The sequence below is a fragment of the Cytobacillus citreus genome (assembly GCF_018343665.1).
Taxonomy (GTDB): Bacteria; Bacillota; Bacilli; order Bacillales; family Cytobacillaceae; genus Cytobacillus; species Cytobacillus citreus.
In genome coordinates this window covers 842,639-883,363 of record NZ_JAGYPM010000001.1, presented here as the reverse complement: position 1 = coordinate 883,363, position 40,725 = coordinate 842,639, and the positions used below count along the sequence as shown (strand labels likewise).

Sequence of the window (40,725 nt, the reverse complement as noted above, 5' to 3'; positions counted from 1 at the left end):
TCTGCAAAGAATCGGGCGTTACAGTCAATGGCAAGCAGCTTCGCTGTGGCTCTGGCTCTACTCCATGAATGAGTAATTCTATTAGTGGCTCTCTATTCCGCAAATGATGGCTCTTTTCTCCGCAATGAATGGCTCAAAACTCCGCATATGTGGCTCAATTCATTCGCAATAATCATGAGTGTTTCATTACTTCGTATAAAGGAACATTTAACAATGTTACGGATCCTTTATCCTCATCTCTGATTCCTCATGTCTTTTGTGTCCCTAAAATTTAGATTCTTATAAATAATATCGTTTTTATTAAAAATATGGATATTGGATATCAAGAGGAGGTCATTTATGTACAAGATGTGCAGCACTATAGCTCATTTTGCTACAACATCAAAAAAGAGCCGATTCTTTCTACAGCAAGGTTACATATCGTAAATCAATGGATCTAAAAACAGAAAGAAGATGGAGTGGCGGTTGCTACGATAGAAAGGAGGCGATCCAGTCTATTTACTATTTACAAATTCTATACACCGTTCGCGTAATGTTAATAACAGGTTTACGTAATGTGGCACTCACAAAACTAAAAGTAAAAGATGTAAGCTTTGAAGAGCAAGTGATTCACTATGATGCAGGGATATTTAATTCTAAAAATAAAATACAGATATTTCCTACTCCATCTAAACTTCTTTCACTATTAAAGGAACATTTAAAATCTAATCAATTACAACAACCAGAAGACACGTTACTCGTCGGTTTAAAAGGGTATCCATTACGTGCCAAACAGTTTAATCGGATTACCGACAAAATATGTGATTAATTAGAATGGCCGGGGGATTTGCATGTCACTCCGCATGGGTTTAGAGCATCCATTGCAACCATTTTACATGAACGAGATGTAAGTCGTGACACCATTAAATTTTTACTTGGTTGTAGTGATAAGATCTATACCCTGCATTCTTATTTGTGTCGTCATCGAAAAAAACTAAATCGTTTACGTCATGAATTGACTTTAATTGAACAAGAAAAAGAAGAGGAGGTAGAACTGCTTAAAAAAAGGAAAGGGAAAAACATAGAAAATAAGGAAGGTGCTGAAGTTGTTGTCCTACATAACCCGGTAAAAGAAGCTCCATCAAATCATTCAAATATGATTTCACAGGAAGAATTTCTCCAAATTATGAAGGTCAATAAAACAGCTGCAATGGCATTAGTTGAGAAAACCTTGTTGCTTAGGTAGCTTTTTTCCTTATTAATTAAATTAAAACCGAAAAGAAGCAATGGTTTTCTTTTTTGATTCAAAATCAATATGCGTGTAAACCTGTGTATTGGCCAATGATTCATGTCCCAGAAGTTCTTGTAAGGTTCTTATGTCGACCTTTTCTTGAGGCATATGTGAGACATCTCCAAATTCGTCTTCATTCTCTGCTTTTACTTGCTGCAATAACAACGTTGAAAACGTATGCCGTAAATGATGCAACGAAAAGCGGTGGGGAGGGAGGCAAGCCTTTTTCAACACTTCTTTAAAGATGACATGTAGCCCCCATGGGTTTAGAACTTTCCCATTCTTGTTTCGAAATACAGGCTCCTCTGGATGTGTCTGATATTCCTTTAAAGACTCTTTATATTTTTTTAATAAGGGCAACATCATGGAATGAAGCGGGGGCAAGCACTCTTTTTTTCCTTTCCCGAAAACGAGAACAGTTCCATTATAAAAATCGATTTGTTCCCAAGTGAGATCCACAAGTTCCTGTCGTCTCATTCCGGTTGTCGCAAGCATTTTAATCATGGTTTCATTTCGAAAGGCAAGTGGATGGGGATCCTGCTCCAGGAACGAAAACAGCTTTTTGAGTTCTTCCATATTCATATAAACCGGAAGCTTCGAATGGTGTTGGATGAATAATTTTGTTCGATCTCTAGATAAAGTAAAAATTCATCCATTGCTTGCTGGTATTGCATGTGAACGACCTCCAAATTTTATCTTATTTGGACGTACCCAAACATTATCGTCAAGTTGCGAATGTTTATTATGTGAAGTTGAGAGGTTAGTTATAGTTCTGTTAAGGATTTATTCTAGTTTACATAATATATATTATAGGAAGTAATAAATTACAAAGCAAAACCTATCTCAATTCAAAAGTATACTTAAAATAGTGAGACGAGATATAAAAATTTATGTTTTTATTTCTTAATTTTATTTATCATTCAGTTTATTTATTAAACCTTATGTATTAAACCATTTGTCTTAGTCGTACTCGGATAAATGGTTTAATACATGATTATTGATAAATCATCATATTTTCTCGGCTAGTAATGTTAACGCAAATTATAATTGTAGTCGTTCAATAATTTTTACTCACCTATTAACCTTACTTGATCACATTTAGTTAACATAATAATTTTATATACTACCTCACTGCTAATTTGCTATTTTTATTCACTATTTTGCGTGGAATTAAAGAATATTTCTGTATCGTCTTTCTTCTTATCTTGTATTTTCTTGCTATCTCCCATTTTATTATCTGATTCGTAGCTCTTTTTAAATGAAGGATTACTTTCTTTTTTCACTACTTCCTACCTCCTTTATCATTTATAATGTGGTTTTATCAAGCGAATATGTATTATTTCTCTTGAATTATTGGAAATAACTCGGTAAATGTTAAATCACCAATGAAAAAAACACAGGATATAGTTCCTGTGTCGTCATGTTTTCAAACTAAATAAGTAAAAGTTTTTATTACGTCTCAATTAGTTGGGGCGCGGAACTTAAATACTGGCGAGGGGTTCCGAAGTAAATCATTTTATTATACTCTTCGAAATTTGATTCAAATTGAATGTATATGGGGGAATTCAAAAGCCATGGGTAATTTGAGAAAAATATGCGGTCACCAAATATGATCCCTGATAATGCATGTTTTACTTCTCGCTCGAAAATCATGAAACGAATTTTCGCATATTGCTTATCAAAATCTTGATCACTTATAAAAATTTTACCACTTAAAACATACTCTCCCAGCTGCGGAATCCATTCTGCCATGACTTCATCTCTGAATGAAAAATTTTGTGGATTAGGATTATAATGATATCCAATACTTAAAAACCACTCACCTGTAGATTTAGATTGTGTTAATGTATATTTTCTGCCATCTACAGGCCTAAATTCAGTTGTTGGCGGTAAATACATTACACTTACTTTTGATGGATCTAAATTATTCATGATAAGCGACTCCCTCCGCATTAAGTTAGGAACACCACTTACCATATTTTATGTATTAGGCAAGAAAAATGTGACAATCGCCTATTTCCCTCTTTTTATCTTATTAGATTCCATTATTTTCGAATTCTTCAATGCCCACTTTCCGTTTTCGAATAGCCAGATCGTTTCAACTCGGGCAATTCTATCCGAATGATATACTCCACTTATTGCTTGGATTCCCTTTAATCCATAAGTTTTACCTTCAACATGAACGGGCTTCAATGTAGAATAAGCATCTACCATTAATTCTGTAGGCTCACTTAATTTTCCATTTTGATAAAGTCCTAACATTTCGTAGTTTTTAGTTCGACTCTTTAAATCAAGTGTATATGATTCACCTATATCTTGAATGGTGATACTTGCCTTATAACTATCTAAAAATTGACTCATAATAACGAGGGGATCTGGGACAGTTATATCCAATAATTTATTATTCTTTAAAGTGTATAAATAGTGATTGGTAATACGACCCCTGCTGCCAGTTTCTACACTTATATATACATCTTTAGTTCGATCATGATTTAAATCTACAAACTTAGCTTTCGGTTTTAAACCGCCATCAATATTCACTGTAAATGATTGATTATTTGATGTTACAACCTCCATTTGGAACTCTCTAAAAAAATCGGATTCCCCCTCATAAGGAATTCCTTTAATAACAATCGTATCTTTTTTACCATCCCCAGTTAAATCAACCCTATCTTTCAAAATCGTTACCTTTTTATTTGAAGCTTTATCACCAGCGTAAGCTCCTGTAATAGCTGACATAGAAATAAGAAAGAATGCTGCCAAAGCAAAGACTATCTCTTTTTTCACTTATGATACCCTCCCTAGACACATCTGTTATTTATTTTGTCCATTTTTGGGAAATAAATGTATCGTTTCCAATATTTTTTAAATTTTCTTCTATTGGATCTGATTCGTTATACTAAAAAACCCCTTGCCTAAAAATAGACAAGAGGTAATAACATTAAATTATTTTCTTTATAGCTTCTTCTTTTGTTTCCCAGCACTCAATTCCATCTAAGCCCGGAATTGAATCCGCATAGAATACTGGATCTTTTCCTTCTTTACGCTGAGCTTTATAATCTTTTAACGCAGCAATTGCAACTTTTCCTAGCATAACGATTGCCACAAGGTTTATTAGAGCCATTATTCCCATGAATAAATCAGCAAGGCTCCATACAGTTGCTAAATCAACTACAGCTCCAAAAATAACCATACCAACAACTGCTAGACGATAAATAAATAATGCTGTTGGACTATTTTTGATAAATTCAATATTCGTTTCACCATAATAGTAGTTTCCAATGACAGAAGTGAAAGCAAACAGAAATATTGCGACTGCAATGAAAATGGGTGCCCAAGACCCGACATGTTCTGTCATTGCAGCTTGTGTTAATTGAATTCCTGTTAGATCTGATGTTGAAAAATCACTATATAAGAGGATGATGAATGCAGTAGCTGAACAAATTAGAATCGTGTCAACGAACACACCTAAAGTTTGAATCAACCCTTGTTTAACGGGATGTGTGACTGCAGCTGTTGCGGCTGCGTTAGGAGCACTACCCATACCTGCTTCATTCGAGAATAGCCCCCTCTTAATCCCCATCATAATAGCTGCACCAAATGTACCGCCAATAGCTTGTTCCATACCAAACGCACTTTTTATTATCATGGAAATTATATGCGGGATCTCTGTAATATTTATGATAACAATAATAATTGCAACAATAAGGTAAATTACAGCCATGATCGGCACAACCACTTGTGACACATTTGCAATCCGCTTTACTCCTCCAAAAATGATAATCGCTGTCATCGCAGCAAGCACAAGTCCAATTGAAAGACGGCTTATTCCAAAGGCTTCATTAAAGGCTAAAGAAATGGTATTAGATTGAACAGAATTAAATACAAGACCAAAGCAGAATGTAATGATAATGGCGAATATAATCCCCATCCAGCGTTTTTTCAAGCCTTTTTCCATGTAATATGCTGGTCCTCCGCGGAAACCATCCTTATCCTTCACCTTATATATTTGGGCAAGTGTACTCTCTATGAAACTAGAAGCTGCACCTAAAAAAGCGATTAACCACATCCAAAAAACAGCTCCAGGGCCACCTGTTGCAATTGCTGTAGCTACTCCGGCTATATTTCCTGTTCCAACACGTGATGCAGCACTTATGCAAAATGCTTGAAATGATGATATTCCTCTTTTACCGTCAGCGGAAATAAGAGATTTATCCCCCAGTATCCGAAACATTTCTCCGAAGTAACGAAATTGAACAAAGTTACTTTTCAAACTAAAATATAAACCTAATAAAATTAATACTGCAATTAATATATAAGTCCAAACAATTTCATTAAGAAATCCTACCCCAGATTCTAAGCTTTTTAAAAAAAGTTCCATAATTACCCCCTGGTTGTATTATTTCTTTGGTGACATGCATTTGATCATTCTGAAAAAACATTACTTTTAATAATCTATCAAATTAATAATTAATAGACAAGTTAACTTTAAAGATTTTTCGCTTTACAATATATTGAAATAATGGAGATGTATCAATAAAGTAAATTCCTTTATTAAAACAGAAAAACTGTTAAATTCACGATAAAGAGGCATCTCAAAGTCGAATACTCGACTTATAAGACTGCCCCTTTACTTGTCACACTTCAGTATTATTTCTTTCTTCAAATACTTCGCTTTTCCAAGCAAATAATGCTTTTCCACTTTCTGATTCATCAAAAATGAAAGATCCATTAGAATATCGATCATTAAATCGAATATTTGAGACTTTGATTGATTCAATCGAACCTTTTTCAGTTTCGATAAAAATGTCGTCATTTTCTCTTGCAATAAGAGAAGCGATAATTCTGTGAGGATTTGATTTTAATTCTCTTAGCATGACAACACCCCGTTTTGCTCGGGAAGAGCGTTCAAATTCCGATAACTTCATCTTTTTAATTGCGCCTCTTTGGGTGACAATTACAACTGATTGTTCATGTTGATTATCAATTAACTGGCCTCCAGTAACGAAGTCGCCATTTTTTAAATTAATTCCTTTAACTCCAGCTGCTCTCGTACCAACAATATTCACTTCTTCCTCATGAAACCAAAGTCCATATCCATTATACGTGGATAAAAACAATTCTTTCGTCCCATCTGTTTTATGAACAGCGATGACTTCATCACTATCTTTAACATTTATTGCAACAAGTGGCTTTGAATGGCGCTGTACTTGATAGAGAGAAAGCTCAGTTTTCTTAACCATCCCACTTTTTGTTACAAATACTAAAAATGAGTCGGAATCAAAATCTTTAACTGGAATAGCTTTAATAATTGACTCTTCACCATCAATCGGAATGATATTGGCAATATGCTGACCTAGATCTTTCCATCGTATATCTGGAAGCAAATGAACAGGGCAATACAAGTAATTCCCTTTATTTGTAAACAACAGTAATACATCGGTTGTGTTCATTTCTAATTGTGCCAGCAAACGGTCGGAATCCTTCATGCCAAAATCCTGCCCATTTGAAGCAGCAAAAGAACGCTGACTTGTTCTCTTAACATAACCTTCCTTTGTTACTGTTACGATTACATCTTCACTTGCGATAAGGACTTCAAGATTAATTTTAATTTCTTCAATCTCGGCTTCAATCACTGTGCGACGATCATCGGCAAAACGCTTTTTCACATCTTTTAGCTCTTTTTGAATAACAGCGTAAAGCTTTTTCTCACTCTCTAAAATGGCGGTAAACTCAGCAATTTTCTTAGCCAACTCTTCAGCTTCTGCTTGAAGTGCCGTAATATCCGTATTCGTCAAACGGTATAGCTGTAAAGAAACAATCGCTTCTGCCTGTGGTTCAGTAAAGGCAAACTTAGCAATTAAATTATCTTTCGCATCACGTTTATCTTTTGAAGCACGGATAGCAGCAATGACTTCATCGAGGATGGAAAGTGCCTTCATTAGACCTTCGACAATATGCTGGCGTGCTTGTGCTTTTTCTAAGTCGAATGATGTTCTTCTTATAACAACTTCTTTTCGATGCTGGATATATGCATCAAGCAGTTCTCTTAACCCCATTAGTTTAGGATGTCTATTATAAATAGCCACCATATTAAAGTTATAAGTGACCTGTAAATCACTATTTTTGTATAAATAATGGAGGACACCCTCTGGATCTGCATCTTTTTTTAGTTCTACAACAATCCGTAATCCTGTCCGATCCGTCTCATCACGAACTTCTGAAATCCCTTCAACTTTGCGGTCAAGTCTAAATTCATCGATCTTCTTTACAAGATTTGCCTTATTCACTTCATACGGTATTTCGGTAACGACAATTTGCTTTTTTCCGCCTCGTAAATCTTCAATCTCCGCTTTTCCACGGACAATTATTTTTCCTTTGCCAGTTTCATAGGCCTTCTTAATACCCTCAACACCTTGAATAATACCACCGGTCGGAAAATCAGGTCCTTTTATATATTTCATCAGGTCATCTACAGAACATTCTGGATGATCCATACGATGAATAACACCATCAATCACCTCATTCAGGTGATGGGGTGGAATTTCTGTCGCATAGCCTGCTGAAATTCCTGTTGACCCATTTACTAAAAGATTTGGGTACATAGCGGGTAAAACGGTCGGTTCATTCGATGTATCATCAAAGTTCGGAACAAGATCAACCGTTCTTTTTTCAATATCCTTTAGTAATTCAGATGAAATTGGAGAAAGCCGCGCTTCTGTGTAACGCATTGCAGCTGGAGGATCCCCATCTATGCTCCCGTTATTCCCATGCATTTCAACGAGAAGATTACGAACCTTCCATTCCTGGCTCATCCGAACCATTGCATCGTAAACTGAAGTATCCCCATGCGGGTGATAGTTACCGATTACATTACCGACTGTTTTCGCTGATTTCCTAAAGCCTTTATCATGTGTATTGCCTTCAACATGCATCGCATATAAAATCCTGCGCTGAACAGGCTTCAACCCATCTCTAGCGTCAGGTAATGCACGTTCCTGAATAATATATTTACTATAGCGGCCAAAACGATCGCCTAGAACATCTTCAAGAGGGAGGTCGCGAAATTTCTCAACTGATGACATTAGTCAATCTCCTCCTCTAATACGGAAATATTTTCATTTTCGAGAATGCTGGCATCCTCTTCTAGTCCAAATGCCACATTCGTTTCAATCCACTTCCTGCGCGGCTCTACTTTATCGCCCATAAGGGTAGTAACTCGGCGTTCTGCTCTTGCAGCATCATCAATTCTAACTCGAATCAATGTCCGTGTTTCTGGATCCATTGTTGTTTCCCACAGCTGATCAGCATTCATTTCACCAAGTCCTTTGTAACGCTGCAGCATATACCCTTTTCCAACCTTTTTGATCGCGTCTTGTAGGTCATCTTCGCTCCATGCGTACTCAATCGTTTCTTTTTTACCTGCTCCTCTGCTTACTTTATATAATGGAGGAAGAGCAATAAAGATTTTTCCTGCATCCAATAGCGGCTTCATATAACGATAGAAAAAGGTAAGAAGGAGGACTTGAATATGTGCTCCGTCCGTATCAGCATCTGTCATAATAATAACCTTGTCATAATTGACATCATCTAGGTTAAAATCAGCACCGACTCCAGCACCAACAGCATGGATAATCGTATTGATTTCTTCATTTTTAAAGATATCCTGAAGCTTAGCCTTCTCTGTATTAATTACTTTACCACGAAGTGGGAGAACAGCTTGAAAGCGTCGATCTCGACCTTGTTTGGCAGAACCTCCTGCAGAGTCTCCTTCCACTAAATATAATTCATTCTTCTGTGGATTTCGTGATTGGGCTGGTGTTAATTTTCCTGAAAGAACAGCATCAGCACGTTTTCTTTTCTTTCCGCTCCTAGCATCTTCGCGGGCTTTACGGGCTGCTTCCCTTGCCTGATATGCTTTTATTGCCTTTTTAATTAACAAGGAACTAACGTTCGGGTTCTCTTCAAGGAAATAGGATAAATGCTCAGAAACTACCGCATCAACTGCTGAACGGGCTTCACTCGTTCCAAGCTTTCCTTTCGTCTGCCCTTCAAACTGAAGCAAGTCTTCTGGAACACGAACAGAAACAATCGCTGTGAATCCTTCTCGAATATCAGAACCATCAAGATTTTTATCCTTTTCTTTCAGAAGATTGACCTTTCTTGCATACTCATTAAAAATACGAGTCATAGCCGTTTTCGATCCTGCTTCATGTGTACCGCCATCTTTTGTTCGAACATTATTGACAAAAGAAAGAACATTCTCAGAATAACCATCATTAAATTGGAAGGCGAAATCCACTTCTATGCCATTTTGCTCTCCTTCAAAGCTAACTACCGGGTGAAGAATATCCTTTTCCTCATTTAAATATTCAACAAATGCTTCTATGCCATTTTCATAATGAAATATTTCCTGAACACCATTTCGTTCATCAACGATTTCTATTTTCATTCCTTTTAAAAGGAAAGCTGATTCTCGAAGACGCTCACATAATGTTTCATAGTTATATGTGGTTGTCGAAAAAATCGACGTATCTGGCTTAAAATGAATGATTGTACCTGTTTGATTCGTTTTACCTTTTTTCTCAAGAGTCGTAACGGGTTTTCCGCCATCTTCGAAACGCTGTTCATACACAAAACCATCCCGTTTGATCTTAACGATTAGCCATTCGGAAAGAGCATTAACAACAGATGCCCCTACGCCATGAAGTCCCCCGCTCGTTTTATAGCCGCCTTGTCCAAATTTTCCACCTGCATGTAAAACGGTTAAAATGACTTCTGGAGTAGGTTTCCCCATACGATGCATGCCAGTTGGCATACCCCGTCCTTTATCTACAACACTAATTGAATTATCTTTATGTATTTTGACAATAATATGATCCCCGTAACCTGCTAATGCTTCGTCAACAGCGTTATCGACAATTTCATATACAAGATGGTGAAGACCCCTTGCATCTGTACTTCCAATGTACATTCCCGGGCGTTTTCTAACTGCCTCGAGCCCTTCTAATACTTGTATGGCATCATCATTATAGTCAAAAGCTTCCTGATTTCTTGCCACTAACATACCCCTTTCATTTACTGCAACAAAAATATTGCTAAATATGTTAATACAATCATTTACGTATTCGTCTAAAAAGGTTTTTATCCTTTTATTATTGTAGGTCACTTAATTACAGAACGAATGTTCGTTGTATGTATTTTACCATATTTTTAAAAAGCGTCTATGCTTTATTGTATCTATTTATTTTCATTTGGCAAATGGCTTTTTTTCTATATCGGCTGATTTAGCGGTTTTTTAAAAAAAAGAAAAAACATGAGACCAATAAAGATCTCATGTCATTTTATTATTTTGTTAATGCATGTTCTACCTTAATACAACGGTCCATTACTACCGTAAAACCCTTGTCCTTCAAGAAGTTATAAGCATCTTCGCTAATACAGCCAAGCTGCGACCAAAAGACATCAGCATCGATTTCAGCAAACACCATTGCCACTTCTAACAGATGCTCTGAACGTCGGAAAACGTTCACAATATCGACATGACCTTCAATTTCTTTCAAGCTCTTGACAGCTTTTACACCCAACACTTCGCCTACAGTGGGATTTACTGGTATGATTTCGTAACCTGCGTCCTGCATCGCTTTAGATACCATATAAGAAGTTCTTTCAGGGTTTCCGCTTAACCCAACAACCGCAACCCGTTTTGCTTTTTTTAAAATGACGCCGAGCTCATCCCGACTAGGAATTTCAATTGTCATATATGGACCCTCCAAAAAATTATGATTACAATACATATTCCCATATTACCGAAAATTAATAAGTTTTACCAATGAATGAGAAAAAAATGATTTTGGAAGGGGCTATTTCTATATTCAATAAATAATTGATTCTAGTCTTTTTGTCAAACGTTTGATTGATTTATTTGATTCCTTTAATATAATCTCCTTGTCAATCGTGTTCATCCTTCTATTTTCCATTAAAATTTTCCCATTTACGATGGTTGATTCCACATCTGCTCTTGTTGCAGAATAGACAATTCTTGAGATGGGATCAATATCAAAGGAAGGATATACATGAAAATCATTTAAATTTAAAATGGCAAGATCCGCTTTTTTGCCTTGCTCAATACTGCCTATCTCATGTTCCATTCCCACTGCTTTTGCACCACCAATGGTTGCCATTCGAAAAACCGTTCTAGCATTCATGGCTGTTGGTCCATGAGCAGGCTTCTGAATGATGGCTGCAAGTCTCATTTCATTGAACATATCAAGGTTATTATTACAAGGAGCTCCATCCGCTCCAAGACTAACATTGGCATGCGATTCGAGAAGGAATGGGACTTCAGCGATACCAGATGCGAGCTTTAAATTCGAACCAGGGCAGTGGCTGACCTTAACTCCCCGTTCCTTAATGATTCTCTTTTCTTCTTCGTCCAGCCATACACAATGGGCAAGAATCAGCCTATCATTTGCTAGACCAATGCTATCTAAATAAACAACATTCCTCATACCATGTTCACGCTCTACTATTAATATTTCATTTGCATTTTCAGAGGCGTGCGTATGGACTCTTACATGATATTTGGCTGAAAGGTCTCTTACATTTGTTAATAATTCCTCCGTGCATGAGACAACAAACCTTGGACAAAATGCATATTGGACTCTACCGCCGTCATGATTATGCCATTTTTCAAGTAAGTCAACGCTTTTCTGAATGGATTCCTTTGTATTTTCTCTTAAAAGTACCGGGACTTCTTCCCCTTTATCCATCATGACTTTTCCGGCTAAAGCACGGATTCCGCTTTCGGCAATTGCTTTAAAAGCAGAGTCAGTATGATGAACGGTTTCCATATCAACAACGGTGGTAGTCCCGCTTTGTAATAACTCTCCAATGCCTAGCATGGCAGAATAATAAATAGATTCCTCGTCATGAGATGCTTCAAGCGGCCAAATTTTTTGCTTCAGCCAATCCATTAATTCCAAATCATCAGCCTGTCCTCTGAACAATGTTTGGCAAAGGTGAATATGTGTCTGGATAAATCCTGGAATTACTGTTCGGCCAGTTGCATCGATTACTTTGCTTGCAAAATGAGAAAGGTTTTTTCCGATTTCAACAATACGATCTTCTTCTATATAGATATCCCCTTTTAGTATCTCTTCCTTTTCATTCATCGTTATGATTTCGGCATTTTTTATTAAAATACTGCTCATTTGACTCCTCCGCGAAATGGATTAGGCTCTGCTATCGTTTTTTCATCAAAAGATAAAATTAAAGCTTTATAAAAATCGATGGAGCGTCTATAAGAGGAAATACTAACCCATTCATTTGGCTGATGAGCTAATTTCTCATCTCCAGGTCCATATATTAACGTCGGTATTTCACTTCTAGGGTTGAGAACTGCTGCATCTGTGTAGTAAGAAACACCTGAGCAGTTAGAGTCTGATTCATTTTTGATGGCCAAGGCAAATTGAATGATGTCTGATGAGGTCGAGGTTAAAATAGGCGGCCGATCCAAGATCTTTGTAATACTATATTTATAGATTTTATTTTTTTCAATGAGGCTATCTAATTTTCTATTTAATTCATCAACTAACGTCTGATGAGATTGTGGAGGTACCGTCCGAATATCCACTCGAATTGTACATCTATCAGGAATGACATTTGTTTGAATACCGCCCTCAATCATCGTTACAGCTAAACTGCTCTTACCAAGAGGCTGCTTCTCCATTCGCCAAACTACTTTCAAAGAATCCAATAAACAAATAATGTCCACCATATGGTCTACAGCATTTATTCCTTGTTCAGGCATTGAACCGTGAGCAGTTTTTCCGTAAGCAGTAATTTCGAGCCATAGAGCTCCTTTATGTCCGACTACTACCTTTTCATTTGTAGGCTCGCCTATGACAAGTGCATCAATCACTCTTGCTTCGTTTCCTTCTAGAAAGACCCTAGCACCACAGCTATCCACTTCTTCACCGGCAGTTGCCAAAAATGTAATCGTTGCAGGAGGTGTTTTCTTTTCTAAAAACAAGGATTCAAGAGCGAGATACATGGCTGCTAAGCCGCTTTTCATGTCAGAGGCCCCTCTTCCATATATCTTATCCTCAACGATTTCACCTGAATAAGGATGACAATCCCATTCAGCCTTACCCGGTGAAACCGTATCCATATGGCCACATAGGAATAAGTGCTTTTCTCCACGTCCTTTAATGGTTACCTCAAAATTGCTTCGATTTTCTTCAAGATATGTTACTTTGTATGGCAGGCCTATTTTCTTGCACCTTTCAATAAAAACTTCCGTTACTTTATGCTCGTTTCCAGGCGGATTTGAACTATTTGTGCGGAGCAAACTTTGAAGAAATTGAATCTCATCCATTTATTCCGCCTCCACAATTTGCATTTTTAATGAAGTTACCTTCCATCCATTCACAGGAGCCATATCCTGTGAACAAGTTGTGCAAGCAATAACAACATCATCCAATGCCTTTAATCTTACATAATCACCTGGTTTTGAAAGTGGTTCTTCGATTACATAATCACCCGAATCATCTAGAACATTATTCATAAAAAGATTGATTGGATCCGGAATGACAACAGGTTGAATGTTATACTTTTTTAGAGCTGTTTCAAGATTATCGTGGCAATTTGGATGATCCTCTTTATCGAAATCAATTTTATAACGGTAATAATCACATGCTGGGAAGAAGATATCATGAACTCCCACCGTATCTTCTACAAGTTGCATGAGTGGGCGGCGCCGATTACTATAGAGGATATCTCCTTTTTTTAAACGGATGCTGCTTAAAGAAGCTCTCATATGGACAGGGGAAACATGTTCTGTTGGATCGGAATGATTAAAGCAGACAAAATCACCAACCTGCTTACCTTCCAAATCAATGATGATGAGCTCTTCTCCTTTTCTTAAAAAAGCACTTCTTCCCTCATATGGAGGAATAATGATTTCTTCACGGATTTTTTCTCTATTAAAAACATTTCTCATGTAATCACCCTCCAATTTTATCGCAGATTAACGGGCAGTAAGACCCCCACTTCAAGGTAACGAGAGAATCAAAGAAACCTAAGTGGGGGATCAACTGCCCGTAAAGGCCCGACGACGGACACGATGTCCTAGTCAGGCGAAAGCCACAGGACGTGGCGTTTTGAGCGTGATTGGTTCAACTAACCATCAGTGGGGGATGAAAGAAATCCCCCACTGATGGAAGTTTCACTTTATTCAATGAAAACAGCGACTGCACGGATAGGGGAGCCCGTTCCTTTTCGAATCCGAAGCGGAAGACCAAAGTATAAAAAGCGCATGCCGGCGATTTGGTCAAGATTACAAAGATTTTCAGTATTTGTCATGCCATATTCTCTGCATATTAAATGCCCTGAGTAATTAGGGTCCTCTGGATGATCAATTGCAGGTGCGTCTATTCCAATATTGACAACACCCATTTCGGCCAGCCACTTTGCTGCATGATAATCAAGACCTGTATAGGTTGTAAGCCATTTATCCGTTCCATATGAGCGGTTGTAATGCCCAGTGTAGAGAAGAACAATGTCTCCTTTTTCAATAAATTGCCCTGACCCCGCTAATGCATCTTCAAGGTCGCGACTTGTTATAGAGCGATCTGGAGAAACATGTGAAAGATCCAGACATACCGCAGGGCCATAAAAATATTCTAGCGGCATCTCATCAATGTATTTCCCATTAGGATCATATTCATATGTAGCATCACTATGGGTAGGACCATGCTCATTTATAATTAAATTATTCGTAGCAAAAGGAAAGCCAATCTTTTTTTCTGATTCTTCATGTGTAATATTGGTAAAAATCATTGTTGATGGATGAAGAGGGAAGACTGGCATCCCATGATAGATTTCCTGAGTTAAATCTACTAATTTGACTCCCATGATTTCCCTCCAAAATTATGTTTTTTAAAGGGCATGACCCTTAAACAATCGTCGGTATGATTTCAAATTTATCAACATCAATCAAGCCCATATCCGTAATTTTCCACTTGGGACTTGTAACAAGTGACCAAAAGGACAAATGCATGAACGGAACTTCTATTCCGCATCCAAGCTCATTTTTTGCAAGCCTAGATAACTCTTCAACCTTTTCACTTAATTCCTTACCTGATAATTCATCTGTCATTAATCCTCCAATTCGGAGCGACAAGTCGCCAACTACTTTGCTATCTTTAATCATGGCAATTCCGCCACCCATTGCGATTACTCGATTGATTGCCGTCACAATATCCTCATAATTCGTACCTGTTGCGATAATATTATGTGTATCGTGGGCAACACTTTCAGCAATAGCGCCGTATTTCAAATCAAAGCCGTGTAAAAAGGTTTTTCCAATTTTCCCTGTTCTTCCGTGACGTTCGACTACAAGAAGCGGCAATACGTCCTGCTGCAAGCAAGGCTGGATAATTCCATCTTTCACATTAAGCGTATATTCACTTCCACCTGTTAGGTTCTGAAAAGGAATTGCTTCGATTGCTCGTACTCTTGCCTTTGTTCCATTTGCTTTAATAACGATTTCTTCTTTATTAACAGCTTTACGTTTTATCGATTTTTTCACTGTATCTGGATAAATATATGAGGAAATCTCAATCGTAAGCTCTCCTTTTTCGGCCGCTTTTTTTCCTCCAAGATAGACTTGATCAATTGTCATATTCATTAAATCGCTTATTACAACAACATCCGCACGCTTTCCGGGAGCAATAACACCAACATCCTTAAAACCAAAATGAGTCGCAGGATTAATCGTTGCCATTTGAATGGCTTCGACTGGGTCAATCCCCTCAAGAATAGTACGTCGAACAATATCATTCATATGGCCAAACTTCAGAAGATCAGCTGGAACCATATCATCTGAAACAAGAATCGCCCTTCTTGAATCCAATCCATCTTCCGTAATAGCTCTAATGCATTCAGCCATATTCCTTTGTGATGAGCCTTCCCTCATGAATACACTAACGCCGTAACGGAGCTTTTCTACCGTCTCTTCCTTTGTTGTCGTTTCATGGCAGGATACATGTGTGCCGCCGCTTATAATATGTGCAGCAAGCTCTTTTCCAAATAAACCAGGTGCGTTTCCTTCAACTGTTTTCCCAATACTGTTCGCATAAGAAACAGCTGCGACAAGATCATCAATCACTTCTGGTGCATGCTGATAAACTGGCTGGATATTGCTAATGCTTTGAATCTCACCGATTCCTTGAACATATGGGTCATTTAATAAATCCTTCATGTCCTTAGCTGAAACATCATACCCAGATGTTTCAAGACCAGGTGCATCAGGCACTGCACAAGGAACAGTGAATAAGATTCGATTTGGAAGAGTCTTGGCTTCCTCAATCATCGCTTTCATACCTTGAACACCGAGAACATTCCCTATCTCATGTGGATCACCGATTAAGGTTGTCGTTCCAGTTGGAATAGATAGCTTTGAAAATTCTGTACAAGTAAGCATCGCACTTTCAAAATGCATATGTGAATCAATAAAACCAGGACAAATAAATTTTCCACGTACCTCTTCTATAATCGTTTTAGGACCAATTAAATCTTTTGCATCACCGACCATTAAAATATATTGGCCTTTTATCGCTACATCCGCTTCATATATTTCACGGGTAACCACATTGATAAAATATCCTCCTCTTAGAACAATGTCCGCATAGAGGTTCGGATTCAACAAAACATCAATTAATTTCCTATATTGTATTGCTTCTTTAATTTTTAGAGCGTCCATTGTTTACCCTCCCAACGTCGTTCCCTCTAAACTATCAATAATTCCAATAATTGCAGCATCAATGGGCGCATCTTTGTTCCTGATAGCTCTTGAAGCCATACTTCCGGTTACATAAATAACCCTTTCACCAATTCCAGCTCCAACAGTATCAACGGCAATAATGGGGTTTGGCAGAACTTGTCCGTCTAATCCAATCGGCTGTGTAATTAATAGCTTCGTACCTACTAGATTTTCATCCTTTCTTGTTGCAGTAATCCGACCAACCACTATTCCCATTTGCATAAAAGACCGTCCCCTTATTCTGTAATTAATGAAATTTTCAACTCTCTTGCCATATCCTTGGCAAGTGGAGTTATGATCGTCTCATTCGAAATAAATAATGATGATTGATTATTTTGATGGACATATCGAATCGTTTTCTCCGTAATAATTGATTTTTTGTATGCTTTTTCATAAGTAAAGTCCATTTTTTCATCCGTATCTATTAATTTAATCCCCAATGACTTTAACCCTTGCAATTGCTCTTGTAGTTTTCTTTTTATAATCTGTGGTCCTTTATCCATGCCTTCCATTCGCCAAATCGGATGATAGGGGTCTGCTCCTAATTTCAATCCGATTACTTTTTTTCCGGATAATATTGCCTTTAAAATGATCCGAACAAATAGTCTTCGATCATTATATGAAAGAATATCTGAAACGAGTGAGAAAGAAAGAATGGGCAAAAAAATAATATCCACTTTTTTTATGATCATTTCAGATAATTCTCGTTGCAGAATCCAATCATCGTTTCCAATTACACTCACAAGCTCCCCTAGTGAAAAATGTGAAAACAGTTCATCTTCTGCAGAAATTCGTAACATCAAATGGGCATTCGATAGATCTCTTAAATAAGATAGTCCTGGTTCCATTCCAATCAAATGAGAGGTGATAAGAGCCAGGACATATGGTTTTCTCTTATTGATCCGCCTTCCACTGCCATTTCGATTACACAGTTCATACAGAGTGTTTTCCATCAGCGCACTCTGCTTTTCAATGCCCATCACTATTCACCACTGTTTTTGGATAATAACACTCTCTCAACTTCACTATGTGGTCTAGGAATAACATGAACGGATACTAGCTCCCCAACGCGGCTAGCAGCCTCTGCACCTGCATCAGTCGCTGCTTTCACAGCACCTACATCACCTCTTACCATGACAGTTACTAATCCGAAGCCTACCTTCTCATATCCGCAAATTTCTACATTTGCTGCCTTAACCATTGCATCTGCCGCTTCAACTGCCCCTACTAAACCCTTTGTTTCTACTAAACCTAAAGCTTCACCCATGATTTTTCCTCCCCATTTACTATTCATTTGAATGATCCGTATCTTCTAAGTTACCTTCTGTTGTTAAGTCATTTTCATCCTTAATTATAGATTTCTTCTCAAGCTTAAAATTCGGAAGTAGCTTATTGGCCACTTCGTTATGAGCTCTTGGAATGACATGTGAAGAAATAACCTTTCCTACTCGATCTGCAGCGCTCTTTCCAGCATCAACTGCGGATTTAACAGCTGCCACATCCCCACTTATATGGATGGTCACTCCGAGGTAGCCGTTCACACCAATTACCTTTTCAATACCTACAATCTCAACATTAGCTGCTTTAACGGCAGCATCTGCAGCCGAAACAGCTGTTAAATAGCCAACCGTTTCAATTAACCCTAATGCATGCAAATGAATTGCCTCCTATCAAATTGACTTAAAGAAACTACATGAATCTTTCAGCCTGGTTCTTCAATTCTTCTGATAACTGTGAAACAATTTCGTAATTTCCATATAGAAGTAAGTATTTTTTTTCAATAACATAATCAAAATTTTTACTCGGTGATTTTTTTATAAGTCTGTCTAAAAGGAGGATTGCTGAATAATAATCAATACCTTCAATAACTGCAGCTCCATCAACATGTGTTTTTAAACCGAGCTGCTTTGTCAGCCATGGGCCTGGAGAGTTAGCCTTGAAGACTTGAATTGGTTTGAATGAATTTTGCGAAAGCCTTTGAAACAGCATTTTCACTGCTTTCGTAAGTATTTCTGTCTGATCTTCATATAACTCAAGAACAAAGTCTTGCTTGCTTTCCTTATCCCATGTCAAGCAATATTTAATCGAAGAAAATTCTCTTAAAATATCATTTAATAAAAATAGCTGACCGACCGAACATTTTTCCGCAACAATAACACCGATTGAATTAGACTTTAATGAGCGCTGAAAGGATGTAAGAAGATTTGGATGAAGGCCTGAAAATACCCACGCTTTCACACCTTCCCTTGATTGGCCAATAAACTGACTTTCTTCATTAAATAAATTTCGATTTACTGTGATATTGGCTTGGTGATGTGTGTTTATCGAGTTATTTCCTTGAACAAGCGATAGGGCTTGTAATTTCGAAAGTGAGCCCTCGACAATGTTTCTAGGTGATTGAGAGTTTGATTGACTAATGAATCCAGCTTTAGGAGAGTGATTTTCTGTTTGATTAGGAGAATCCACTGAAATACCTGATAGTCTTTTTTGGAGATTCTTTAGTTGATAATTTGGACGACTTATTCCTTGTATTGTCTGATTTTGTTTACTTTCTGCTGTTTTATTTATGATTGAATTCGTATATAAAAACTTAGTTTCACTTCCAAACAGAGGATTTTCCTTAGGTTTTTGCGTTGGCTTTAATACTTCTTTCACAACATTTTTCATAAATTCAGACAAAAATAATCACCTCCTATTAAAGAATCTTAGCAAGTTCTGAATGTGGACGAGGAATGACATTAAAAGAGACAAGTTCTCCACCTGTCCTGCTATGTGCTGTCTTTCCAACTTCAACTGCAGCAGTTACCGCTGCAACATCACCCTCTACAATGACGGTAACAAGACCAGATCCAACTCTTTTTAAATCAACAAGACTTACATTCGCTGCCTTTGCCATCGAATCAAGTGCCTCAATGGCTGCTGTTAGTCCTCTCGTTTCAATCATACCGATTGCTTTCATTAATCATCCCACCCTTAATAAGGTCAGTTAGATGTCTAAAAAAATATTTTGGTACAGTTTCATTCTGTCAACGAATAAGATTTAATCTATTTGTCCCCGAATGGAGCCCTCCACTTTATAGATAGTCTTCGAGGTTGATTTCTATTGGTATAGATGTCCTTTTAAACATTTCTTCCATTCCTAAAGGGTAAGTAGCATCAATACCCATTTTATCGGACACTCCCCTTAGATTATGAGAGGATTCAAGAGGGGAGCCTTTTGCGCCAGGAACAATGAAGACATCACTTGCTGCCTGCACCCTTGTTGCGATCGCCCATTCTACGTCATCTGAATCAAAGATATTCACGTCATCATTAACAACTACTACATGCTTTAGATCTTTATCACTTGCAAAGGCGGCAAGTGCAGCTTGCTTTCCATCCCCTTCAGATTTCTTCTCGATTTGAATCACTGCATGATAGCGTCCGACACCTCCCATAGGAATATGTACACTCTTTATACTTGGAACAACCTGTCTAACAGTACTTAATAGTGTCGCTTCACGAATAAGGGCCATTGGAAGTCTCTCTTCGAAGCTAGAAGGGAAAATCGTTTGATTAATTGCATTATTACGGTAAGTAACTGCAGAAATTTCAACTACTGGCTGTGGTGAACGGAAGCCATAATAGCCCGCTAATTCCCCAAACGGTCCTTCCATTTCACGCTCATGAGGAAGCATATGTCCTTCAAATACAATTTCTGCTTCAGCCAGAACATCTAAATCAACTGTTTTACAGCGAACAACATCTAGGGATTGTCCAAGTAATGCACCTGCGACATTTAGCTTATCAGTGTGGTAGAGGTGAGTGCTGATCTGTGAACTTAATACGATTGCGGGGACAACACCGAACATTACTGCCACTTCCATTGGTTCTCCAAGTTTCTCAAAATGAGAATATTGTTCCAATAATTCTGGTGAAGTAATTAAGATATTCGTTCGATTTCCTCCCAGGTATTGCATTCTCCTTATGGAGGTGTACCTTTTATTCCCAGATAAATCCTTCACAACTAGAATGCCAGAAACATAATAAGCCCCGGAGTCCTTTTCATGATAAGTTGGTATTGGGAATAGATCAGCCAAATCAAAATCTCCAGTTACTAAATTCTCCTGGACAGGACCTGTTTCTTTTAAAGTTGTTTGAATAGGATTTACAATAGATTCAATTATTTTTGGAATAAGTTCAGAGGTATGTACCCCAATACTGTCAGCAACCAGATCACGGTCTCCGCCAAGTCCTGCTACCATTGATGATTGATATCCTTTAATTTTTTCAAAGAGGAATGGCTGTCTTCCTTGTTTAGAATTAATAACAGCACCTAATTCATAGCGGGGATCTACTTCTTTTTTTATACGGTATAATAGACCTCTATTTTCCCAGTCATCTAATAATGCTCTCATAGTTACTGGAATCATGCCTTTTCTCCCCACCTTTCAAGCAGCCGATGATCAATATTCAGCGTGTCTAAAATACGTGCTACCATGAAATTAGCTAGCTCCCAAATTTCTGTTGGTTTATGATAAAATCCAGGAGATGCAGGCATGATGCACGCACCTGTCTCAGCAAGCACAGTCATATTTCGTAAATGAATTAAGTTAAAAGGTGCTTCTCTCGGAACGATAATAAAGGTTCGTTTTTCTTTCATAACAACACTTGCAGCTCTGCTTAGTAAAGTATCGCCGACACCATTCGCTATCGCACCAAGTGTATTCATTGAACATGGGACTATCACCATCCCATCTGTTAAGTATGATCCGCTTGCAATGGAAGCAAACAGGTTTTTATTGCTATGAATAGCGGCATATTCCTTGAGTTCATCCATCGTCTTGTCACACTCAAATTGCATTACTTTTTCTCCCATCTCCGTTACAATTAAGTGTGTTTCAATTCCTAATTGATGGAGAGCACGGACCAATGCATAGCCATACAATGATCCGCTTGCCCCAGTTATCCCCACTAATATACGCTTCTTTCTTTCTTCTTGTCTAAAGCTAGACAACCTGTTGATCTTGGGAGAATTTTAATTTTGCTGCTTCTTTATATTCCTCAGTCGTCATAATGTCTCCAAAAATATCAATATCTCTTAATCCTGATCGATGCATGTCGTCATCTTGAGAGGCTGTTCCATCAGAAATACAGATAATATGGTAGCCATGGTACAGAGCATCTGAAGCTGTGCTTCGTACACACACATTCGTCCAGACACCAGTCAAAACGACAGTATCAATCTCTTCCTCTCTTAAGAAGAGGTCAAAGTCTGTGTAGCTAAAAGCACTATGTCTTCTCTTTTGAACAACATAGTCTCCCTTGTCTTCTTCAGGCTGTAACTCAGGAATAAATTGTGATCCCCACGTTCCTTTTACTGCATGAACTGGCCTTACACGGAAATCCCGATCATTTTTACGATGTGCTTCTTGGACATGAACAACCTGAATATTTTGATCATGTGCGAAATCTATTAACTCCCTAATTTTTGGGACAATCTTTTCGCCATTTTCACAGCGTAATGCAGCATTCTCTCCAATAAAATCATTCAGCATGTCGATAATGACGACACAATGCTTTTTTCCTTTTAGTTCCATTATTCAATCACCCTCTCTATCTATTCATAAAGTGAAACTTCCATCAGTGGGGGTTTTTCGACGCACAGGACATGCTAGTGCCGACGTTGCCACAGGACGTGGCGTTCTTAGTCGGCCTTTCATCCCCCACTGATGGTTAGTTGAACTAATCGGGCCTTTACGGGCAGTTGATCCCCCACTTACTCTTCTTTGTATACGTGAATCCTTGAAGTGGGGGTCTTACTGCCCGTTAATCTGCGATAAATCTATAAATTTTGTGTTACCGCTTCTTTCGTTTCAATTTTGATAGCTTCATATTTTTCATATTTTAGTGTGCGCTCTAGGCGTTGAATACTTTGACGACGTACATATTCACCGTAACCTGCTTCCCCTACAATACCGCCGCCATCCTCATCATAGATCATGTTTCCACGGATAATGGTTTGAACAGGTTTTCCTTTTAATTTCAATCCATTTAAAGGATTATATTTTGCCAATGATTCTGTTTTTTGCTCATCTATTACATATTCCTTTTCTAGATCAATGACTGTGAAATCAGCATCGGCACCAATTTCCATTGAGCCTTTTTTCGGATAAATGCCATAATGAATAGCTGCATTTCGGCTCGTTACCTCGACGAAACGAGAGAGTGTTAATCGTCCTTTATTAAGACCTTCACTTACAAGAATCGGAACCATTGTTTCAACACCCGGAATACCAGGGAAAGTATTCCAAATTGTAGAGTCAGGGTATTCTTTTTCAGTTGCAATTTCATATGGAGCATGGTCTGTACCGACAAAATCAATTGTTCCATCAGCAAGCGCTTGCCAATGAGACTCGTTATCTTCTTTGCCGCGTAATGGCGGAGCAATTTTTGCAAATGATCCCCGTTTTGACATGGAGTCTTGTGCGTTTAAAACAAGGTAGTGAGGACATGTTTCAGCTGTAACTTTCACACCTCGTTTTTTAGCAACCTTAACGAGCTCTACCCCTTCTTTTGTACTCATATGGACAACATGTACACGTGCATCTGTTGCCTCGGCGAAGCTAAGAATTAATTCAATTGCCACTTTCTCAGCTAGACTTGAGCGTGCTTCTGCCCATGCTGGCCCATCTAGACGTCCTTCTTTTTCTAGTTTTTTGGAATTAAACGTACAAATATCATAGTTTTCAGCGTGTACACCTATAGGCAGCCCTGTTTTAGCAACATTTTTAAAGATTTCTAGCATTTCGGCATCCGAAACTCTTGGGAAAGTAGGTACAGAAGGAGTCATATAAACTTTAAAAGCAACTACCCCTTCTTCAATTTGAGGGTAAATATTATCAATCCATCCTTCTCGTGCATCTTCCCCCGTCATTCCTCCCCAGAAACAATAATCAACATAGGCTTGATCACGAATTGGACCAATTTTCTTGTGAAAACTATCACCATCCCGAACTGAAGGCTTACTGCAGCATGGCATATCAATAATTGTCGTCAATCCGCCAGCGGCTGCTGAACGACTTCCTGTTGCAAAGGTTTCCCGATGTGTAAAACCTGGATCCATGAAATGAGTATGGGGATCAATACACCCAGGAACAACAAGCTTCCCTCCTACATCGATCACCTTTGCAGCGTTTAAAAAGCTAATATCGTTGCAGTAACCTGCGATTTTACCGTCTTTTACCAATATATTCGTTAATACTTGACGATCTCCTTGAGGAACATTTGCATTTTTCAGAATTAAACCCATAGTTCTTCTCCCTCTATTATTTATTTCTGCTTCTTTTCTTTTAACAAAGCGGATTTTTAAATAACATCTACCGAATGATCACTTTTCAGCTGATTTACTTGTTCACTCTCAAGTTTATTTAAATCTTTATAGTTAAAGACCAAATTTAATAAAATTGCTGTCAAACTACCTAATACAATTCCGTTTTCAACTAATAATCGGACACTAGTCGGGAGAGTTCCAAATATAGCTGGAACAACTGCTGATCCAAGTCCAATTCCGATTGCGCAGGCTATGATTAATAGGTTTTCATTTTTACTAAAATCCACTGCTGAAAGCATTCTTACTCCTGAGGAAATAACCATTCCAAACATTGGAATCATTGCTCCGCCTAAAACGGCCATAGGAATAATCGTTGTTAGAGCAGCGATCTTAGGCAAAAGACCTAAAATCATTAATATGACCCCTGCAGAAATCACAACATTTCTTGTTCTTACTTTTGTCAAAACTACTAAACCCACATTTTGCGAGAAAGAGGTATAAGGGAATGCATTAAAAATCCCACCGATGATAACTGCAAGTCCTTCAGCACGTAATCCTTTTTTAATATCCTTCGATTCTAGCTTTCGATCACAAACATCACCTAATGCTAAAAAAACACCAGTCGACTCTATCATACTCACAAGGGCTACAAGGGTCATTGTAAGGATGGCAGAGAAACTAAAGGTTGGAAATCCAAAATAAAAAGGCTGAACGATATGAAACCATGAGGCATTGGATACCTCGGTAAAACTAACTATCCCCATAAAATAGGCAACAACCGTGCCTGCGATTAATGAAAGTAAGACAGATATGGCTTTCATATACCCCTTAAAGAAACGGTTTATTAAAATAATAAGGGCAAGAGTTAATATGGCTAAAAATAGATTTTGCGTACTTCCAAAGTCTGGAGATCCTTGACCTCCTGCTGCATTATTCATCGCAACCGGAATTAAGGAAACTCCGATGATTGCTACAACTGAACCAGTTACCACAGGTGGAAAGAATCGCATGATTTTACTCATAAACTGGGATAATATCATAACAACTATTCCTGAAACGATAATGGCCCCGTATATAGATGTGATTCCTTCTAATTTCCCAATGGCAATCATTGGTCCTACTGCCGTAAAGGTACACCCTAATATAACAGGCAATTTTATTCCAAAATGCTTTCCGCCAATTACCTGTAATAATGTGGCTATCCCACAAGTGAATAAATCAATTGAAATTAAATAGGCTAGTTGCTGAGCATTTAAACCAATTGCAGGCCCGACGATTAATGGAACGATTACGGCACCTGCATACATTGCCAAAACATGCTGAAATCCTAAAGTTCCCACTTTTACAGGATTTAGCTTTTCCAAGTTCAGCCCCCCATTTTAAAAAAGTTATCTCCTAAATAGATACGGATAAATTTTTTATCACCTCCGATTTTCAAAAGGGAAAAAACATATAAAAAACCGCAGTAATAGAAGACATCCAAAAATAAGATGACCTATTACTGCGGTTTCATAAAACTTTCGATAAACAAAAGCTAAAGGAACCGCTTTCAAGATTGGTTTAAGATAGATACGCTCTGCGCAGCTTTCCCAAACAAAATTGATTGCATATTATTCTTCAAAGTAAATGATTGTACAAGCTTCTTCACTTAGTGGATCATAATCCTTTAAAATCGTTTTTACTTTCAGATGAAGAGTTTCTTCAATCTGCACTTTGAATAACGATTTAAATTCAGCAATTAATGCTGAATCAACCGAAATGGTAAGGAGCTGAAAATTCTTGCTCAGCATTTTTAATGCCTGTACACGCTTATGCTGTGCAAAAATAATGACTCTATCATCAAAAGTTTCAATTCTCTGTTTTTTAACACCGACCCCGTAAATCTCCTGATTGACACGATTATACAGATGAGCAAGATCTTTTTTAAAAGTATGATGGAATTTTATTGAAATAGTAGACATATTTGCCTCCTGTTAGTCACTATATTAAACAAAACCATTTTTAATGTCAATTATATTTTCTGAAAATTTGAACTTGACAAAATATTAGAGTGAGCTTTACACTACAAATCAACTCAGCTATTAAGCAAGATGCTTTTATATAAAAATTTTTCTTTTCGTATAACCTCAATAATTGGTTTGAGGGTATCTACTAGGGACCGTAAATTCCTGACTACGAAAAGGTTTTCTTGTGATAAAGTGAAACTTCCATCAGTGGGGGATTTTCGACGCACAGGACGTGCTAGTGCCGACGTTGCCACAGGACGTGGCGTTCTTAGTCGGCTTTCATCCCCCACTGATGGTTAGTTGAACCAATCGGGCCTTTACGGGCAGTTGATCCCCCACTTAGGATTCTTTGATTCTCTCGCAACCTTGTAGTAGGGGGCTTACTGCCCGTTAATCTGCGATAAAAATCACTAGAGCCTTTTTGTATGGGAATTTTTATTTTTTCCTCAACGAATCAGTAAAAAATTGTTAAACGAATCAACCCTCATAATACTTCACAATAATGATTACAAATGAAAAACATCGACCCTTTACCATACCATTACTATTTCAAACTAATAAAAAATTAGTAGATTTTGAATGAATGATTTATTAACAACATTTCATTTCAAGGAGGTAAACAATGCTGACATTTTATTTAAAAGTGAATGGCTCAACTCGTACAGTCCTATGCCATCCTACTAAAACTTTACTGGATGTATTAAGGGAAGACTTTCAGTTAACTGCCAGCAAAGAGTGCTGTGGAAAAGGTGAATGTGGATCATGCTCTGTTCTGCTTAACGGTGAGGTAGTATGTTCTTGTCTTATACTTATTAGTCAGGTTATTAATCAGGAAATTATTACATGTGAAGGGGTTGGATTGACGACGAACATGGATATTATTCAAGAATCCTTTGGCGCTGAAGGGGCTACTCAATGCGGTTATTGTACACCTGGAATTATTGTATCCGCGAAAGCATTCCTAAATGGGATCGATTATGTTCCTACTGAAGATGAAATAAAAACAGCTCTTGGTGGAAATCTTTGCCGCTGTACAGGTTATACAAAAATAATAAAAGCTATTAGAACTGCCGCTGAAAAAGAATTAGTCATAAAAGGAACAGTAACCAATTAATGATTGGAACTGCCATTCTTCTTGCAGCTGGACAGTCTAAACGTATGCAGCTGCTAACTCATAAAGGACTTCTGTATTGGGAGGGAAAGACCTTATTTGAGCATCAACTGCAAATGCTGCTGCATTCTGTACTTTCGGACATTATTGTTATTCTAGGGCATGAGGCGGAGCTCTTAGTAAATATGGCAAATAAATATCCAGTGAAAACCATTTATAATGAGAATTTCAAAAAAGGAAAATGTTCTTCTATAATATGTGGACTCCAAGCAGCCGACAAAGATTCTGAAATGATTCTAGTTACCTCAGTAGATCAACCAGTCGATTCTAGTATCATTAATCAACTTGTTCTATCAATGAAAGATACAGACCAGCTCATTGCTATTCCTATTAATAAAGGAAAGAGAGGGCATCCGATTCTTTTTTCAAGAAAAATTTTTAGTGATCTTCTCTTAATAAATGAAAAAACCCAAGGTTTAAGAAATATTATTCGAAAATATAAAAATCAAATTATTGAAGTACCAATTGATAGTACCTTAATTGAACTAAACATAAACACGCCTGAAGACTATCAAAATGCTGTTAAAAGGAACGCAACCGAAGAAAAACTAAATAATCATTAGCGACACTAGATGGACTTGATTTTTAGATAGGAGGTTTGTTCATGCTTGTCTCTGAAATTGAAGTTGTTACCCCTGCCACATTAAAAGAATGCCTTACAATGATTGCAAATGAAGATATGAATACAAGATTAATAGCAGGCGGTACTGATGCAGTTGTTCGAATGAAGGAAGGAAAATGGAGACCGAGTACATGGGTAAATATTAAAGGATTAAGAGAATTACGTTACATTATCGAAAAAGACGGTGCAATCCATATTGGTCCCTTAACAACACATACAGATATAATCAAATCTTCTCTGCTTCAAAAAAAAGCAAATGTTCTCGTTGAAGCATCACGAGAAGTTGGAGCCATTCAGATGCAAAATGTTGGTACGATTGGAGGCAATATCGGAACTGCTTCCCCTGCAGGAGATACCCTCCCAGCACTCTATGTACTTAATACAGTTTTAGAACTTAGTACCCGTAATTCAAAACGCATTGTTCCTATTGAGGAATTTTTCACAGGACCAGGAAGAACTATTTTAAAGAAAAATGAAATGATTACTAATATTATTGTTCAGCCTCATGGCGAAAATGAAATTGGGATATTTCAAAAGCTTGGTCCACGTAAGGCACAATCCATTTCAATTGTGAATGTAGCCATTTCATTATTGATGGAGAAGGACCGTCAAGTATTAAGTGGTAAAATTGCATTCGGCTCCGTTGCACCAACGATCATCCGGGCAAAAAAATGTGAATCCATCCTCACTCTTCATCCCCTTACAGATGAAATGATTCAAAACGTCGCGAAGGTGGCTTGGAAAGAGGTGATGCCAATTACTGACGTTAGAGCTACAGCAGAGTACAGACGTGATATGGCGAGTTCACTCTTAGAGCGAGGCCTCTATCGACTAATGAGGAGATGGGAAAACAAATGAAACAGTTAAATACAACGAAAAATGAACAATCCTTAAATTGGGTTGGAAAGCGAGTTAAAAGAATTGACGGTCCAGAAAAAGTGACTGGTGAATTAAAATATATGACTGATCTCCATTTTGACAATATGGTCTGGGGAAAGGTATTGCGTGCAAAATATCCTCATGCAAAAATCAAATCCATTCATACATTAAATGCAGAAAAACTTCCTGGGGTAGTCTGTATTCTTACACATAAGGATATACCAGGTTTTAATGGATTTGGAATCGTGATCCCTGACCAGCCTGTATTATGTTCGAATATTGTTCGTTGCACTGGTGATGCTATATGCTTAGTTGCTGCTGAATCAGAAGAAATAGCAGAACGGGCTCTTGAATTAATTGATGTTGAATATGAGTTGCTAGAAGTTGTGACAGATGCCGAAAAAGCGATGACAGCTTCTGCTCCCCAACTCCATCCAGATGGAAATATTCATAGCCATGTCAAAATAAAGAATGGCAATACAGAAGAAGCTTTTATAGAAGCGAATATTATTGTTGAAAATACATTCTATTCACCACGTCAAATGCACGCTTTTATTGAAACGGAAGGCGGCTGGAGCGTCATGGATGCTGACGGATTCATCACCATCCACTGTCCAGGGCAATATGCACATCGTGATCGTATGCAAATCGCTCGTGCTCTTGCCTATAATCCTGAACGAATTAGAGTGATATCCAGTCCGATTGGTGGTGCATTTGGCGGCAAGGATGAAATTACAGTGCAAATATATCTTGCCCTTCTCGCCATGCATACAAATGGACGGCCGGTTAAAATCCATTTAAGCCGTGAAGAATCCGTGATTGCAGGAATAAAGAGACATCCTTTCAAGGTTCATATGAAAACTGCAGCAAAAAAAGACGGAACATTAATTGCAAATGAAGTACGAGCAGTTGCAGATACTGGTGCATATGCATCCCTTGGAGGTGCAGTTATTGCACTTGCAATTGAGCATAGCTGCGGGCCTTATAAAATTCCGAACGTAAACCTTGAAGGCTTCTGTGTTTATACAAATAATGGAATCTCAGGTGCATTTAGAGGTTTTGGCGTAAACCAAGTTTGTATGGGAATCGAAACTCATTTGGACATGATTGCCGAACGGCTAAATATGGATAAAGTTGAAATCCGAAAGAAAAATGTATACCACCAAGGCGAGATTTCTAGCTTAGGACATATTGTCAAGTCAAGCGTTGGTACATTTAAAACACTAGAGCTTGCCGAAAATTGCGATCTTTGGAAAAATCGAAGACAATATAAATCAGCAGTAAGTGAGCCATGGAAAAAAAGAGGAGTAGCTTTAGCAACATCCTTCCACGGAATTGGAATGGGCATCGGATTACCAGACTATGGAGCTGCTTCAATTGAAATTCTTTCAGATGGAAAATTTCTTGTTGCTGTTGGTTGTGAAGAAATCGGTGGAGGAAATAGCACTGCCTATGCACAGGTAGCTGCTGAAATCTTAAATTGCGATATAAACAACATAAAAGTTGTACAGGGTGATACATCCCGTACTTTAGACGGCGGTACTGTTACAGCATCACGTTCAACCTATACAGGAGGAAGAGCTGTAGCAACTGCAGCCCCCAATATGGTAAAGCTTCTTACAAATACTGCTGCTGAATTATTAAACGTCCCTCCATCTAAAATAGAAGTTCTGCCAAATTGCTTAAATGCAAATGGAAAAGTCGTAAACTACCAAACCATATATCAATACCTCTTTGAGCATCATCGTAGCACGAGAGTCGAGGGCCACTTTATCCTTCCAAAAGAAAAAGTAGAAATCGAAGGATCTGGAGGAGCCCCCCACCACCTTTATGGCTATTTAACCCATGTTGTCATGGTTGAGGTAGATACACTTACTGGAGAAACAGATGTACTTCGAGTCGTTTCCATTCCTGATGCAGGTAAGGTCATTAATCCTCAAGGACTTGAAGGCCAAGCTGAGGGTGGAGCAGTAATGGGAATTGGGTACACCCTTTATGAGGATGTTGTCATCGAAAACGGTTTCCATAAAACACGAAATTTTACCGATTACATTATTCCAACCATACGGGAAACGCCATTAATTGAAACCTTCCCAGTTGAGGATACACCCGAGGAATCTGGTCCTTTTGGAGCAAAAGGAATTGGTGAAGTGGTCATGATTCCAATTATTGCAGCTATCATGTCAGCTATATACGATGCAACAGGCGCAAGAATCTATCATCTTCCAGCAACACCTGAACGCATCTTTAACGCATTAAAAGAACTAAAAAAACAAAATGTCTACTCTTCTAGGTGAATGAAATGATGAAGCAAAGCTTGTTTAATAAATTATCTCAATCACTTGAAAAGAGAGAGGAAATTTTTTTAATTACTTTTTCAGAGCATTCAGAACAAGGTTTGATTGGCGAAAAGGCTCTCATATGGCCTAATGGGGATTTCTATACCGAAGCTCCTCTCTCCCCTACCATTCAGAGCAAAATCTTACAAAGCTGCGAAAGACTCATAAAAAGAAAACGATCCGGCACTTTTTCATTTCATTGGAATGAAACCAATATCGAATGTTTCGCAGAATATTTCCCCGTCCCACTACATTTAATTGTTGCCGGAGCTGGTCATGTATGTGAACCAGTTGCACAGATGGGAAAAATGCTTGGATTCTTCGTAACCGTAATTGATGATCGTGCCGAATTTGCCAATAGAGACCGTTTTCCGGATGTTGACGAGGTTATCTGTCAATCTTACATGCAATATTTCAAAGACATCTATTTGAGCGATCAAACCTATATTCTCCTTCTTACACGCGGACATAAATATGATGTTTTAAGCTTACAAGAGCTGCTTAAACGCAAGGAAAAAGCTGTATACATTGGAATGATTGGAAGTAGAAGGCGTATTTCCGGGGTGTTCGAAGAGCTAAAAAAAGATTTTTCAATGGAAAGCTTTGATCACCTCTATACACCAGTTGGTCTTGACATTGGAGCGGAAACTCCCTCAGAAATCGCGGTAAGTATTATGGCAGAAATTCTAAAAATAAAAAATCAGAAATCAGGCCTATCTTTAAGCACTCGAATTAGAGATTATGCGAAAATGGGATTTCATGAGGGGGCTACAAATTGAAGGAGCTTCAGTTTTTGTATAGAATGATGGAAATCCAGAAAGGAGGTGAGGTTGCAGCATTAGCAACGATTATTCGTACCAAAGGCTCTACACCAAGAAAAACAGGCAGCAAAATGATCATCTTTTCAAATGGAACAATAGAAGGAACGATTGGAGGTGGCTGTGGAGAAGCCGAAGTCATTCGTAAAGCTCTTGAAGTCATTCAAACGAAGAGACCTGCGAAACACATTGTGGATCTTACGAATGGTCTCTTTTATGAGGATGGTGGGATTTGCGGAGGTATAATGGATATTTTTATTGAGCCGCTTTAGATGTTCATCATGAAGAAAGAGAAAATTATTGATCGTGCTGATCAGTTTGGCCAATAATTAGTGTAAGGAGTGGTCTTTCATGTCCATGATTGAAAAGGGTTTAGGATCCAGCCTCCCGCCTTCTTCCAAAAATACTCTTTTAGAAAGAATGTTTAAACTAACTGAGCGCAACACAAATGTTCGTACAGAAATACTTGCAGGTGTCACTTCTTTCTTAACTATGAGCTATATTATTTTTGTCAATCCTGCAATATTGGCTGATGCTGGCATTCCAAAAGAAGCTGCATTAGCTGCTACGATTTATGCGAGTGTATTCTGTACTATCCTCATGGCACTTTGGGCTAATTATCCGGTAGCAGTAGCTCCAGGCATGGGATTAAATGCATTTTTTGCCTACACAGTTGTACTCGGTCACGGGCTTACATGGCAAACAGCTCTAGGAGCCGTTTTTATTTCAGGGATTGTATTTTTAATACTAACGATCACTGGAATACGCCAAAAAATTGTTGATGGCGTTCCAAATGTTTTGAAATCGGCTATCGGAGTTGGGATCGGATTATTTATTGCCTTTATAGGCTTTTCAAATGCAAAGTTGATTGTAGCAAATGAAGCTACTTTTGTAGCATTAGGAGATGTAACAAGCCTTGGGCCTCTTCTTGCATTACTGGGGTTAATCGTGGCAGCATTTTTAATGGCTAAAAAGATTAAGGGTGCTCTTCTAATCAGTATTCTTGCCACAAGCATCATTGCAATGATTACTGGTTTCATTGCTTTCCCGAAATCGATTAGTGATATTGTTTCCTTTAACCTGCCTAGTTTAGCGGATACCTTTTTAGCGATGGATATTAAAGGTGCAATTGCCTATGGAATCATCTCAGTAATATTTTCATTCACGATCGTTGAATTGTTCGATAATTTGGCCACACTCATTGGGTTAACAAAGAAGGCAGGGTTAGTAGATGAAAAAGGTAAAATTCAAAATTTGGACCGTGCCCTTCAAGCAGATGCAATCGGAACCATGGCCAGTGCAACTCTCGGAAGTACAGCCTTGAATGCCTATGTAGAAAATGCAACAGGTATTCAAGAAGGCGGCAGAACCGGCTTAACAGCACTTACAGTGGGAGTGTTGTTCCTTTTGGCACTCGTTTTCGCGCCGTTAATTGTCTTCGTCCCTTCAGTCGCGACCGCACCAATATTAATTCTTGTAGGAGCATTGATGATTAGCGAGGTGAAAAATATAAGTTTTGATGATTTTACAGATGTCATTCCGGTTTTCTTAACAATTATCTTAATGCCACTTACGTATAGTATTGCAACAGGCTTGGCTTTCGGATTTATTTCATATACACTTCTCAAGCTTCTCACTGGAAAAACGAAAGAAATACATTGGATTATGTATATTGTAAGTATCGCGTTCATCATTAACTTTATTATGGGCGGTCATTAAACCGATTTGAAAGAGGGATCATGATTGATGCTTTCTAAAGAAATGCTAAAAAAAAGAATAGATGTAGCAGCAAAAAGAATACCTGCGGATCTTGTAGTAAAAAACGGAAGGATTATTAATGTTTTTACAAGAGAAATATTAACTGACAATATTGCCATTGTAGATGGCTATTTTGCCGGGATAGGAGATTTTGAAGGATATGAAACGATCGATGCAGCAGGTAAATATATTGTGCCAGGTTTTATCGATGGGCATGTTCACATTGAATCTGCAATGGTCACACCTTCTGAATTCTCAAATGTCGTTCTTCCTCACGGTGTAACAACTATTATTGCTGATCCACATGAAATCGCTAATGTTTCTGGTACAGACGGAATCGAATATATGCTTAATGCTTCTGAAGGGATTCCTCTAGATGTGCTATTTATGCTGCCATCCTGTGTCCCTGCGACACATTTTGAAAACTCGGGCGCAACACTTGGTCACACAGATTTGGAACCTTTTTATTCCCATCCAAGAGTGATTGGCCTTGGAGAAGTCATGGATTACCCTTCTATTTTATACAAAGATGAAAAAATGCTGAATAAGTTATTAGATGCTGATTTAAAAGGAAAATGTATTGACGGGCATGCTTCTGGAATAGACTCAGACGGCATTAATGTTTACATGGCAGCCGGAATTCGAACTGACCATGAGTGTGTATCTTCCCAAGAAGCATTAGATCGACTTCGTAAAGGGATGTACGTAATGCTAAGGGAAGGATCCGCAGCAAAGGATTTAGTATCTTTATTGAAAGCTGTCAATGAAAACAATGCACGCCGCTGCTTATTTGTTACAGATGATAAGCATTTAGATGAACTCATTAATGAAGGAAGCATTAATTATAATGTAAAGGTAGCTATTCAAGAAGGTCTGGACCCGTTGCTAGCTATTCAAATGGCTACCCTAAATGCAGCAGAATGCTTCGGCTTAAAAACAAAGGGTGCTATTGCCCCTGGATACGAAGCAGATTTCCTAATCTTAAACGAGCTTGATTCAATCGATATTGAACAGGTTTTTAAAAGTGGAAAGCTTGCCGCTAAAATTGGAACTGTGATCAATACATCCCAACCAAAAATCACGCCCTTTCCATCTATTATTGATAGCGTGAATATTAGCCCTATATCTAAAAATGATTTAAATATTAAAGTTAGTGAAGGAAAAAAAGCAAATATTATTAAAATCATACCTAATATGATTATCACGAAGCATCTAATTGAAGAAATAAAAAATGTAAACGGTTTTTTTCAACCCAATACAAAAGACGATCATCTAAAAATAGCTGTTCTTGAACGCCATCATAATACAGGCAATATAGGGCTGGGGATAATAAAAGGTCTGGAAATGAAAAGTGGTGCCATTGCATCGACCGTTTCACATGATTCACATAATATTGTTGCTGCAGGTACAAATGATGATGATCTTATTAAAGCAATCTCTTTGACAGCTGAGATGAAAGGTGGACTAGTGATCGTTGAAAACGGACAATTGCTTGCCTCCCTCCCTCTTCCGATTGCTGGCTTAATGTCAGATATGGATTCACAATACATTTATGAAAGAATAGAGGAATTAAACCAAGCCTTAATAAAAATTGGCTGTACAATGGAATTCAATCCTTTTGTGACACTTTCATTCTTAGCCCTGCCGGTAATCCCAGAGATAAAACTTACAGATATTGGGTTATTCGATGTAAAGATGTTTAAACATCTTGAAGTTGAAGTTTAATGAATTTTTATATTTTGAAATTTGAAAGGTCGGTTACTTCCACGAATAGGTAACCGCCTTTTTTAAAAAATAAAAATGGCTAAGAAAGGTATTCCTAGCCATTTATGTCTATACTCACTTATTTTTTTGTTATTTGTTCATTCTGGAGCGATAATGCAGACCATGCAGATTCATCCGCAAAATACCTGGACCAGCTAGCTACGCCAGCTAATTCATATTTCTGTGCTAATTCTGCACGTTTTCTCAAAGAGAGCTCATCCTCTAGCCAGATTTTATAAGTCGCTTGCTTCTCTTCTGAATAAAGCTCAGCATAATTTTGTCCGCTTGCCTCATCATAAACAGGAGTTAACTCATTATCCTTCAGCCATTGCTTTACCTTTCCCATCGAAAGCGCCTTAGAGGAAACTTCACCAGTATTCTTTTCCTCCCACAACCTAGCATATAATGGAACACCTAAAATTAATCGGTCATTAGGAACAACTTCAAGCAGTCTTTTCAAGTTGTCTTCTACCCAAGGTAAGCTAGCTACACTTCCTGCTTTCGGAGACGTGCCCCAATGCTCGTCATATGCCATAACAACCATATAGTCAACAAGGCTTGCAAGCTTATCCCGTTCATAAAAAGCAGACCAATTTCCGCTAGAAATAAAAGTAATATCCATTGAAACAATGAGACCTGCTTCATGAAAATATGGGACTGCTTCTCGTACAAATTGTGTAATAAGTGGACCATCTTCCGCATTTACATTTTCAATATCTAGATTAATTCCATTTAAATGGTACATTTGACTAAAATGAAGGAGCTGGCGAATCATATTTTGTCTAGTCTCAAAATTTTTAAATGCTTCATGAGTTAAATCAGGGTCAAAAGCATTGGAAAATAGCCCCCACACTTGGTAGCCCTGCTTTTGTGCCCAGTTTACATAATCGAGAGAGCCTAAATTTTTTATGGCTCCATTTGCATCACCTAGTTCAAACCATGTCGGGGAAACAACATTCACACCTGGCATCAGTGGTATTTTAGCAGTGTCAGGGTTTTTGGTGTACACAGCTTCCCAAGTAAGATGGATAGGACCTTCAATTTTTGGCAAGGTAACCTCTTCCTTTTCCTGATGGACAGCTATTTTTTCAATGTCTCCTTCTGTGACGAGGTCTTTTTTCAAATAACCCGCCACACCATTTTCTTTTCTAATAAAATAGTAATCTTCCTTCTCGGCTTCGATATAAAGTTTTTCATCATTTTTAACTTGAGCGGTATATGGGGTTTGTAAGCTCGGATCCATTCTTAATCGGAGTTTCTCTTCATGAACATCCTTATCTGTAATTTTTGCATGGTGCATTTCCTGACCATCTTTTTTAATCCAAATGGCATTTGTTTCAGGTAAAATCGAATATTCTATTGGGTAATAAGCAAGTAATGGCTCAATAGCTAAATACATTTCATTATTCTTCATTTTAAAAGCAGAAAAATGCAATTGGACTGGCTCTTCATTTACATAATATGTAAGTGATTCTGATGGCATTTGAACTACTTTATTTTTTGTAGTAATAATAATGGATTCCGATTTCTCATCAAACATAATTGAATCATCAAGAAATTCCTTTATAAAGGAAATTGGCATATATACACTATTTCCTTCAATAATAGCATTTCCTACTTGCCTCCCTTCGAATAAAATTGGATTTTCACCTTTGAAGTACGATTCTTTTACAGATGATGCAAATGGATATAATAATAGTAAAATACTAGAAATTATTAAGAAAAAAGCAAACAATAGACCCGCTATTATCCATTTCTTTGCTAGCGGCTTTTGTTTGTGATATTCAACACGTGCCATTCTCTTTCCTCCTTGAGACTATCGTAACGAAAATATCAGTTAATGGGAAGGAGTTTTCACGGATTTGATCTTCCTAAATTCACCATCCCCTTTAAAAAACGAAAATAAAGGTTAAAAAGTTTCAATTCAAATGATTTTAACTTTAAAATATAAATATTTATTTCATATTTAAGATGTATTTTTCAGGATTGGACATGGCGTGTATAATAATGGACATGATACAATAAGAAAAGCGCAGATAATGTTGAAGGAGAAATTTTCATGGTAGTGAACGGAATAATTATCGTCTTAGCTTATTTACTTGGCTCCATCCCATCTGGCTTAATTATAGGGAAAGTCTTTCACGGGATAGACATACGCCAACATGGCAGTGGAAACTTAGGAGGAACAAACACTTTTCGGACGTTAGGAGTTAAAGCAGGATTAACGGTTACAATTGCCGATATATTAAAAGGTACGCTAGCGGTATCGCTTCCGTTATTCTTCAGCGCTGAATTGCATCCATTAATAGCTGGAATTTTCGCTGTTGTCGGTCATATGTATCCAATATTCGCAGGGTTCAAAGGCGGAAAAGCGGTTGCTACTTCTGGCGGTGTTCTTCTAGGATATGCATACCCAATGTTTCTAGTTATTGTTTTAGCATTTTTTATTTGTTTATTCATAACAAAATACGTATCCCTTTCGTCTATGCTTGCCGGAATCGTAGCAGTTATTTATTCCCTAGTCATTGGGGATATTCCCCTTATTATTGTCGTTTCGATTCTTGCCTTTTTTGTAATTTATAGGCATCGAGCAAATGTTAAACGGATTTTGAACAAAACCGAGCCGAAAATTAAATGGCTTTAATTAAATGTAAATAATCATTTAACAAAAGCAGCAGTATAAAATTATACGCTGCTTTTTTCGTTCACCACCCTTCTTTTATTTTGGTCAAATCATCCAATCTATCCAAAAACCTCCAATTAATCCCATATTCGAAGTAAAAGATATTATTGTTCGTTATTGATAACCATTCTTTTTCTGGTATGATAATAGTAGGAAAGTCTTATTTTTTTTAATCTTGATTCAATTTTATACATAACAAAACATAAAATGAGCTTTTTCGTCATAGATTAGATTGAAAACAATATCCCGGACTTTATTTCTTTTATACGAATCTAATATGAGGTGGTTAGTTTTGATCTTATCAGGAACATTATTAGAAAATCTGCCTTTCCCCTATTTTTTTATTGACCATCAATTCCGGATCTTAGCCGCATCCACACCTTTCGGAACGAATTGTCATGACCAGATTTTCACTTTGTTAATGGACAAAAATGAGGTTAGAAGATTTGAATCAGATCTCTTTTTGAAAAATACTATGGAAGTAAATTTGAACATTAACAACCATAGAAACTTATATCGAATATATAAAATGGAGGGCGAGGATAACAATTTTCATCTATTTTGCTATCCAGTTGAAAAAGAAATCGACCCAGCTAATAATAAGTCTAAATTAAATCCCCTTCATTTCATTGAGCAAATGATTGATAATGAAAAAATCATAGACCATTCGAAGCAAGAAATTCATGAAGCATCCATTCATTCAGAATATATAACAAACATTAGCAAGCTTGCTGCTGGGATAGCCCATGAAATTAGAAATCCATTAACTACTGTAAAGGGGTTTATTCAGCTTTTAAAACCATACTTAATCGAAATTGGCAAAGAGCAATATGCAGAGATTGCCCTCGAAGAAATTAATCGGGCAAATGATCTTATCTATGAATTTTTGAATTCCACAAAGCCTCAGGAAAATAAAAAGTCCGAAATCTCATTAAATAAAATTGTGAAAGATATTGCAATTCTTTACGAGAGCGAAGGATTACTCAAAAATATTCAAATAAATGTCCAATTATCAGACCAATCCCCCGTTGTTATGGCTAACGGGAAGCAATTGAAACAGGTTTTAGTCAATATTATAAAAAATGCGATAGAAGCAATCACTATTAAGAAAAATAATGAGTACGGTCTAGTACAACTTTCTGTTGAAGTCATCGAAGCTTCTGCCTATATTATCATCGAAGATAATGGCTGTGGAATGACGGAAGAAACAATGAGACATTTGTTTTTACCATTTTATTCCACAAAAGAAACAGGCACAGGAATCGGCCTTCCCATTTGCAAAAAAATCATCGAGGATCACGAAGGCAATTTGTATATTAGCAGCACGCTAGGAAAAGGAACAATATTTAAATTAGAATTACCATTATTTTTGTAGGAAAAGCGGCTCCAAAAGGATGCCGCTTTTTATATTTTTAATAATTTAAACCTTCCAATACCAAAGACATCCTTGACATAATCTAGCTTAGTATGATCAAAGTAGACGTAATCCTTCTCATGAATTAAAAGATTTATTCCTTCTATTTCTAATTCTTTATCTTCACTTAGTGGCTGCTCTTCCAGAGACAGCTTTAATTGTGGTCCCCCTCAGCCAATTCCCATAGATAAGCGAATATAAAGCTTATCCGATAGATCTTTCTGTTCCTTACTAATCGTTTCTGCAAGTATAGCTGCTGCGCTTCCAGTCAACTTTATCATCTAATCACCTCATCATTATTATTTTACAATATTATACCCTACCTCTAAAAATCTTTCGAACGAAATGCATTTACAATATTTTGGGTTTTATCGAATAATTTACAATCTTGTATTATAGTATATATAAACTTTATGTTAAGGAGATTAATATGAAGAATCGATCAATTTATTTTTCTATTCTTTTTTGTATGGCATTATTGATTTTCTCCTCATATCTAATTCTTAATATGTACCAAAAAACCAATCACAAAGAAATGATCCATATTCAAGTTCAAGCTCACGAGGTAAGACAAGTTTTTGTTAGTCCAAAATATTTTAACGAAACAATTACGCTAGGAGCCATTGGAGATATTCTTATTCATGATTGGGTGTATAACGATGCAAAAACTAGAACAGGTTATGATTTCAATCCAATGTTTCAATACGTTAGAAATGTATTACAAAAACCCGATTTACTGTTAGCGAATCAAGAAACGATTCTTGGGGGTACAGAAATTGGCATTTCAAGCTACCCGCTATTTAATAGCCCCCAAGAGGTTGGGGATGCTTTACTTGAAGCAGGTATTGATATTGTATCCACTG

Annotated in this window: 39 protein-coding genes and 1 riboswitch (1 of these 40 running past the window's edge); of the genes, 13 read left to right on the top strand and 26 right to left on the bottom strand. The window is 37.5% G+C overall.

Features of this window, described 5'->3' with window-relative positions:
* Positions 1–430: 430 nt before the first annotated feature.
* Positions 431–808, top strand: coding sequence for a tyrosine-type recombinase/integrase (locus KHA94_RS04390; RefSeq protein WP_213100891.1), 378 nt, complete (start codon positions 431–433; stop codon positions 806–808).
* 18 nt (positions 809–826) lie between these two features.
* Entirely contained in the window at positions 827–1,225 is a 399-nt protein-coding gene (locus KHA94_RS04385) for a hypothetical protein (protein WP_213100890.1), read from the top strand.
* Positions 1,226–1,246: 21 nt separating this feature from the next.
* Here the strand turns inward: KHA94_RS04385 and KHA94_RS04380 are convergent, their stop codons facing one another.
* The 25 genes from KHA94_RS04380 to KHA94_RS04265 all read right to left on the bottom strand — a co-directional run bounded on the left by KHA94_RS04380 (position 1,247) and on the right by KHA94_RS04265 (position 26,369).
* The gene (locus KHA94_RS04380; protein ID WP_249365297.1) at positions 1,247–1,846 is read right to left on the bottom strand and encodes a tyrosine-type recombinase/integrase; all 600 of its coding nucleotides are present in this window, start codon (positions 1,844–1,846) and stop codon (positions 1,247–1,249) included.
* 572 nt (positions 1,847–2,418) lie between these two features.
* Positions 2,419–2,553: a hypothetical protein gene (locus KHA94_RS26200; RefSeq protein WP_275950856.1), complete on the bottom strand. Its 135-nt coding sequence runs from the start codon at positions 2,551–2,553 to the stop codon at positions 2,419–2,421.
* Between the two features lie 169 nt (positions 2,554–2,722).
* A complete protein-coding gene (locus KHA94_RS04375; protein WP_213100888.1) occupies positions 2,723–3,202 on the bottom strand; it encodes a staygreen family protein in 480 nt (159 codons plus the stop codon).
* A gap of 81 nt (positions 3,203–3,283) precedes the next feature.
* On the bottom strand, positions 3,284–4,057 hold the full coding sequence (locus tag KHA94_RS04370) for a hypothetical protein (protein WP_213100887.1): 774 nt from the start codon (positions 4,055–4,057) through the stop codon (positions 3,284–3,286).
* A gap of 154 nt (positions 4,058–4,211) precedes the next feature.
* A complete protein-coding gene (locus tag KHA94_RS04365; protein WP_213100886.1) occupies positions 4,212–5,651 on the bottom strand; it encodes an alanine/glycine:cation symporter family protein in 1,440 nt (479 codons plus the stop codon).
* Between the two features lie 256 nt (positions 5,652–5,907).
* Positions 5,908–8,355 (bottom strand): DNA topoisomerase IV subunit A, encoded by a 2,448-nt coding sequence (gene parC, locus KHA94_RS04360; protein ID WP_213100885.1) that lies wholly within the window; start codon positions 8,353–8,355, stop codon positions 5,908–5,910.
* Complete coding sequence (parE, locus tag KHA94_RS04355; protein WP_213100884.1) at positions 8,355–10,331, bottom strand: DNA topoisomerase IV subunit B; 1,977 nt, start codon at positions 10,329–10,331, stop codon at positions 8,355–8,357. Before parE ends, parC begins: the two co-directional genes overlap by 1 nt.
* Positions 10,332–10,617: 286 nt before the next feature.
* Complete coding sequence (locus KHA94_RS04350; protein ID WP_213100883.1) at positions 10,618–11,031, bottom strand: CoA-binding protein; 414 nt, start codon at positions 11,029–11,031, stop codon at positions 10,618–10,620.
* A 114-nt stretch (positions 11,032–11,145) separates the two neighbouring features.
* Positions 11,146–12,483 carry a 5'-deoxyadenosine deaminase gene (locus KHA94_RS04345; RefSeq protein ID WP_213100882.1) on the bottom strand — a complete coding sequence of 446 codons (1,338 nt, stop codon included), beginning with the start codon at positions 12,481–12,483 and terminating at the stop codon, positions 11,146–11,148.
* Entirely contained in the window at positions 12,480–13,649 is a 1,170-nt protein-coding gene (locus KHA94_RS04340; RefSeq protein ID WP_213100881.1) for a M20 family metallopeptidase, read from the bottom strand. The genes KHA94_RS04345 and KHA94_RS04340 overlap by 4 nt, the downstream gene beginning before the upstream one ends.
* Positions 13,650–14,273: a DUF1989 domain-containing protein gene (locus tag KHA94_RS04335; protein WP_213100880.1), complete on the bottom strand. Its 624-nt coding sequence runs from the start codon at positions 14,271–14,273 to the stop codon at positions 13,650–13,652. It lies immediately after the preceding gene.
* Between the two features lie 230 nt (positions 14,274–14,503).
* A complete protein-coding gene (locus KHA94_RS04330) occupies positions 14,504–15,187 on the bottom strand; it encodes a cyclase family protein (protein WP_213100879.1) in 684 nt (227 codons plus the stop codon).
* A gap of 40 nt (positions 15,188–15,227) precedes the next feature.
* A complete protein-coding gene (locus tag KHA94_RS04325; RefSeq protein WP_213100878.1) occupies positions 15,228–17,036 on the bottom strand; it encodes an adenine deaminase in 1,809 nt (602 codons plus the stop codon).
* A 3-nt stretch (positions 17,037–17,039) separates the two neighbouring features.
* Positions 17,040–17,318, bottom strand: a complete 279-nt coding sequence (locus tag KHA94_RS04320) for a EutN/CcmL family microcompartment protein (protein WP_057770230.1) — start codon at positions 17,316–17,318, stop codon at positions 17,040–17,042.
* 14 nt (positions 17,319–17,332) lie between these two features.
* Positions 17,333–18,076, bottom strand: a complete 744-nt coding sequence (locus tag KHA94_RS04315) for a hypothetical protein (protein ID WP_213100877.1) — start codon at positions 18,074–18,076, stop codon at positions 17,333–17,335.
* 2 nt (positions 18,077–18,078) lie between these two features.
* Complete coding sequence (locus KHA94_RS04310) at positions 18,079–18,366, bottom strand: BMC domain-containing protein (RefSeq protein ID WP_213101294.1); 288 nt, start codon at positions 18,364–18,366, stop codon at positions 18,079–18,081.
* A 16-nt stretch (positions 18,367–18,382) separates the two neighbouring features.
* Entirely contained in the window at positions 18,383–18,751 is a 369-nt protein-coding gene (locus KHA94_RS04305; RefSeq protein ID WP_338030688.1) for a BMC domain-containing protein, read from the bottom strand.
* A 34-nt stretch (positions 18,752–18,785) separates the two neighbouring features.
* Entirely contained in the window at positions 18,786–19,775 is a 990-nt protein-coding gene (locus tag KHA94_RS04300; RefSeq protein WP_213100876.1) for a hypothetical protein, read from the bottom strand.
* Between the two features lie 16 nt (positions 19,776–19,791).
* Positions 19,792–20,055 carry a BMC domain-containing protein gene (locus KHA94_RS04295; protein ID WP_057770220.1) on the bottom strand — a complete coding sequence of 88 codons (264 nt, stop codon included), beginning with the start codon at positions 20,053–20,055 and terminating at the stop codon, positions 19,792–19,794.
* A gap of 115 nt (positions 20,056–20,170) precedes the next feature.
* Positions 20,171–21,508 carry a UbiD family decarboxylase gene (locus KHA94_RS04290; RefSeq protein WP_213100875.1) on the bottom strand — a complete coding sequence of 446 codons (1,338 nt, stop codon included), beginning with the start codon at positions 21,506–21,508 and terminating at the stop codon, positions 20,171–20,173.
* The gene (locus KHA94_RS04285) at positions 21,505–22,092 is read right to left on the bottom strand and encodes a UbiX family flavin prenyltransferase (protein ID WP_249365294.1); all 588 of its coding nucleotides are present in this window, start codon (positions 22,090–22,092) and stop codon (positions 21,505–21,507) included. The genes KHA94_RS04290 and KHA94_RS04285 overlap by 4 nt, the downstream gene beginning before the upstream one ends.
* Positions 22,085–22,675 (bottom strand): cysteine hydrolase family protein, encoded by a 591-nt coding sequence (locus KHA94_RS04280; protein ID WP_213100874.1) that lies wholly within the window; start codon positions 22,673–22,675, stop codon positions 22,085–22,087. The genes KHA94_RS04285 and KHA94_RS04280 overlap by 8 nt, the downstream gene beginning before the upstream one ends.
* A gap of 245 nt (positions 22,676–22,920) precedes the next feature.
* Positions 22,921–24,387, bottom strand: coding sequence for a dihydroorotase (locus KHA94_RS04275; protein ID WP_213100873.1), 1,467 nt, complete (start codon positions 24,385–24,387; stop codon positions 22,921–22,923).
* A gap of 56 nt (positions 24,388–24,443) precedes the next feature.
* Entirely contained in the window at positions 24,444–25,772 is a 1,329-nt protein-coding gene (locus tag KHA94_RS04270) for a nucleobase:cation symporter-2 family protein (RefSeq protein ID WP_213100872.1), read from the bottom strand.
* Between the two features lie 246 nt (positions 25,773–26,018).
* Entirely contained in the window at positions 26,019–26,369 is a 351-nt protein-coding gene (locus KHA94_RS04265; protein ID WP_213100871.1) for a Na-translocating system protein MpsC family protein, read from the bottom strand.
* A gap of 135 nt (positions 26,370–26,504) precedes the next feature.
* A riboswitch (purine riboswitch) is annotated at positions 26,505–26,603 on the top strand.
* 433 nt (positions 26,604–27,036) lie between these two features.
* On the opposite strand from KHA94_RS04265, the gene KHA94_RS04260 reads away from it, so the two are divergent.
* The 8 genes from KHA94_RS04260 to ade all read left to right on the top strand — a co-directional run bounded on the left by KHA94_RS04260 (position 27,037) and on the right by ade (position 35,726).
* Positions 27,037–27,528 (top strand): (2Fe-2S)-binding protein, encoded by a 492-nt coding sequence (locus tag KHA94_RS04260; RefSeq protein ID WP_213100870.1) that lies wholly within the window; start codon positions 27,037–27,039, stop codon positions 27,526–27,528.
* The gene (locus tag KHA94_RS04255) at positions 27,528–28,148 is read left to right on the top strand and encodes a nucleotidyltransferase family protein (RefSeq protein WP_213100869.1); all 621 of its coding nucleotides are present in this window, start codon (positions 27,528–27,530) and stop codon (positions 28,146–28,148) included. The genes KHA94_RS04260 and KHA94_RS04255 overlap by 1 nt, the downstream gene beginning before the upstream one ends.
* Positions 28,149–28,189: 41 nt before the next feature.
* Entirely contained in the window at positions 28,190–29,065 is an 876-nt protein-coding gene (locus KHA94_RS04250; protein WP_213100868.1) for an FAD binding domain-containing protein, read from the top strand.
* The gene (locus KHA94_RS04245; RefSeq protein ID WP_249365293.1) at positions 29,062–31,383 is read left to right on the top strand and encodes a xanthine dehydrogenase family protein molybdopterin-binding subunit; all 2,322 of its coding nucleotides are present in this window, start codon (positions 29,062–29,064) and stop codon (positions 31,381–31,383) included. The genes KHA94_RS04250 and KHA94_RS04245 overlap by 4 nt, the downstream gene beginning before the upstream one ends.
* A gap of 5 nt (positions 31,384–31,388) precedes the next feature.
* A complete protein-coding gene (locus KHA94_RS04240; RefSeq protein WP_249365292.1) occupies positions 31,389–32,204 on the top strand; it encodes an XdhC family protein in 816 nt (271 codons plus the stop codon).
* Positions 32,201–32,515, top strand: a complete 315-nt coding sequence (locus KHA94_RS04235; protein WP_213100866.1) for an XdhC family protein — start codon at positions 32,201–32,203, stop codon at positions 32,513–32,515. Before KHA94_RS04240 ends, KHA94_RS04235 begins: the two co-directional genes overlap by 4 nt.
* Positions 32,516–32,594: 79 nt before the next feature.
* Positions 32,595–33,962: an NCS2 family permease gene (locus KHA94_RS04230; protein WP_213100865.1), complete on the top strand. Its 1,368-nt coding sequence runs from the start codon at positions 32,595–32,597 to the stop codon at positions 33,960–33,962.
* 24 nt (positions 33,963–33,986) lie between these two features.
* Complete coding sequence (gene ade, locus KHA94_RS04225; protein ID WP_420828134.1) at positions 33,987–35,726, top strand: adenine deaminase; 1,740 nt, start codon at positions 33,987–33,989, stop codon at positions 35,724–35,726.
* Between the two features lie 118 nt (positions 35,727–35,844).
* Here ade and KHA94_RS04220 read toward each other — a convergent pair whose 3' ends face one another.
* The gene (locus tag KHA94_RS04220; RefSeq protein WP_213100864.1) at positions 35,845–37,563 is read right to left on the bottom strand and encodes a glycosyl hydrolase family 18 protein; all 1,719 of its coding nucleotides are present in this window, start codon (positions 37,561–37,563) and stop codon (positions 35,845–35,847) included.
* A gap of 261 nt (positions 37,564–37,824) precedes the next feature.
* On the opposite strand from KHA94_RS04220, the gene plsY reads away from it, so the two are divergent.
* The 3 genes from plsY to KHA94_RS04205 all read left to right on the top strand — a co-directional run.
* The gene (plsY, locus tag KHA94_RS04215) at positions 37,825–38,409 is read left to right on the top strand and encodes a glycerol-3-phosphate 1-O-acyltransferase PlsY (RefSeq protein WP_213100863.1); all 585 of its coding nucleotides are present in this window, start codon (positions 37,825–37,827) and stop codon (positions 38,407–38,409) included.
* 331 nt (positions 38,410–38,740) lie between these two features.
* The gene (locus tag KHA94_RS04210) at positions 38,741–39,823 is read left to right on the top strand and encodes a two-component system sensor histidine kinase NtrB (protein WP_213100862.1); all 1,083 of its coding nucleotides are present in this window, start codon (positions 38,741–38,743) and stop codon (positions 39,821–39,823) included.
* Positions 39,824–40,292: 469 nt separating this feature from the next.
* A protein-coding gene (locus tag KHA94_RS04205; protein WP_213100861.1) for a CapA family protein crosses the window boundary here: on the top strand, positions 40,293–40,725 show its 5' end (the start). 719 nt of this gene lie beyond the right edge of the window; only the first 433 of its 1,152 coding nucleotides appear in the window; its start codon is at positions 40,293–40,295; its stop codon lies off the right edge, out of view.

Excerpts from the sequence above, each read along its gene's own strand:
- KHA94_RS04315 (WP_213100877.1), bottom strand. The coding sequence starts at position 18,076 with ATGGGCATTGAAAAGCAGAGTGCGCTGATGGAAAACACTCTGTATGAA.
- plsY (WP_213100863.1), top strand. The coding sequence starts at position 37,825 with ATGGTAGTGAACGGAATAATTATCGTCTTAGCTTATTTACTTGGCTCC.
- KHA94_RS04290 (WP_213100875.1), bottom strand. The coding sequence starts at position 21,508 with ATGATTCCAGTAACTATGAGAGCATTATTAGATGACTGGGAAAATAGA.
- KHA94_RS04250 (WP_213100868.1), top strand. The coding sequence starts at position 28,190 with ATGCTTGTCTCTGAAATTGAAGTTGTTACCCCTGCCACATTAAAAGAA.
- KHA94_RS04330 (WP_213100879.1), bottom strand. The coding sequence starts at position 15,187 with ATGGGAGTCAAATTAGTAGATTTAACTCAGGAAATCTATCATGGGATG.
- KHA94_RS04350 (WP_213100883.1), bottom strand. The coding sequence starts at position 11,031 with ATGACAATTGAAATTCCTAGTCGGGATGAGCTCGGCGTCATTTTAAAA.
- KHA94_RS04230 (WP_213100865.1), top strand. The coding sequence starts at position 32,595 with ATGTCCATGATTGAAAAGGGTTTAGGATCCAGCCTCCCGCCTTCTTCC.
- KHA94_RS04335 (WP_213100880.1), bottom strand. The coding sequence starts at position 14,273 with ATGAGAAATGTTTTTAATAGAGAAAAAATCCGTGAAGAAATCATTATT.
- KHA94_RS04275 (WP_213100873.1), bottom strand. The coding sequence starts at position 24,387 with ATGGGTTTAATTCTGAAAAATGCAAATGTTCCTCAAGGAGATCGTCAA.
- KHA94_RS04390 (WP_213100891.1), top strand. The coding sequence starts at position 431 with ATGGATCTAAAAACAGAAAGAAGATGGAGTGGCGGTTGCTACGATAGA.
- KHA94_RS04320 (WP_057770230.1), bottom strand. The coding sequence starts at position 17,318 with ATGCAAATGGGAATAGTGGTTGGTCGGATTACTGCAACAAGAAAGGAT.
- KHA94_RS04240 (WP_249365292.1), top strand. The coding sequence starts at position 31,389 with ATGATGAAGCAAAGCTTGTTTAATAAATTATCTCAATCACTTGAAAAG.
- KHA94_RS04245 (WP_249365293.1), top strand. The coding sequence starts at position 29,062 with ATGAAACAGTTAAATACAACGAAAAATGAACAATCCTTAAATTGGGTT.
- KHA94_RS04220 (WP_213100864.1), bottom strand. The coding sequence starts at position 37,563 with ATGGCACGTGTTGAATATCACAAACAAAAGCCGCTAGCAAAGAAATGG.
- KHA94_RS04340 (WP_213100881.1), bottom strand. The coding sequence starts at position 13,649 with ATGGATGAGATTCAATTTCTTCAAAGTTTGCTCCGCACAAATAGTTCA.
- KHA94_RS04295 (WP_057770220.1), bottom strand. The coding sequence starts at position 20,055 with ATGAAAGCAATCGGTATGATTGAAACGAGAGGACTAACAGCAGCCATT.
- KHA94_RS04365 (WP_213100886.1), bottom strand. The coding sequence starts at position 5,651 with ATGGAACTTTTTTTAAAAAGCTTAGAATCTGGGGTAGGATTTCTTAAT.
- parC (WP_213100885.1), bottom strand. The coding sequence starts at position 8,355 with ATGTCATCAGTTGAGAAATTTCGCGACCTCCCTCTTGAAGATGTTCTA.
- KHA94_RS04260 (WP_213100870.1), top strand. The coding sequence starts at position 27,037 with ATGCTGACATTTTATTTAAAAGTGAATGGCTCAACTCGTACAGTCCTA.
- KHA94_RS04265 (WP_213100871.1), bottom strand. The coding sequence starts at position 26,369 with ATGTCTACTATTTCAATAAAATTCCATCATACTTTTAAAAAAGATCTT.
- KHA94_RS04280 (WP_213100874.1), bottom strand. The coding sequence starts at position 22,675 with ATGGAACTAAAAGGAAAAAAGCATTGTGTCGTCATTATCGACATGCTG.
- KHA94_RS04325 (WP_213100878.1), bottom strand. The coding sequence starts at position 17,036 with ATGGACGCTCTAAAAATTAAAGAAGCAATACAATATAGGAAATTAATT.
- KHA94_RS04345 (WP_213100882.1), bottom strand. The coding sequence starts at position 12,483 with ATGAGCAGTATTTTAATAAAAAATGCCGAAATCATAACGATGAATGAA.
- KHA94_RS04255 (WP_213100869.1), top strand. The coding sequence starts at position 27,528 with ATGATTGGAACTGCCATTCTTCTTGCAGCTGGACAGTCTAAACGTATG.
- KHA94_RS04375 (WP_213100888.1), bottom strand. The coding sequence starts at position 3,202 with ATGAATAATTTAGATCCATCAAAAGTAAGTGTAATGTATTTACCGCCA.
- KHA94_RS04380 (WP_249365297.1), bottom strand. The coding sequence starts at position 1,846 with ATGGAAGAACTCAAAAAGCTGTTTTCGTTCCTGGAGCAGGATCCCCAT.